The sequence below is a fragment of the Shewanella sp. MF08487 genome (assembly GCF_050848685.1).
GTDB lineage: Bacteria > Pseudomonadota > Gammaproteobacteria > Enterobacterales > Shewanellaceae > Shewanella > Shewanella glacialipiscicola.
The window spans coordinates 114,866-167,852 of sequence record NZ_JBOZPB010000008.1 but is presented as its reverse complement, the minus strand read 5'-3'; the positions used below and the strand labels follow the sequence as shown (position 1 = coordinate 167,852).

Annotated in this window: 35 protein-coding genes (1 of these 35 only partly in view); 16 read left to right on the top strand and 19 right to left on the bottom strand. The window is 45.6% G+C overall.

Annotated elements, in window-relative coordinates; all coding sequences use genetic code 11:
• Positions 1 to 579 precede the first annotated feature (579 nt).
• Positions 580 to 1,779: a class I SAM-dependent methyltransferase gene (locus tag ACRN9H_RS08345; protein ID WP_432313270.1), complete on the top strand. Its 1,200-nt coding sequence runs from the start codon at positions 580 to 582 to the stop codon at positions 1,777 to 1,779.
• Positions 1,780 to 1,804: 25 nt separating this feature from the next.
• Here the strand turns inward: ACRN9H_RS08345 and ACRN9H_RS08340 are convergent, their stop codons facing one another.
• On the bottom strand, positions 1,805 to 2,251 hold the full coding sequence (locus ACRN9H_RS08340; protein ID WP_432313269.1) for an NUDIX hydrolase: 447 nt from the start codon (positions 2,249 to 2,251) through the stop codon (positions 1,805 to 1,807).
• A gap of 102 nt (positions 2,252 to 2,353) precedes the next feature.
• Positions 2,354 to 3,232, bottom strand: coding sequence for a KPN_02809 family neutral zinc metallopeptidase (gene ypfJ / locus ACRN9H_RS08335; protein WP_432313268.1), 879 nt, complete (start codon positions 3,230 to 3,232; stop codon positions 2,354 to 2,356).
• Positions 3,233 to 3,604: 372 nt separating this feature from the next.
• Between ypfJ and ACRN9H_RS08330 the strand changes: the two genes are divergently transcribed.
• The 5 genes from ACRN9H_RS08330 (at position 3,605) to ACRN9H_RS08310 (ending at position 9,481) form a co-directional block, all read left to right on the top strand.
• Positions 3,605 to 5,101 carry a helicase HerA-like domain-containing protein gene (locus tag ACRN9H_RS08330; protein WP_432313267.1) on the top strand — a complete coding sequence of 499 codons (1,497 nt, stop codon included), beginning with the start codon at positions 3,605 to 3,607 and terminating at the stop codon, positions 5,099 to 5,101.
• Positions 5,102 to 5,493: 392 nt separating this feature from the next.
• On the top strand, positions 5,494 to 5,616 hold the full coding sequence (locus ACRN9H_RS08325) for a hypothetical protein (RefSeq protein ID WP_107885087.1): 123 nt from the start codon (positions 5,494 to 5,496) through the stop codon (positions 5,614 to 5,616).
• Between the two features lie 302 nt (positions 5,617 to 5,918).
• Entirely contained in the window at positions 5,919 to 6,875 is a 957-nt protein-coding gene (locus ACRN9H_RS08320) for a TAXI family TRAP transporter solute-binding subunit (protein ID WP_432313266.1), read from the top strand.
• Positions 6,876 to 6,985: 110 nt separating this feature from the next.
• Positions 6,986 to 9,019, top strand: a complete 2,034-nt coding sequence (locus ACRN9H_RS08315; RefSeq protein WP_432313265.1) for a TRAP transporter permease — start codon at positions 6,986 to 6,988, stop codon at positions 9,017 to 9,019.
• Between the two features lie 45 nt (positions 9,020 to 9,064).
• Positions 9,065 to 9,481 carry a DUF1850 domain-containing protein gene (locus ACRN9H_RS08310; RefSeq protein WP_432313264.1) on the top strand — a complete coding sequence of 139 codons (417 nt, stop codon included), beginning with the start codon at positions 9,065 to 9,067 and terminating at the stop codon, positions 9,479 to 9,481.
• A gap of 76 nt (positions 9,482 to 9,557) precedes the next feature.
• Here ACRN9H_RS08310 and ACRN9H_RS08305 read toward each other — a convergent pair whose 3' ends face one another.
• Entirely contained in the window at positions 9,558 to 10,547 is a 990-nt protein-coding gene (locus ACRN9H_RS08305; RefSeq protein ID WP_432313263.1) for a diguanylate cyclase domain-containing protein, read from the bottom strand.
• A gap of 126 nt (positions 10,548 to 10,673) precedes the next feature.
• On the bottom strand, positions 10,674 to 11,012 hold the full coding sequence (locus tag ACRN9H_RS08300) for an FKBP-type peptidyl-prolyl cis-trans isomerase (RefSeq protein WP_432313262.1): 339 nt from the start codon (positions 11,010 to 11,012) through the stop codon (positions 10,674 to 10,676).
• Between the two features lie 191 nt (positions 11,013 to 11,203).
• Between ACRN9H_RS08300 and trxC the strand changes: the two genes are divergently transcribed.
• A complete protein-coding gene (gene trxC, locus ACRN9H_RS08295) occupies positions 11,204 to 11,626 on the top strand; it encodes a thioredoxin TrxC (protein ID WP_432313261.1) in 423 nt (140 codons plus the stop codon).
• Between the two features lie 91 nt (positions 11,627 to 11,717).
• Here the strand turns inward: trxC and ACRN9H_RS08290 are convergent, their stop codons facing one another.
• Positions 11,718 to 13,118 carry a DASS family sodium-coupled anion symporter gene (locus ACRN9H_RS08290; protein WP_432313260.1) on the bottom strand — a complete coding sequence of 467 codons (1,401 nt, stop codon included), beginning with the start codon at positions 13,116 to 13,118 and terminating at the stop codon, positions 11,718 to 11,720.
• A 559-nt stretch (positions 13,119 to 13,677) separates the two neighbouring features.
• On the opposite strand from ACRN9H_RS08290, the gene ACRN9H_RS08285 reads away from it, so the two are divergent.
• The 3 genes from ACRN9H_RS08285 (at position 13,678) to ACRN9H_RS08275 (ending at position 17,027) form a co-directional block, all read left to right on the top strand.
• The gene (locus ACRN9H_RS08285) at positions 13,678 to 14,844 is read left to right on the top strand and encodes an MFS transporter (RefSeq protein ID WP_432313259.1); all 1,167 of its coding nucleotides are present in this window, start codon (positions 13,678 to 13,680) and stop codon (positions 14,842 to 14,844) included.
• 314 nt (positions 14,845 to 15,158) lie between these two features.
• A complete protein-coding gene (locus tag ACRN9H_RS08280; protein WP_432313258.1) occupies positions 15,159 to 15,860 on the top strand; it encodes a pseudouridine synthase in 702 nt (233 codons plus the stop codon).
• 279 nt (positions 15,861 to 16,139) lie between these two features.
• Positions 16,140 to 17,027, top strand: coding sequence for an SPFH domain-containing protein (locus ACRN9H_RS08275; RefSeq protein ID WP_432313257.1), 888 nt, complete (start codon positions 16,140 to 16,142; stop codon positions 17,025 to 17,027).
• Between the two features lie 108 nt (positions 17,028 to 17,135).
• Here ACRN9H_RS08275 and ACRN9H_RS08270 read toward each other — a convergent pair whose 3' ends face one another.
• Together ACRN9H_RS08270 and zntR are read right to left on the bottom strand one after the other, a co-directional pair.
• On the bottom strand, positions 17,136 to 18,659 hold the full coding sequence (locus tag ACRN9H_RS08270) for an SO_0444 family Cu/Zn efflux transporter (RefSeq protein ID WP_432313256.1): 1,524 nt from the start codon (positions 18,657 to 18,659) through the stop codon (positions 17,136 to 17,138).
• Positions 18,660 to 18,661: 2 nt separating this feature from the next.
• Complete coding sequence (gene zntR / locus ACRN9H_RS08265; protein WP_432313255.1) at positions 18,662 to 19,177, bottom strand: Zn(2+)-responsive transcriptional regulator; 516 nt, start codon at positions 19,175 to 19,177, stop codon at positions 18,662 to 18,664.
• 353 nt (positions 19,178 to 19,530) lie between these two features.
• Between zntR and purH the strand changes: the two genes are divergently transcribed.
• The 4 genes from purH to ACRN9H_RS08245 all read left to right on the top strand — a co-directional run bounded on the left by purH (position 19,531) and on the right by ACRN9H_RS08245 (position 26,341).
• On the top strand, positions 19,531 to 21,162 hold the full coding sequence (purH, locus tag ACRN9H_RS08260; RefSeq protein WP_432313254.1) for a bifunctional phosphoribosylaminoimidazolecarboxamide formyltransferase/IMP cyclohydrolase: 1,632 nt from the start codon (positions 19,531 to 19,533) through the stop codon (positions 21,160 to 21,162).
• 70 nt (positions 21,163 to 21,232) lie between these two features.
• On the top strand, positions 21,233 to 22,531 hold the full coding sequence (gene purD, locus ACRN9H_RS08255; protein ID WP_432313253.1) for a phosphoribosylamine--glycine ligase: 1,299 nt from the start codon (positions 21,233 to 21,235) through the stop codon (positions 22,529 to 22,531).
• A gap of 178 nt (positions 22,532 to 22,709) precedes the next feature.
• Positions 22,710 to 25,952 carry an ImpA family metalloprotease gene (locus ACRN9H_RS08250; RefSeq protein WP_432313252.1) on the top strand — a complete coding sequence of 1,081 codons (3,243 nt, stop codon included), beginning with the start codon at positions 22,710 to 22,712 and terminating at the stop codon, positions 25,950 to 25,952.
• 161 nt (positions 25,953 to 26,113) lie between these two features.
• Positions 26,114 to 26,341, top strand: coding sequence for a hypothetical protein (locus tag ACRN9H_RS08245; RefSeq protein ID WP_432313251.1), 228 nt, complete (start codon positions 26,114 to 26,116; stop codon positions 26,339 to 26,341).
• Positions 26,342 to 26,345: 4 nt separating this feature from the next.
• Here the strand turns inward: ACRN9H_RS08245 and ACRN9H_RS08240 are convergent, their stop codons facing one another.
• The 3 genes from ACRN9H_RS08240 to hemE form a co-directional block, all read right to left on the bottom strand.
• Positions 26,346 to 27,149, bottom strand: a complete 804-nt coding sequence (locus ACRN9H_RS08240; protein WP_220772290.1) for an SDR family oxidoreductase — start codon at positions 27,147 to 27,149, stop codon at positions 26,346 to 26,348.
• Positions 27,150 to 27,223: 74 nt separating this feature from the next.
• Positions 27,224 to 29,803 carry a putative bifunctional diguanylate cyclase/phosphodiesterase gene (locus ACRN9H_RS08235; protein ID WP_432313250.1) on the bottom strand — a complete coding sequence of 860 codons (2,580 nt, stop codon included), beginning with the start codon at positions 29,801 to 29,803 and terminating at the stop codon, positions 27,224 to 27,226.
• A 350-nt stretch (positions 29,804 to 30,153) separates the two neighbouring features.
• Positions 30,154 to 31,218 carry a uroporphyrinogen decarboxylase gene (gene hemE, locus ACRN9H_RS08230; protein WP_432313249.1) on the bottom strand — a complete coding sequence of 355 codons (1,065 nt, stop codon included), beginning with the start codon at positions 31,216 to 31,218 and terminating at the stop codon, positions 30,154 to 30,156.
• 457 nt (positions 31,219 to 31,675) lie between these two features.
• Here hemE and rsd point away from each other — a divergent pair, with 457 nt between their 5' ends.
• The gene (gene rsd, locus ACRN9H_RS08225; protein WP_432313248.1) at positions 31,676 to 32,161 is read left to right on the top strand and encodes a sigma D regulator; all 486 of its coding nucleotides are present in this window, start codon (positions 31,676 to 31,678) and stop codon (positions 32,159 to 32,161) included.
• A gap of 135 nt (positions 32,162 to 32,296) precedes the next feature.
• On the opposite strand, the gene acnB is transcribed toward rsd, so the two are convergent.
• Positions 32,297 to 34,894, bottom strand: coding sequence for a bifunctional aconitate hydratase 2/2-methylisocitrate dehydratase (gene acnB, locus ACRN9H_RS08220; protein ID WP_432313247.1), 2,598 nt, complete (start codon positions 34,892 to 34,894; stop codon positions 32,297 to 32,299).
• 430 nt (positions 34,895 to 35,324) lie between these two features.
• On the opposite strand from acnB, the gene hxpB reads away from it, so the two are divergent.
• Complete coding sequence (gene hxpB, locus ACRN9H_RS08215) at positions 35,325 to 35,990, top strand: hexitol phosphatase HxpB (RefSeq protein ID WP_432313246.1); 666 nt, start codon at positions 35,325 to 35,327, stop codon at positions 35,988 to 35,990.
• A 70-nt stretch (positions 35,991 to 36,060) separates the two neighbouring features.
• Here the strand turns inward: hxpB and ACRN9H_RS08210 are convergent, their stop codons facing one another.
• The 8 genes from ACRN9H_RS08210 to ampE form a co-directional block, all read right to left on the bottom strand.
• On the bottom strand, positions 36,061 to 38,103 hold the full coding sequence (locus tag ACRN9H_RS08210; RefSeq protein WP_432313245.1) for a M13 family metallopeptidase: 2,043 nt from the start codon (positions 38,101 to 38,103) through the stop codon (positions 36,061 to 36,063).
• Positions 38,104 to 38,341: 238 nt separating this feature from the next.
• Positions 38,342 to 40,555, bottom strand: a complete 2,214-nt coding sequence (locus ACRN9H_RS08205; RefSeq protein WP_432313244.1) for a patatin-like phospholipase family protein — start codon at positions 40,553 to 40,555, stop codon at positions 38,342 to 38,344.
• Between the two features lie 235 nt (positions 40,556 to 40,790).
• Entirely contained in the window at positions 40,791 to 45,233 is a 4,443-nt protein-coding gene (locus ACRN9H_RS08200) for an EAL domain-containing protein (RefSeq protein WP_432313243.1), read from the bottom strand.
• A gap of 140 nt (positions 45,234 to 45,373) precedes the next feature.
• Positions 45,374 to 46,801, bottom strand: coding sequence for a dihydrolipoyl dehydrogenase (gene lpdA / locus ACRN9H_RS08195; RefSeq protein WP_432313242.1), 1,428 nt, complete (start codon positions 46,799 to 46,801; stop codon positions 45,374 to 45,376).
• Between the two features lie 147 nt (positions 46,802 to 46,948).
• Entirely contained in the window at positions 46,949 to 48,943 is a 1,995-nt protein-coding gene (gene aceF / locus ACRN9H_RS08190; protein WP_432313241.1) for a dihydrolipoyllysine-residue acetyltransferase, read from the bottom strand.
• Between the two features lie 12 nt (positions 48,944 to 48,955).
• A complete protein-coding gene (gene aceE / locus ACRN9H_RS08185; RefSeq protein ID WP_432313240.1) occupies positions 48,956 to 51,622 on the bottom strand; it encodes a pyruvate dehydrogenase (acetyl-transferring), homodimeric type in 2,667 nt (888 codons plus the stop codon).
• A gap of 82 nt (positions 51,623 to 51,704) precedes the next feature.
• Positions 51,705 to 52,457 (bottom strand): pyruvate dehydrogenase complex transcriptional repressor PdhR, encoded by a 753-nt coding sequence (gene pdhR / locus ACRN9H_RS08180; RefSeq protein ID WP_220772222.1) that lies wholly within the window; start codon positions 52,455 to 52,457, stop codon positions 51,705 to 51,707.
• A 310-nt stretch (positions 52,458 to 52,767) separates the two neighbouring features.
• Positions 52,768 to 52,987, bottom strand: partial view of a beta-lactamase regulator AmpE gene (ampE, locus tag ACRN9H_RS08175; protein WP_432313239.1) — the 3' end only. 632 nt of this gene lie beyond the right edge of the window; the window shows 220 of its 852 coding nt (coding positions 633-852); its start codon lies beyond the right edge, outside the window; the stop codon is at positions 52,768 to 52,770.

The following is a 52,987-nucleotide window of genomic DNA, read 5'->3' as shown; positions in this document are numbered from 1 at the left end:
CAAGACGGCTTCATCTTTAAATGCCTGCGGATAACTCTTATGTGATTTTTTTAAACTCATATAGACCTCTTAATTTATTGACCATACTGTCTCAAAATTAAGTGTCCGATGGGATTAGACCAGAACATTCTCGCGCATCCATGCACTTCACGACATTCAGGCATCCTGCCTATCAGATGCCGAGATAGCGTCAGTCGAATCAGGGACGAGCGTCTGACGCGATAGCATAAGAACGCTAATTGCCCAAGGGGCTTTCAACTCCGTTGGGGGCGTCATGGCTGATTGTTTATAAATAGGAAGGAGGATAGGACGAGCAGTCCTCCTTGGTCGACTTTTGATTAAAACATCAGGGGGTGAAGCCCCACGACGTTGACTTTGACTTTGATTAAATAATTCAAACAAGAGTTGGGACAAAATCCCGCTTGCCAAAAACCTACACGAGATTACGAATTTCAACAGATAGATCAGCAGCGGAGTTCTGCCCCAAACCCCCTTCTCGATGAGAATAACTTTAGGTAGCGGCGGATCGCGGTTAGAATACTCACCCTGTTTTTCTTGGTTACTTTTTCGGAAACAATAATGTCCCATTCAGCGCTTAATTCTTTTGATGATTTTTACCAGCTTTTGGCTGACAGCTTGGCGAAGAATAGTCTGATGAAACTATTGTTGAGTAAGTACCGAGGGGCAGATAAAAGCCTGCAGCGCATTACGATTCGGCCGATTAGTTTGCAAAATGAGCCTGTGCTGTCGTTTGTGTATCAACACCAGACGAATCACATCACTAAAAACCTGAGTTATGACGAAGGCTTAGCTAGCATAAAACTGTTACTCGGTAACGATTTTAAGAGTGCCCACTTAGCTACGGCAGAGGCAGAAGTTCAGCTTGAGATCAGCAAAAAAGGCAAAGTCCAAATCAACACACATAACGTTAAACAAACCGTAGCTGCGCCGTTAGAACATGACCGTGAGAAAAAGCGTTTTGTGGATATCGAACGTCCCTTCCTCACACAGCTCGGGGTGACGGACAGCCAACATAATCTTATCCCTGCGATGTCGCGTAAATGGAAGCAAATCAATAAATTTATTGAGGTTTTCAGCCAAGCACTCGAAGCGTCCCCCCACAAGAATGACCAACCGATCAATGTGGTCGATTTTGGCTCAGGCAAAGGCTATCTCACCTTTGCAATCCATGATTACCTGCGCCACAGCCTTCACAATGATGCGCAGGTGACTGGGGTGGAATTACGCCAAGCCTTGGCCGATTTGTGCAATGAAACGGCGGCAACGCTAGACCATCAAGGATTATCATTTGTCTGCGGCGATGTGAGAACCCATGCGCCTAAGCAAACCGATGTGATGATTGCGCTGCATGCCTGCGATATCGCTACTGACTATGCGATTCATTATGGTATTCGCGCCAATGCCGACATCATCATGTGTTCGCCTTGCTGCCATAAACAAATTCGCCCGCAGATGCACAGCCCTGAGTTGTTCAAACCTATGCTGCAATATGGGGTGCACATGGGCCAACAGGCTGAAATGGTGACGGATTCATTACGTGCGCTATTTTTAGAAGCCAACGGTTATGCGACTAAGGTGTTTGAATTTATCAGCCTAGAACATACCAATAAAAATAAGATGATTTTGGCGGTTAAAAAGCCACAACATAATCAGAAAGACAGCGCCGAAATCCTCGCGCAAATTGCTGACATTAAAGCCTATTACGGTATTACTGAACATTGCTTAGAAACCTTACTCGCGCAAACCCAAGCCGATTAACGGCAAGCTATTTACTGGTAAAGGATTAAAATTTTGCACTCATAACAGCCCCGTTGAAATTGAGGCAATCGTTAATTCTTTGCTGCTGAACCGCGCTGAGGGTGTCGATATCGTGGAAGGCAAACTCTGAATGTTCGTGGCTTAAATGGATTGGCAGTGGCGCGCCTTCTGCACCATCTTTTGCCACCTCAGGCCCCTCAGACAATAGCAGTTCACAACGAAAGATAAAAGCTTGGGATTGATAAGCACTGTGATAATACACGCCGCTCAAATAGTTGACCTGCACACTTAAGCCTAATTCTTCTTGGCATTCGCGCACTAAGGCCTCATGAATCGTTTCACCTGGCTCGAGTGCGCCGCCGGGCAAGCCCCAAGCAAAGTTACCGTAATTAGCCTTAAGCAACAGCACTTGTCCTTGTTGATTAGTGATCACCGCGTGGCTACTCAGTCTAAAGGTATCGTTAAAGGCCACTCAGTTATCCTTCTACAGTGTATTTAAATGCCGTGTATTTAAGTACGTGCAGGTAAGCTCGGAGCATTTATGTTTGATATACATTTGAAATATCAAACAAAATCACTTCGCCGCAAACGTATTACAACTGGCGAGATTACCCGAATCAAACCCTGTCTTAAACCATTTCACCCGCTGCGCCGAACTGCCATGGGTAAAAGCATCGGGCTGTACGGCGCGACCCGCCATCTTTTGCAGACGATCGTCACCCACTGCACTGGCGGCGGCAATGCCTTCCGCTAAATCGCCCGCTTCAAGTAAGTTAAGTTGTTGATTGACATAATGCCCCCAAATCCCTGCGTAGCAATCAGCCTGCAATTCAAGTGCGACACTCAATTGATTCGCCTGCACTTTACTTGCACCTTGCTGGGCTTGGCGCACCTTAGCGTTAGTGCCCAGCAGATTTTGCACATGGTGGCCTACCTCGTGGGCAATCACATAGGCAAAGGCAAAATCACCGGGGGCGCCTAAGGTTTTAAGCTCATCAAGAAAACTCAAATCGATATAAACCTTGCTATCGGCGGGGCAATAGAAAGGCCCAGACTGCGCCTGTCCCATACCGCAGCCTGTAGAGGTCATATTGCGATAAAGCACTAACTTGGGCTCTTTATACTGTCCTTTTAATAATTGACCCCAAACCGTTTCGGTGGTGCCTAAAATGGCCGCGACAAACTGGGAATTTTCATCTTGGGCAGCGGTTGTTGAGGCTGATTGCGCTTGGCTTAAATTGGATTGAGTGCTCGGGTTAAGTGACAGGTCGCCAGTAAAATATTGAAAGGCAAAATAAATGCTACCAATAAGTAGCACCACTCGGCCGATTTTAGTTCTTAATAAAAAAGGCAAAAAACGCATTAACAAGGCAATGGGCATACCCGCCGACGCCATTTGCTGGCCGCGCCTATCTTCAACATTGGAGCTTCTTTCAGTATCACGCCAGCGCATAGCACTCCTTACTCTCGTTACTTATTAAACAGTTAATGGCACCGTTAGTTAAATCACTCTTTAAACCGCTTATATATTGCCTTCAAGCACTTATCACGGACGATCGCATTATGTCGCTGCTGTATGGTGCGTGAATGCGGCTTTAGTGAATGTAAAATAACACACCTTGCACATCTGCAACGAGCATATTGCCAGTGATACGTTTTAGCCAAGCGATATCAAGCTTATTCACTCTTAATGTTGACATAAACTAGGCTAAGACCAACACTCAATGATGAATGTTTATATGAATAACTGACCACACAACAGTGGCTTAAATAGAGATCCCCTAGTCACTACCGTAAAGCCCTATCGTTAATATAAGGAATGCCCTTGAATACGCTATTAATTGGAAAAGGTGAGCAGCAAGCTCACTTAAATCTTAAGTATGCCAATCGTCATGGGTTAATTGCTGGGGCGACAGGAACAGGCAAAACCGTGTCATTGATGAGCATAGCCGAAGGCTTTTCGCGCCAAGGTGTGCCAGTATTTATCACCGATGTTAAAGGCGATATCTCCGGCCTTGCGATGGCGGGCACTGCCAATGAAAAGCTGTTACAAAGAGTGGCTCAAATTGGTATTGAGGGCTATCAAAACGAAGCCAACCCTGTGGTGCTATGGGATTTAGCGGGTATTCAGGGCCACCCACTACGCACGACCATCAGCGAAATGGGCCCGACCTTACTAGGCCGAATCCTCGAACTTAATAATACCCAAAGCAGCATCCTAGATATCGTGTTTCAACTGGCGGACGACCAAGGATTATTACTGCTCGATTTAGACGACCTACGTGCTATGTTGGCCTTAGTTGCCGAAGAACGTAAAGAGATCTCCGCCAAATATGGCCTGATTAGCGCCCAATCTCTCGCGGCGATTCAGCGCTCGGTACTGGGGCTAGAGCGCGATGGTGGCAAAGACTTTTTTGGTGAACCCGCGCTGCAACTTGAAGATTTAATGCGGACCAATTTACAGGGGCGCGGCATCATTAATTTGTTAGCGGCGAATAAATTAATTTTAACACCTCGTTTATATTCGAGTTTTTTACTCTGGCTCCTTTCTGAGTTATTTGAAAACCTACCCGAAGTCGGCGATCCCGAAAAACCTAAACTGGTATTTTTTATCGATGAGGCGCATTTACTGTTTGAGGGCTGTCCACCGAGTTTATTAAAACGCGTTGAGCAAATTATGCGGCTTATACGCTCAAAGGGCGTAGGCGTTTATTTTTGTTCGCAATTTCCTGACGATATCCCGAGCGAAATTCTCGGACAATTAGGTAATCGCATTCAGCACGCTTTAAGAGCCTATACTCCTCGGGATCAAAAGGCAGTTAAAACGGCGGCCGAAACCTTTGTACCCAATCCAAAATTGGTTGTGAGTGAGGTGATATCTCAACTCGCGGTAGGCGAAGCGCTAGTATCTATGCTCGCAGATAAAGGCGTACCAACTATGGTTGAACGCGCACTCATCGCACCGCCGCGTTGCCGCATGGGCCCAGCCACAAATGAAGAACTACAACAAGTACGCGCCCAGAGTCCGATTGGTGGCAAATACGATAACGCCATCAACCGCGAATCGGCCTACGAATTACTCAACCAAAGACGATCAGGTAACGCCACCAGCAATACTACTGCGACAGCAAATGACGCTCAAACGGGCCAAAAAACAGAGGACCAAGGTTGGTTCAGTGAACTGATTTTTGGTAATAAACGCCGCCAAGGTTTAGCGCAAACGCTATCAAAACAAGCGGCACGAACGGTTGGCAGTCAATTAGGTAAACAAATCTTACGCGGTATCTTGGGCAGTATTTTAGGTAAATCCAGCCGCCGATAAACAGATTTTAACGCTAATAATAACCACCTAAAGAGATAAATCATGCACGGGTATAACTTGATACATAAATAGCCAACATTGATAAACGCAAGCGCACAGCGTTATAGATCGCATATTTCTTATACAAGTTAGCGCTACCATTAGCGTTAATTATTCTAAGCGATGAATGGATCAAGATGCGGAATTCAGTGATAAGATTATTTTGCTGTAATCGCTCATTGAGGCAAATAGTTCACAGATAATTATCAATGATTTTAAATGTTTGTAATTTTTAAATCTGGTCATTCGACATAAAGAATTTCGCTTCAATCAGGACATCATGGAATAGGTTCAATTGAGTACGGCTTACATGATTAGCCTGATGAATAACCACAGAGTACATGGAGTTTTATATGAGTAAAGAGCAAAAAAACCGTAAAGAATCGAAGAAACAGCCACTCCTGTCTGCTAAAGAAAAAAAGGCAGCAAAACACGCTAAAAATGTGACTAAAGGTTTCTTAGATAACACTAAATAGTGTCCTGTTATTTTTGATATTTTTCTCAAGTAACACAAATAGGGTTAACCTCAGGTTAGCCCTTTTTATTAGCTCATTTTATGAGTTAATTTTATGAGCCACACATAATCCACGCGCTCATCCCTCTCCCAATGGTTTGCATCACAACGGTAAGAACCCTCCGTTTAATCTCGTAAAAGTATCAGTATCGACCATAGGCTAATTGACCTTTGCCAAAATTTATGAGGTTATACTTAGCAGGCCGTGATATTCCGAGCTTGAAAGACCCTATATAACATTATAAAAAATAAGGATATTTCATCATGAAAATCAATAAAAAATGGGTAGCCGCCGGCGCCGCAGTGACATTCACCCTCAGTGCAGCAGCTATGGCCGCCGCCCCCGCTTTTATCAATATTCTTACTGGTGGCACCAGTGGCGTGTATTACCCGATTGGCGTTGCCTTATCGCAACTCTATGACACAGGTATTGAAGGCTCTAAAACCTCAGTTCAGGCGACGAAAGCCTCGGTAGAAAACCTTAATTTACTGCAATCTGGTCGTGGCGAATTAGCACTGGCTCTAGGTGATTCCGTTGCCGCTGCATATCAAGGCGATCTTGATGCTGGCTTTAAAAAACCACTGGATAAAATCCGTGTAATTGCAGCTGCCTACCCTAACTACATTCAAATCGTCGCCAATAAAGAATCTGGCATTAAAACCTTGGCCGATTTAAAGGGTAAACGTATCTCCGTCGGCGCACCTAAATCGGGGACTGAACTCAATGCCAGATCGATTTTTAAGGCGGCAGGTTTAAGCTACGAAGACATGGGTAAAGTCGAGTTTTTACCCTATGCCGAATCTGTTGAGTTAATCAAAAACCGTCAGTTAGACGCAACATTGCAATCGTCTGGCTTAGGTATGGCGGCTATTCGTGATTTAGCGGCGACTATGGCAATCAATTTTGTTGAAATTCCTCAAGAGGTTATCGCGAAGATCAATAATCCTGCCTATCAACACGGCGTGATCCCCGCTTCAACCTATGAAGGCCAAACCACTGATGTCTCTACCGTAGCGATTCAAAACTTGCTGGTGACTCAGAGCAGCGTATCAGATGATTTAGCTTATCAAATGACCAAGCTGATGTTCGAACACTTAGATCGCCTCGGTAACGCGCACTCAGCCGCTAAAGCCATTAGCTTAGACAACGCGACAAAAAATCTGCCGATACCACTACATCCAGGTGCAGAGCGTTATTACAAAGAAGTGGGTGCACTGTAAGTTTGCTTAACGTTAAATGAGTGCACAAATTCCCAAACCAAGCGATTAAGATGCCGTTGATTAACGGCATCTTATTTTCGCCTCTGTAGTCTAATGCTGTGAGGCATAATATGAGTGATCCCCAACAAGGTCTCAGCGCAAATACCGGCGACTGGCCCAAAGCGCTGTTTTATACCGCTTTAGTTTTTTCTATTTTTCAGATTATTACCGCTGCTTTCCATCCCGTTTCGACTCAAGTGCTACGTGCCACCCACGTGGGGTTTTTACTATTAGTGGTTTTTTTGAGTTATCCCGCTAGAGGCAAATCTCAGCCTTGGCAGCCACTCGCTTGGCTACTCGGTTTAGCAGGTATGGCTACTGCAGCTTATCAGTGGTATTTCGAAGCTGACTTAATTCAACGCTCTGGTGATTTGACCGATTCCGACATGGTGATTGGTATCATACTGATCGTATTAGTGTTTGAAGCTGCAAGACGGGTGATGGGTTGGGCGCTCCCTATAATCTGTAGCATCTTTTTAGTCTATGGTTTATTTGGCCAATACCTACCCGGTGAATTAATGCATCGCGGTTATGGGTTTGATCAAATAATCAACCAGTTAGCCTTTGGCACTGAAGGGTTATACGGCACCCCAACCTATGTATCGGCGACGTATATTTTCTTATTTATTCTTTTCGGCTCCTTTTTAGAGCAAGCCGGAATGATCCGTTTATTCACCGACTTTGCCATGGGATTGTTCGGCCACAAACTCGGCGGCCCAGCGAAAGTTGCAGTGGTATCGTCAGCACTGATGGGAACCATTACCGGCTCAGGCGTTGCCAACGTAGTCACAACGGGGCAATTTACTATTCCATTGATGAAACGATTTGGCTATCGTTCGGCCTTTGCAGGTGGCGTGGAAGCAACATCGAGTATGGGCAGCCAGATCATGCCGCCAATTATGGGCGCGGTGGCCTTTATCATGGCCGAAACCATTAACGTACCCTTTATCGAAATTGCCAAAGCGGCGTTAATCCCCGCACTGCTTTATTTCTGCTCAGTATTTTGGATGGTGCACTTAGAAGCTAAACGCGCCAATCTCTGTGGCTTACCCAAAGATCAATGTCCTAATCCTTGGGCGGCGATTAAAGAACGCTGGTATCTACTGATCCCCTTATTTATTTTGGTTTACTTACTGTTTTCGGGCAGAACCCCCCTGTTCTCTGGCATGGTGGGTTTAGCACTGACATCGATAGTGATTTTAGGCTCAGCCATTGTGCTGCGGCTTTCATCAATGGCGATGCGTATCGCCTTTTGGATCGCCCTTGGGGTGTTGTGCGCTGGCTTTTTCCAACTCGGTATTGGGGTGGTATTTGGGGTTATTGCGCTATTAGTCGCAATTTGTTGGTTTATTCAAGGCGGTAAAGAAACACTCACCATTTGTCTACATGCGCTGGTAGAAGGCGCCCGTCATGCCGTGCCAGTCGGTATTGCTTGTGCTTTAGTGGGCGTGATTATCGGTATCGTTTCCCTCACGGGGATTGCTTCAACTTTCGCGAGTTATATTTTGGCGGTAGGTCAAGATAACCTGTTCTTATCACTAGTGTTAACTATGGTCACTTGCCTAGTGCTTGGTATGGGGATCCCCACCATTCCCAACTACATTATTACCAGCTCAATTGCAGCGCCCGCATTACTTGACTTAGGTGTGCCGCTGATTGTGTCGCATATGTTTGTGTTCTACTTTGGCATTATGGCCGATCTCACGCCGCCCGTTGCGCTAGCTTGTTTTGCTGCGGCGCCGATTGCAAGGGAGTCTGGGCTTAAGATCAGTTTATGGGCGATTCGTATCGCCATTGCAGGTTTTGTGATCCCCTTTATGGCGGTTTACGATCCAGCATTGATGCTGCAGGGTGACAGCTGGTTGGCCACGGGCTTTGTTGTGCTTAAGGCGACTGTCGCTATCGGCATTTGGGGCGTGATTTTTACTGGATACTTACTGCAAAACCTCTATTGGTGGGAACGCGTTATCGGCTTCCTTGCGGGGGCAAGTTTGATTCTCGCTACGCCATTAAGCGATGAAATCGGCTTTGGACTCGCGCTGTTGTTTATCGTGCAACACAGCTTACGCGCGCGCAAACTCAAACGTCTCGCAGAGCAAGGATAAACTCTTGAGATTATTGGTCGTTAATCAGTCTTTGAAGGTAAACCCATGCTAGGCCTGTGTTTAGGCCTAGCGGGCACACTGTGGGTCCAAGTGCCCACAGACAACTTCACCTTGGCATGGAACCACAGCATAGAAAAAATCCGCTGGGAAGAGGACTATAACGTCACATCACAGGGTTTAGTGTTGGTCGAAGCGAGAGTTAAAGGCACTGGCGCGGGGATGGAAATAACCGACGATGCTTATTTTAAAGATGGCAGCTGGCATTATCAGCCCAAGCTACCCACTTTGCCCATATTACGTTTAGGTCGCACGCCCGAAGCAGGAGATTTTGAACTTTGCTTCAATCAAATCTCAGAAAAAGTACAATGCCACGCCATGAGTCATTGGATTGGCCCGCCGAACAAACACATCGCGGCCGTTGAAGTTTGGGGCTGTGACAATCAAGCGATGACAATCGAATAGCACATCAATAATCAATAGATGCTATCCATGCCGCCCTCAATAATAAGTGGATTAAGTTCTGGTGATTAAAGTCGCATCATCTATTTTGTATAGAAAAACAATATCCATGTTTTCCTTGGTGTTTCACGCGATACATGGCGGCATCAGCGCGATCGCAGCTTTCAGCAAAGCTATCACCCACGCCAAAAATATCGATACCGATACTCAGGCCTATCTTTACTTCACAGTCTTCTAGTATAAAAGCCTGTCGATAAACATCGAGTAAAGATTGTGCCAGCGCTTCTAATACTTCCACTTCAGATGTAGGCATTAATATCACGAACTCGTCGCCGCCTAATCTGGCAATATGTGCCAATTCGCCGGCATGGAACACAAGGGTATCGGCAATATGCATCAGCAAAGTATCACCAAACTTATGGCCGTAGTGATCGTTTAATGCTTTAAAACCATCAAGATCAATAAAGAACAATCCACCGTGTTCCACGGATTGTAAACATTCATCGAATGCGTTAGAAATCGCTTGGCGATTCATAAGATTAGTCAGCGGATCGCTATGTGCTAAAAGCGCTAAATCAATTTCATAACGCTTTTCTTGAGTAATATCGATATGGCTACCCATCATTCGCAGCGGCGTACCATCGGCTAGGCGCTCAACAATACGACCACGATCAGACACCCAACTGACGCTACCGTCTTTGTGCAGCATTCTGTGTATAACTTGGTAATAATCCGCTTTACCACTCACATGGTCGTCAAAGGCTTTTATCACCCAATCTTTATCGTCAGGGTGTAATTTACTTTTCCAGCTATCAATATGTGCGGCGAGTTCTTCACGGCTAAAGCCTAATAATTCTCCCCAACGCATATTAAATATCGTTAAGTTTCCACTGGGGATATGCTGCTCCCACAGGCACAAGCCATTGCCATCAAGCGCGGCAAAAAGTTTTTCTTCGGCGCGACGATTCAATGCCGTTAAAGTTGCGTTCTCACGTTTTAGCTGAGCAATTTCAGCTTGTAGTTGCGCAATTAATTCTGCCGCGTTTTCTGCTGAGTTATCCGAAGCCACTAGAAACCTCTTTCCTTAAGATGGAGGATTTTAAATCAGTGAAAAATACTCGTTACCAAAGTAACATTTTAACCTGATCCAACTGCCACACTCACGCTTATCCAGCGTAATCCATAACGACTTGTATTACTCGTCGCGAGTCAGTACTTCTAACAACTCTATTTCAAAAGTGAGATCTGAGTGTGGTGCGATATGCACTCCAATTTGACGTTCACCATAAGCTAAATGAGCTGGGACCAGCAATTTACGCTTGCCACCGACTTTCATGCCCATAATACCTTGATCCCAGCCTTTGATCACACGACCAGTGCCAATTACACATTGAAATGCCTGACCACGATCATAGGATGAATCGAATTGAGTGCCATCTTGCAAGAAACCGCGATATTGAGTGGTAATAAGCGCGCCTTTAACGGCTTCCTTACCTTCACCGATACTGAGGTCAATAACTTCTAATTCAGTCATTTATTTGATCTCTTTATGAATCGCACTTAATACATTTGCGATATGACATGTTGTGCAGAATTGTATCACCTGCATCAAAGCTTGTCGGTGTTATCAATACATTTTTACAATGAATCTAAACTCAAGACGCCCCTTTAAATAACGTTTAAACAACCCAATATCTTCTTAAATCCCGTTATTGGAGTTTTACCATGATTATTGCCTGCCCACATTGCGATACGCTAAACCGGGTTCCCGATGAACGTTTAAAGCAGCAGCCCACATGCGGTAAATGTAAACTCAGTGTATTTACGCCAGCGCCGATTGAACTCACGAGTGCAAACTTTGCTAACCACGCCAATAAGTCTGAGTTACCACTTGTGGTCGACTTTTGGGCCAGCTGGTGTGGTCCCTGTAAAAGTTTTGCCCCTATATTTAATGAAGCGGCTAAAACTTGGGAGCATCAATTCCGCTTTGGTAAACTCAATACCGAAGAGCAACAAGCACTGGCTGCTCAATTTAATATTCGGTCGATTCCGACATTAATGATTTTTAAACAAGGACAGTTACTCGCGCAACAAGCGGGGGCTTTACCTAAATCGGCTTTCGATCAATGGTTAAAGAATTATTGTTAACGGCTGTGCTTGTATCCTATCTCTATAAAAAGTACCCCTCGCGGGGTACTTTTTAGGAGCGCACAATAAATAAGCGTATAAATAGGTAAGTTTAGATATCCCAAAACACATGAGCAATAATGCTCAACACTATCATGCTGATAGTATTGATAATCATACCAACTCGAACCATTTCAGACTGCTTAATATAGCCAGAGCCATAAACAATTGCATTGGGCGGCGTTGCCACTGGCAGCATAAAGGCACAGGATGCCGCTAAGCCTATCATCACAGATAACATCACTGGCGACACACCCAATGCTTCGGCAATGGCGGCAAACACAGGCACTAACAACGCGGCGCTGGCGGTGTTACTGGCAAACTCGGTTAGCATTACGACAAACGCAATCACAGCAAACACAAATAACGACATATGTGTACTGCCAAAAATGTCTGTCATAAAGTGAGCTAAAAATACGCTCGTGCCGGTGCTTTTTAAGATAGCGCTTAAAGTTAAGCCACCGCCAAACAAGATCAATACGCCCCAGTCAGTGGTCGATTCAATTTTCTTCCAACCGACTAAACCTAGGCCGGCCAATACCACCACAGCGCTTAGCGCGACCACGGTATCAAACTGAGAAATGCCACCTAAAGCCTCCGCTAGCGGTACACTAAATATCCAACAACACACTGTGATAAAAAATATCATCAAGGTTAATTTACCTTGATTAGTCAATGTGTTGCTTTCTCGCTTAATCTCAATCTTGGCGGACAGGTCCGGCTTAAAATACCAATATAAGGCTAGCCACATTAGCGGCAGCATCACAATAACGGTTGGGATCCCAAACTTAAGCCAATCACTAAATGTTAGGCCTACTTGCGCAGCTGCAATCGCATTAGGCGGGCTACCGACGAGAGTGCCCATGCCGCCAATATTGGCAGAGTAAGCAATCCCCAGCAGTAAAAACACATAGGTTCTGTGGTATTTATCTTTATCTAGTTGCAACAAAATACCTAAAGCCAGCGGTAACATCATGGCTGCAGTCGCCGTATTGCTTATCCACATAGACAACAGCGCGGTGACGCCAAACAACATAAAGCAGGCAACGCTTAATCTGCCTTTGGAGGCCACCAACAGCTTTTGCGCAATTAAGGTATCAATCTTTTGATGGTGCAAAGCCGCCGCCAGTACAAAGCCACCAAAAAAGAGATAAATGACCGGATTAGCAAAATTACTCATCGCTTCTTTGGTTTCAAATACGCCAAAAAATACGCCAAGAATAGGCACTAAAATCGCAGTAATACTGATGTGGATAGCTTCGGAAAGCCAAAGAATGGCTGAGAAAACCAGAATCGCTAATCCGGTGTTCACTCCTTGATCGAAGGGCAAGCCATAATGCAGTGCAAATAACAGCACAATATCCGCCGCGAGGATCAGCATTTTTTTCTTATCGATTTCATCACTGGTAGGGGATTTATTAGGGGGAACTGTACTTGAATGTGTTACAGACATGGTTACAACCTTAATACCATTTAATTTTGGTGCAAATTTAGGGCATAGATCACACCGAGCAAAGTGCTTTATTTTGTGCTTTTACTACAGAGCAACGACGCTCTTTACTGCTGTAGTGCACATAAACTCACAATTAGCTGCTTAGTTTACCTATTTTCGGTCTAAAGTTATGTTTTTAACTTTCAAACGAATAAAGATCGAGCAAAACCAGACTAAACCTGTAATAGAATGACTGTTTAAAATTGTGAACTCGATCTAATTTCAATCTTCACCAAAGTGATAATGACCAAGTTAAGCTTTAATCAAACGCTTGTTGCTGGCAGTCTACGCAAGCAGCATGTATTTTGTTCACGTCTAAGCCGATAAGCTAAAGCACCAGCCACGTTACAGTTACGCTTCAAAATACACACATTTAAAACGCAATATCCCTCTGAAAAACAAACACAAATATTATTCACCGATACAGTCAATCTAACTCACTTTACCCTGTTCTAAATTAGTCCTAGAGTCGCGCCCCTAAGCATATTTCGCTTTATTTTTATCCGTTTTAGGGCATACAGTGGAAAACATCGCGTTAAGTCAGTCTACTCAAAAAACCAGCATATTCGTCCCCGTCGTTGGCTTAAGTTTATTTGCATTGGCATCTGGTTATTTAATGAGTTTGATCCCGTTATCGCTCACTTTTTTTGAACTCAATACCTCACTCGCACCTTTGCTGGCGAGTATTTTTTATTTTGGCCTACTACTTGGTGCACCTTGTATCGCATCTATCGTGACGCGTATCGGTCACAGTAAAGCCTTTATCCTTTTTTTGAATATCCTGCTTTGCAGCGTTGTCGCTATGATATTAGTGCCACAAAGTTGGATGTGGTTACTGTCACGGTTTGTCGCAGGATTTGCCGTCGCAGGGGTCTTTGTCGTAGTTGAATCATGGCTATTAATGGCCGATACCCAAAAGCAACGCGCTAAGCGGCTTGGGCTTTACATGACAGCGCTTTATGGCGGTACTGCCATAGGACAATTAGCCATAGATTATTTAGGCACAAAGGGCAATCTACCTTACCTAGTGGTCATGGGATTATTAGCCGCGGCATGTTTACCTGCGTTATTGGTAAAACGCGGTCAACCTCAGGTAAGCGAACAACAGTCAATGTCATTGTCTGCACTAAAAAACCTAAGTCAGCCTGCCATTATGGGATGTTTAGTCTCTGGATTATTGCTCGGCCCTATCTATGGGTTACTACCCATTTATGTGGCACTGGATATGGGGCTTGATCAGCAAACAGGACAATTTATGGCCCTCATCATAGTGGGTGGCATGCTAGTACAACCTTTAGTCAGTTATTTATCTCCTATATTTAACAAAAGTGGCTTGATAGTGAGCTTTAGCCTACTGGGCGTAGCGGCATTATTGCTACTCAGTCAGCATTCAAGTATGACGCTGATCATTGGATTTCTATTGCTTGGCGCCAGCGCTTTTGCCCTTTACCCGATTGCAATCAGCCTAGCTTGTGACAGCTTGCCTGCTAGCCAAATGGTTTCAGTGGCGCAAGTGATGCTGCTGAGCTATTCGGTGGGATCAGTGATAGGGCCATTAGTGGCCAGCAGCTTTGGCCAAACGGAGTTCGGCTTACTCATTTATTTAGGCATATGCTGTATTCTGAGCAGTATTTACATTTTTGCTCAATTGCTTATTAACACTAAGCCCAGTTTTTCTTCGCCTTAAAAGCCCCCATAAAACACCTGGCACTCCTACTTAATAGACAGCGACTTAATAGGTAGGCACTTAATAGGTAGGCACTCAATAAGCCGCTACTTAATGAACGGCATGTTCATCGAGTGGCTCAAATAGAAACACCTGCGCTAAAATCAACACAAAAAGAGCTGTAAGATGATTCTCAAAGGTCATTAGTTAGAAAGCATAATAAAATCAACGAGTTAATTTTTAACATTTTACTGAGCAGTTGCTTCTCCTCCCTAAGTCGCGATAATGCAGCTTACTTAAACACCTGTGCTAATTGTTTTTCCTGAGATTTCACTATGCGCCTCGATAAATTCCTCTGTAAAAGCACAGATCTTGATCGTGATGCCGCAAGTGTCGCCATTCTTAGCGGCTCAGTCACAGTCAATGCCGTTATCGCGACAGACTGCGCGATGCAAGTGCATGAAAATAATGCCATCTACCTGAATGGAAAGCCGCTAGCGCCACGTCCATCCCGCTATTTCATGTTGCACAAACCCGCCGATACCTTGTGTTCGAATGTAGATGGCGCCTACCCTTCGCTGTTTCATCTGCTCGATATTGAGCGTGCATTTGACCTGCACATCGTTGGTCGCTTAGATGCCGATACCACGGGCTTAGTGCTACTCACAGACGATGGCCGCTGGTCATTTAATATTATCTCGCCTCAATATCAGTGCAAAAAAGTCTACCGTGTACAACTGCGAGATCCACTCGACAGCGAAGCGACTGCAGCCATAGCCGCAACGTTTGCCGCTGGGCTGCAATTACAGGGCGAAACTGCCCTCACTCTACCGGCAACACTGCAGCAAGTGGATGACAAAACCGTGCTACTCACGCTCACCGAAGGCAAGTTTCATCAAGTCAAAAGGATGTTTGCCGCCGTGGGCAATAAAGTGGTTGCTCTGCATAGGGCACAAATTGGCGCAGTTATCTTAGATGTGGACATTGGAGAATGGCGCGAGTTAACCTTAGCCGAGATAGCCTCCTTCACAGCCTAAGCTGTTATAGCAGAACAATTTCCAGCGCTATTCATGCATCATGCCTACAAAGTTATACCTACACGCTGCCTTGAATTGGGAACTGAATCCCATCACTAAGGCGCTGCGAATACATCACAGATCTTGCCACATCTCTAGTTATCGAATTGTTGCCACCAATTCACCATTCAGTTACATTGCTTTTTAAAACACAGCTCACTTAGCCGCCTAGTTGAAGGCTAATCGAGCACCACTCCTGACTCACGGTTTATCGATACTGTTACCAGCAAAGGAAGCTAAATGATTAAAAATGAACTCAATCTACCGAGCTCAATCAGCCTCAGCAAGATTATTCCCATCGTTATTCTGTTAATCCTCTTTATCTCTTTATTTGGCAGTTGGTATACGGTTGACCAAGGTGAACGTGGCGTACTGCTGCGCAACGGTAAAGTTATCGGAACTGCAGAACCTGGGCTCGGGTTTAAAATCCCACTGATAGACACTGTGGTGAAGATTTCTACCCAAACGCACACTACCAGTTATACCTCACTGCAAGCCTATAGCCGCGATCAACAACCTGCGACGCTTAACGCATCGGTGACTTTTAGCGTACCGCCAGACCGCGTCGAAGAAGTGTATGCTAACTTCAAAAGTATCGATGCCATGGTCACGCGCCTGCTCGACAGACAAGTGCCAACTCAAGTCGAAAACATCTTCGGTAAATACACGGCGATTTCAGTCGTACAAGAGCGGATCAAGTTCGGTATTGATGTGACCAGCGCGATCACTAACTCGATCAAAGGTCCGGTGGAAATCAACTCAGTGCAGATTGAGAATATCGACTTTTCCAACGCCTATGAAAAATCCGTCGAAGACAGAATGCGCGCCGAAGTCGAAGTACAAACTCAACTGCAGAATCTAGAAAAAGAACGCGTCAGCGCGCAAATCGCCGTCACCCAAGCGCAAGCACAGGCCGACTCGCAATTAGCCCGCGCTAAGGCTGAAGCCGAAAGTATTCGTATCAAAGGTGATGCAGAAGCCTCTGCGATTAAGAGCCGCGCCGAAGCGCTGGCACAAAATCAAAACTTAGTTGAATTAACCAAAGCGGAAAAGTGGGACGGCAAACTACCGACAACCATGCTGCCGACAGGCACCCTGCCCTTTATCGATGTAAAAAAAGGCAACTAAGTTTAGGTTTAGCCCGAGCAAAAAAATCAATCGACAATGAAAAATCCCAGTGTTAGCCCTAACACTGGGATTTTTATTTACTCGATAATTTAGCGGAATATGAATCGATTAAGAGCAACAATCGTTACGGCGGATCCAGCTTCGAGGAATTTTTTCAAACACAACTTTTGCCATGAGTAACGCCAGTACTATGCCAGAGGTTGCCACTAACCACTGAGGTAGCATTTGGTGCTGCTCACCAATCTGTGGCATCACCACAAAGCCAAAGCTATCCACCAGATAATTGACCAATATGCCCGCGACTAAGGCCACGCCGATCACGCCGCCCAAGTATCCCCACAACGCACGCTTACCTAACTCTTTAGCCACCACACCTAAGGTTGCGATATTAGTCGCAGGACCCGCCATCATAAACACTAAGACGGCGCCCGGTGACACACCCGCCAACAATAGTCCGGCAGCAATCGGTGTCGAGGCCGTCGCGCAGATATACATAGGCACAGAGACCAACACCATCACTAACATGGCTAAGATACCGTCGCCCCATTGCGCTAAAAAGTCTGCAGGGACATAGGTTTGTACCAGTGCTGCGAAGAATAAACCCACCAGCAGCCACAAGGTAGTGTCACGCACTAAATCCGTTGCCGCATATTTAAGACCAATACCAACGCGACTTAAGACGGATTGCGACTTTAACTCAGTCGCCATATCTTGGGTCGAAGCGCAGCAGCTATCCGCTTCAGCTTGGGTTTGAGAATCATGGGCATGGGCACTGTGATCATGTGTTCCAGACTCGGCTGTGTTTGAAGTGCCGCAACAGGCGCCCTTTTTTACCACAACAATTTTTTTAGAGATAGCAGGTACAGATTCAGCTGTGTTACTGGCGCAGCAGGAAACTGTTTTCTCAGCTTTTATCACACCGACGTTCGCAACACTGCCGCCATGAGCCGTCATTAAGCTCGGCGCGGTGGTCATTAAGCTAGACGTTGCAGCCACAGGCGTCATTTTGATCGCACTCTTAGGCTCAGTCTTCTGCTCACTATGACTTTCAGTGCTGCAGCAGGATGCAGCCGCTTTAACAGGCGCTAAAGGCTGATCCTTAGTCGGTGAGCAGCAGCTTTGAACCGGTTCAGCTTTAATCGCTTGGGACTGTGTCGCCGTTTTCGACGCACAGCAAGCCGCCACGGGTGCGTCGCTAGCTGACTTAGACTCTGATTTAACCGCAGGCTTGCCATCGTCGTCATCGCGGCCAACGAGTAAGCCCGCCACTATCGCACTAGTAATGGCAGCTATGGGTCTGACTATCGCCATAAAGGGGCCAAGTAACACATAAGAAACCGCGATGGAATCGACGCCTGTTTCTGGAGTCGACACTAAAAAGGAGGTAGTGGCCGCTTTAGAGGCTCCTGAACGACGTAACCCTACCGCCGCAGGAATCACGCCACAAGAACACAAAGGCAACGGTGCACCGAGCAGCGCCGCCTTCACCACAGTTTTAAAACCGTGACCACCGAGCTGCTTTTGCATCCACACCATTGGTACGAATACTTTTAATAGCCCAGCCAGGATCAGGCCTAATAACAGCCAAGGCGCCGAGTCTAAAAACAGATCAATAAAATTCTTCAGTAACATAATTAATTCCCTGACTCATCATGGATTGTTTTGCCGTGAGTATGCTGGTGCGACTCATTTTGATGTTCTTTGTGCTGATTTCCATCGTGAGAATGATGCTCAACACGTACCCGCTCAGTACTGGATTCCAACGCCTCTAAAATCGAGCAATGTTCGGCGCTGCGCGGCCCGCCACAACAGGCATCAGACAAGCTTTGTAAACTGGTCTGAAAATGCGTTAACTCCGCCATTTTGGCCTGCACTTGTGCTAATTTAATATCCACCATACCCTTTACATCGGCGCAGACTCGGTTAGATTTATCAAGTTCAATAGAGAGTAAGTCGCTGATTTCATTGAGAGTAAAGCCCACAGCTTTCGCCCGTAAAATAAAGCGTAATCGCGCAGCATCGTCCTGGGTATATACCCGATAACCAGACTCAGTACGGCTCGATGGCGTAAGTAAGCCGTGCTTCTCGTAGAATCTTAACGTGTCGGCTTTCACTTCACACAAATCTGCCAATTCACCAATACGGTACATGTTTTCATCCTTTGCGAAATACTCCGTAGTTTAAGGAATATTTCTAGCACAACACTCAATGTAAGTAAGTATAAACCTTGGAGCCTACTCCAAGGTCAAGAGGTAATTTTAACGTTACTGAAAGCCAACACGGCAATGCCGCTTTGTTCTGATATGAATATTGTGAAATCACGCAGAAAAAACACCCGTAAATCGAGTTTTACGCTAGAATACGCGCGCTGTGACGAAGGGATAAAAAGTTAGCTAATAAAGTAAAAATAGGACCAAGGGACTTTTGGAAAGCAGTACAGCGTTAAGGCTGTTCTGTTTTCCGAAAGATCCTTGAAACTAAAATAACTGGACCCTGTACCCAAATGACTGCTGCAAATAATGCCAGACCCATTCGTCGCGCGCTGTTAAGCGTTTCAGATAAAACCGGAATTCTCGAGTTCGCCAAAGCACTTCACGCCCAAGGTGTAGAATTGTTATCAACTGGCGGCACCGCTCGCCTGTTAGCGGATAACGGCGTGCCTGTTATCGAAGTATCTGATTACACAGGACACCCTGAGATCATGGACGGTCGCGTTAAGACGCTGCACCCTAAAGTGCACGGCGGCATTTTGGCGCGCCGCGGTCTTGATGAAAGCGTGATGGCCGATAACAATATCAATGCCATCGATCTAGTTGCGGTTAACCTTTATCCCTTCGCTGAAACTGTGGCTAAAGCCGGTTGTACCTTAGAAGACGCTATCGAAAATATCGATATTGGCGGCCCAACTATGGTGCGCGCGGCGGCAAAAAACCACAAAGACGTCACCATAGTCGTTAATGCCGCCGATTACTCACGCGTACTGGCAGAAATGACGGCTAACAATGGCAGCACGACCCATGCGACGCGTTTCGACTTAGCGATTGCCGCCTTTGAGCACACTGCGGGTTACGATGGCATGATCGCCAATTACTTCGGCACTATGGTTCCAATGCATAGGGTTCCTGCGCATAGCACGGACGAATGTTTTGCTGACTCCCTATCCGTTGAGAGCTCTAAGTTCCCACGCACGTTCAACACTCAATTAGTGAAGAAGCAAGACTTACGCTATGGCGAAAACAGCCATCAAGCGGCGGCTTTCTATGTCGACACTAAAATTGATGAAGCCTCTGTGGCGACTGCAATTCAGTTGCAAGGTAAAGCCTTGTCTTACAACAACATTGCCGATACTGATTCCGCTCTTGAGTGCGTAAAAGAATTCAGTGAGCCTGCGTGTGTTATCGTCAAGCACGCTAATCCATGTGGCGTTGCATTAGGTAAAGATTTACTCGATGCCTATAACCGCGCTTATCAAACTGACCCAACGTCAGCCTTCGGTGGCATTATTGCTTTCAACGGCGAGTTAGATGCAGCGACGGCGAGTGCTATCGTTGAGCGTCAATTCGTTGAAGTGATTATCGCCCCAAGCGTCAGCCAAGCGGCGCGCGATGTGGTTGCGAAAAAGACCAACGTGCGTTTATTGGAATGTGGTCAGTGGAACACTAAGACCCAAACCTTAGACTACAAACGCGTTAACGGCGGCTTGTTAGTACAAGATCGCGACCAAGGCATGGTCGGCTTAGAAGACATCAAAGTGGTTTCTAAACGTCAACCAACTGCAAGCGAACTGAAAGACTTAATGTTCTGCTGGAAAGTGGCGAAATTCGTTAAATCTAACGCCATCGTTTATGCCAAAGACGGCATGACTATCGGTGTCGGCGCTGGCCAAATGAGCCGCGTTTACAGCGCGAAAATTGCGGGTATCAAGGCTGCTGACGAAGGTTTGGAAGTCGTAAACTCTGTAATGGCATCCGATGCTTTCTTCCCCTTCCGTGACGGTATTGATGCCGCAGCGGCTGCGGGTATTAGCTGCATCATCCAACCGGGTGGCTCAATGCGCGATGCTGAAATCATCGCAGCAGCAGACGAGCACGGCATGGCCATGGTGATGACAGGCATGCGCCACTTCCGTCATTGATAACAACTTAAATCAAACTTGGCCCTAGCGATTAGGGCCTTTTCCTTTGCGATGTGTGGGAGTTTTAACCATGAAAGTGTTAATCATTGGTGGTGGCGGCCGCGAACATGCCCTAGCTTGGAAAGCCGCTCAATCGGCTCAAGTTGATACCGTTTATGTAGCACCCGGCAATGCGGGCACAGCCCTAGAACCTAATGTTGAAAATCTGGCGATCAGCGCCACCGACATCCCTGCTCTGCTCGATTTTGCGAAAACCAATAAGATTGAACTGACCATAGTCGGCCCAGAAGCGCCGCTCGTTATCGGTGTCGTCGATGCCTTCAACGCCGCAGGTTTAGCGATTTTTGGCCCTACTAAAGCCGCAGCCCAACTCGAAGGTTCAAAAGCCTTCACTAAAGACTTTTTAGCCCGCCACAATATTCCAACGGCGGGTTATAAAAACTGCACTGAAATCAGCGATGCCAAAGCGTTTGTGCGTGAATTAACGGCCACAACGGGTTATCCAGTGGTCATCAAAGCCGACGGCTTAGCCGCGGGAAAAGGCGTGATCATCGCGTTAAATCAAGCTGAGGCCGATGCTGCAATTGATGACATGCTCGCCGGTAACAAGTTCGGTGAGGCGGGTTCACGCGTTGTGATTGAAGAATTCCTTAAAGGCGAAGAAGCTAGCTTTATCGTCATGGTCGATGGTAAAAACATTCTGCCGATGGCCACCAGCCAAGATCATAAAGCCCGTGATAACGGCGACTATGGTCCAAACACGGGCGGCATGGGCGCTTACTCGCCAGCACCTGTGGTAACCCAAGCGGTACACGATTGGACTGTGGCAAACGTCATTCGCCCGACGGTTGATGGCATGGCCGCAGAAGGCAATATCTACACAGGCTTCCTGTATGCGGGTTTGATGATCTCGCCCGATGGCAGCGCCAAAGTGCTCGAGTACAACTGCCGCTTCGGCGATCCGGAAACTCAGCCAATCATGATGCGGTTAAAGTCTGACTTAGTCGAACTCTGTTTAGCCGCCACCCGTGGCGAACTCGATAAAGTGACAGCAGAATACGACGAGCGTGCGGCCGTGGGTGTGGTATTAGCCGCAGGCGGTTATCCAGATGAGTATCGCAAATTTGATGTGATCGACGGTTTAAGCCTTGGCGATAACGACGGCAAAGTTTTCCATGCGGGCACTGAGATGAAAAACGGCCACGTCGTTACCAACGGCGGTCGCGTTCTCTGCGCCACTGCTCTGGGTAACACAGTGACCGAAGCGCAAAAAGCCGCCTATAAATTGGTTGATGAAATCCACTGGGATGATGTGTATTTCCGTACCGATATTGGTTATCGCGCAATCGCACGTGAACAGCAAGATTAACGATTAAACCTTTTAAAAAAACCGGTATTTGACCGGTTTTTTTACGCCTGTATTTTGACGCGGCGTCAAATATAAAGTCATGATTTAAAATGAAATTACAGAATTAATTCTATTTAAAATAATAATGGCAATATACAATACTCCCAAAATATTAAGCCCCTACATACCAAGGACTCCCATGAGGATTCGACTGTTTTATGCCGCCATTACTCTACTCCTTAGCGGATGCGGTGGAGGTTCCGAGGATACGGGCACCACACCACCCACTCAGCCCCCAGTCCAACCGCCGGTGCTAACGCAATATACCGCCAGCAGCGTAGCAGTCACTGGCGGCGCACTAAGCCCCAATAGCCAAAAAGTGACATCAGGCACCAGCGCTATTTTTAGCATTACTGCCGATACCGGCTTTACGCTTGAGGACGTAACGGGCTGTGGTGGCACGCTCAATGTGCTGACTTACACCACTGCGGCCATGACGGCCGATTGTACTATCACGCCGACATTTATCAGTAATGCCGAAAATGCCATTAAGCACCAAGACCACAAGCTTGCCAGTGCGAGTGAGTTAATTGATTTCAGCATCGCCGAACTCGCTAATATCGACGTCAAACGTAAAGCCCAGATAAAACAGTTATATCAAGGAGTGGGTAACAGCATAACTTGGTACCCGAGCCATGACTCCATTACTTTTTCGAGCTTTATGCCGGAAAATACTTTCACCGTGCTGCCATCAAATATCGATGCGAGTGGCGCAAGCGCTGTGCGCGGTTTAGTGATGGCGGGCGAGCAACAGGGACAAAGATATGCGGCCATGGCGGGAAATCTTTTTTCCGTTAATACCTCAGCTCAAACCGATGCCTTGCTGAAAAACCTTCTAGGCTGGCTAACCAAAAGCGCCGATAAAACCAGTGGCCTCAGCACCGATGTATTCAGTATAGTCACCGCCCAAATGCCAAGCGCTACCGACAGTTGGTACTTTCCCCATAATGAAGGGATCCGAACTTGGCTCACCAACAACTACCCAGATACCCATCGTATTAATGCCGCAAATACCTGTGACTACAGCGAATTAAGCAACTGCATTGACACACTCAAACCAGATCTAATTGTGATTAGTGATATCGACCGCCAGTCACTGGGTTTTGTGAGTATTAAGGCCGCGATCGCTAAGGCCAAAGCGGCGGGTATTCCTTTACTACTCTCTAATTACTGGCGTGATGAAAGCCCAATGCTCTCGCCACTTTATCTTGATATGGGACTATCAACCGCGGGCAATTACTGGTCAAAACTCAATGCCAATAACCTCAGTGTCACCGATATTCTGGCCGAAGATACAACCCTGACCAAAGTAAATAATCTACTTAGCAGTCTTAGTGAAGGCCGCTTCGATACCTCAGTGCTTAACGATTGTGGTGGCAATTATTTAAGCTGCAATGCTGCCGCTTTTATCGATTCATTCAAAGCTGGCGCCGATTGGTATCGAGCCAATGCCGAAACTTTAGATAACCATGCTATCGATGTATTTACCAAAGCTGAGTTCCCTTTAATGAAAGCTGGACTGCTGCTCGCCGACAAATACCGCAGCGAAATTGATTACCCTATTGCCTATAACGAATACGCCCAGTGGCAGCAGGCTCTATTTGCCGACTGGACAATAAGTTATGCCCGCGCCCATAACTTAGCCCAGCCAGATTTAGGTGAATATGTTACCGACAAAGCCAACCTCAGCAAGGGCAGCAATGCGCACTACACTTATCCTGCGACGGTCACAGAACATAAAACCATTAGCGTACCTTATGCTGGCCAATGGACGACCACAGGCTGGTATGCACTACCGGGCCAAACCATTAAACTCACTCGTCTCGATAGCAGCGCTGCGAATGTGGAGATCAAACTCAACTACCACAGACGTAATACTAACCGTGCCTATGAGCAGAAAATCTACCGCGGCCCATTGGAGTTGGCGCAGCAACGCCTGCGCTTAGCGCAAGGACAAAGTCTTGAATTTTCTTCCCCCTACGGCGGGCCGATTTATCTGTATATCGATACTTCGAGTGCTGATGGCGGTGCGTTAAGTGTCGAAGTCAACGCTGAGCATGTCGCTAAACATCCGACCATCATGGATTTTTCAAACCCTGCAGAAATAGCAGCCTTTAACGATCGCATCCAAAATACCGAATTACCCCATGTGGACTTGCGCACCGATGGTGCCGAGCAGCATCTGCGTCGCGACCGCTTTTTAAACGCTATCGGCGGGGATGTACCCGATGTAAACGCGCTACTCAACAGTATTGTCGATGACCATATCAACAGCGTTTACACCCTTGCGGGACTTAAGATCCAAGGCAAGAGCTTAAGTGAATCCTTACCCGCCGATGTGCTAGCGGCCTGCAAAGGACTGTTTGGTGGCGACTGTATCGATAATAGTCTGCATACCCGCACTATTATTCAACACGCGAATTATGACCAAAATGCCCAGTGCGGCGCAGGTTGTAGCGGTAATCCTTGGGATGCAGCCTGGAACATCGACCCAACCGGTTGGGGTGATAACCATGAGTTAGGCCATAATCTGCAAACTAATCGTCTTAATGTGCAATATGCTACGGCAAACGAGAGTGACAACTGGGCCGGTTATAGCAGCCGCGCAGGAGAAAACTCCAACAACATTTTCCCCTATGTGGTGAAGTGGAAAACCCATTACCTACGTGATGACAATACGGGCGCAGTGACCGATGGTCACATGAACCACAAAGACCTATTTTATGTGTTTATGTCTGATGCCGCAGGCACGACAGACAAAAGCGGTGAACGCGTGGTATTTGGCGCTAACTGTAAAGTGCTCGATAGCGGCGAAAACAGATATACAGCGCCGTGGGCCAGTAATGCTTATGCTGTGCATAACGGCTATCGCATGGCTTTTTATATCCAAATGGCGCTAAAGGCCCACGGCATGACGCTGAACGATGGTACAACATTGGAAAATGGCTTTAATCTGTTTACCTTGCTGTATCAACACAGTCGCATTTTTGGCAAATATGCCAATAATGCCAGTGACTGGGAAGCAAACCGCAGCAAACTGGGCTTTAACCAATTCCCGTTTGATGCTAATAGTGTCTACGGCGGCAAAACCGTGAGGGATATTCCGGGCAACGACTTTATGTTGGTGTCATTAAGTCAGATCACAGGCAAAGATTGGCGCAGCCATTTCGATATGTTGGGCCTGCGCTACTCAAGCCTTGCAGCCGCGCAAACGGTCGCTAATGCGACCTCGGGTAGTATGCCCATGGGCATGTATCAGTTAGAAACTGAGCTGCCGCCCGCCAATATGAGCCGAGGATTAACCTTTATACCTTTGTCGCTAAACGAGGGGACTACGCTGTGGAAAGGTGCAAACTCTCCCTCACAATGCGCAAAACCTTAGCTATAATAAGCAACTAAACAAGTTTCATTGGTTATAAACCTCGTATCAGCGGGGTTTATTTCACCTAAATATGTGAGCTAAATCGCATACCTTGCAGCAGATGACGGGCAACATCTATCTTCTTATATTTTAAATAATCATAAAATGAATGGGGTGAATATATGGGTTATTCGGTAAAAGATCTTATTTATCAAGGTGAAAAATCTGGCGTACATAACTGGCAAACCTTAGAAGGAAGTAGTTTTTACTGGCATCCAGACTGGCTGCATATTGCAGAGGATATAACAGGCTATAGTGCAACAGCAACGATAGCTGCAGATGGAAAAAAAGCGACTCAAAATGAGGCCACGCAAACCATCGTTGACCATCTCAATAAAAGCGACAAATAAACTTTTAATGCCCGGAGGCGATAGCCCTACGGGCAATTTTGTCGATTAATCTCGGCGCGATTAATTTAAGCCAGCGCCCTAAACGCCCACGTAATGAAGTGATCAGTAAGCGTTCTCGCATAGCAATGACGGGCAACATCATCTCAGCACATTGTTCAGCGGTGAGAATTTTAGCCTCTTGCATAGGGGATTTACCTAGCGGTTTACCTGCACCATCCAAAGCACGTTTATGGATTTGTGACACCACAAAGTCAGGGCAAACAACGGTTACAGCCACATTATCGTCGGCTAATTCAATCCGCAATGAATCGAAAAAACCAATCACTGCATGTTTCGATGCGGCATAACCACTACGGGTGGGTACGCCTGTTAAGCCCGCAACCGATGCCACTACAACAACTTGGCCTTCACTGGCTTTTAAATGGGGTAGCGCGGCATGGGTTAAATATGCCGGCCCAAGATAGTTCACCCGCATAATATCATCGAGCACAGAGAGTTGTGTTAATTCATCAAAACGTGACCACATGGTCATGCCAGCATTATTAATTAAAATATCGAGGCGGCCATAATAGGCAACCGTGGCAGCAACCAAGGCTTGGCACTGTTCAGCACTCGATACATCGGCCGCAAAGACAAAGGGCGCTGGGCCATAATGAGCGATTTCTAAGGCAAGTGATGCTAGACGAGTTTCATTACGGGCGCTAATCACGAGCTGACAGCCCTCTCGCGCCATAACCATCGCTAGTGCACGGCCAATGCCTTCTGAGGCACCCGTGATAATCACGACCTTACCTGTGAGTGTGTTTATCGCCATCGATTTGTCACCAGCTTGTTAATTATACCTTTTCTTAAATTGGCATAATCACGTTAAAAGCGCAATCCTCACGCGCCTTGTGCGCGCCTAATGTCATATTGCTCACGATAGTTAGCTAAAGGTTGTGGACGGCCAATCGCATAGCCTTGGGCGTAGTTGATACCTATGGTGTTCAATTTATCAATAATTTCTTGAGTTTCAACAAACTCAGCAACCGTTTCGATACCCATTACCCGGCACACATCCTGAATCGATTTCACAATGGCGTAGTCTTTAGCATTCACTGCAAGATTCTTAATAAAGCAGCCGTCGATTTTGACATAATCAACCGGTAATTCCCGTAGGTAACCGTAAGACGCGAAACCACTCCCAAAATCATCTAATGCAAAGGAAAAACCCCGTTTACGTAGCTGTTTGAGCATTTCCATGCCGCGATTACGATTTTGGATCGCAGTAGTTTCAGTAATTTCAAAGCAAATACAATTGCTTGGAATATCAAAAATCTGTTGTTGCTGAGTGATATATTCCACCATACCTTCAGCACCTAAACTATTGCCTGAAAGGTTAATTGAAATACAGTGATCTGGCCAAAGCATGGGGTGTAAAGACAACCATAAAAAGGCTTTGCGGATCACTTCTTTATCTATGTCTGGCATTAATCTAAAACGCTCGGCGGCGGCGATAAACTGGGCCGGTGGCAGAATACGGCCGCAGGGCTCTTGAATGCGTAGTAAGATTTCCATACGTTGCCGCTGCGGACCACTACCTAAACCACGGATTGGTTGGTAATAAAGGATTAGCTCATTTTCTTCAATCGCCTGTGCGATACGCACCGCCCACTTAGGCGCGTTTCGCTGGTAGGTCAATTCTTTATCTTTATCATCATAAAAATGAATTTGATTAGCGCCCTTAGCTTTAGCGGCAATACAGGCAATGTCGGCGTCTTTCAATGATTCTTGCGCGTTAATATAGGGTGCACGGCCAAAGGCAACGCCTATGCTTAGCCCCACCTTATAATGCGTATTCCCACTACTTAATACCTGTAATGAGACTTGTAAAATCAATTGCTTGAGTAGTTTAGCGACCGATAGTGCACTTCGACCACAAATCACTAAACCAAACTCATCGCCACCAAGACGCGCCAATAACTCCTGCGGCCCAAGACACGACTGCATCGCTTTCGAAACCATCGCCAGCATCCGATCGCCCGCTGCGTGACCACAGCTATCATTAATCAACTTAAATTGCTCGAGATCGAGATAACACACAGCGATGGTTTGCGCTGTTGCGGTAAAGTGGGGTAATTTTTCTTCAAAAGCCTGACGATTCAACAGCCCTGTAATACTGTCAAAATTGGCTCTTTTTTGTAATTGATGTTTAAGTAATTCTTCTTGAGTGATATCCCGCAATACCACCACAGTACCGACGATTTCTTTATCGTGACTACGCAAATTGCTGATACTGCGTTCCATAATTCGAGGGGAAGCGGTTAATAGCTTAATTTTCGCGATCTGTGGAGTTGAGTCGCAGCGGCTAATACAGCTAAATACCGCCTGATTAAGTGGCTCATCCGCTTTTAATAAACTCGCCAAACTTTGATCTATTGCGTGACAACTGGCCACGCCCAAGAGCACTTCTGCTCGCGGATTCATGTAAATAACGTTGGCATCAACATCAGTTAAAATAACCGCCTCGGCTATTGATTCTAAAGTAATTTTAGCGCGTTCTTTTTGTTGGTAAATTCTAGCTAACAGGCTATTAACTCTACTAGCAAGTAGAACGAGCTCCTCAATTCCTTCTCCCGTCACGGGTTGATAGACGCTGGCCATAGGATCAACCTGCGCCAACTGTTGCATTAAATTCTTAAAGGGCTTAAGTAAGCCCGCGCGCAGCCACATATAACCAAGGGCAACAATAAACACACCAAGCAAAATAAATCCAAGCGATACCCAATCGAGTTTAAATTTGACCTCTTGAAAAGGGCTCTCAAAGAACTGTACTTGAAGATAAACTGGCGTTTCTTTTAACAGGCTTGGGATTTCAATCGCATCATTGTAAGTACCATTAGCCTTTGACGGAGCCATATTCTCATGGCTTATCGCCACCTTAGACACCAAGGAGGATTGGGCATATTCAAGTAAGTCACTCTCAGTCAGTTGTCGAACTAACAGCACATATTCATTGGGTGCAGAAGCCACTGCGGTGACCACATAAGCCTGAGCATCAATCAAATAAACACCTGCAATACTTTGTTTGCCTGCACGACTGATAGCACTGGCAATATTCTGCAGTTGATCCTTGCTTAAAGGACGTTCATTGGGGAAAAAACTCTGCAGTTCGCCATGGCGCAAAATATACCAACTGAGATTGGCCGATATAGCACTCTCATGCCACGAGGACTCCAGTTTATTACGTTGTTCTTCATCTAATTGAGATAAAGGTAAGGCGTAGATATTATTGAGAAAGGTTAAGCGACTGACATCAATTTGAAACTGCTGCTGGATGTTGACCAGCTCGCCGTTAGCGCTGTCTTGACGCAATAGCTCGACACGATGGTCGTACCAATAACCAAGGCAATAGGAGACAATGACGACCGCAGGCAGGCAAAATCCTGCAATAAAGACCAATATTTTTTTGCCAATGTGCATTTCATTCCACGGCTTATGATGACTAAATTAACTCACGATTTGGCATAACACTTAATTGCGCCACGCAACATATCTCATTTACCCATAGTATTAAACATTGCTTCGCTTTATTCGTTGCGAAAATAAGCAATAGCTTGCAATTAAATTAATATTTCACCTTTGATTTAACGCATTAATTATCTCAATAACGACTTATGAGGGTACATTTTATTTCGATAATGCAGCTTACATTTGATATGGCAATAACATTTAATGTGCCGATAAGTCACATCGTCCCTGCCGCGCAATAATCAAGTTGAAGGTAAAAATAAAACAGGCCCGCAAGCGGGCCTGTTTTAGTAAAACTAAGCTTACTTATGATACTGCTTTGATTGCGCATGCACAGCTTTAATAAAAGCACCGGCATGTTCTGGATCTACATGCTGATGAATACCATGGCCTAAGTTAAATACATGACCAGTACCTTCACCGTAACCGGCTAGAATATGACCGACTTCTTCTTCAATGCGAGGAATCGGTGCATACAACATTGAAGGGTCCATGTTGCCTTGTAATGCCACTTTATGGCCTACACGACGACGGGCATCGGCAATGTCCACAGTCCAATCTAAACCTAATGCATCACAACCGGTTTCGGCCATGGCTTCTAACCACAAACCGCCACCTTTAGTGAACAAAGTCACAGGGACCTTACGGCCATCGGCAAAACGCGTTAGACCATCGACAATCTTCTGCATGTAACGCAAAGAGAACTCACGATAAGCACTGTGCGATAACGCACCGCCCCACGAGTCAAATATCATCAAAGATTGCGCACCGTTAGCAACTTGGGCATTCAAATACAAAATAACTGAGTCAGCCAGCTTATCTAATAGCATGTGTAATGCCATTGGCTCTGCATAAGCCATCTTTTTAATTTTTTCGAAGGTCTTGCTCGAACCGCCTTCAACCATGTAGGTGGCAAGTGTCCAAGGTGAGCCTGAAAAACCAATTAACGGTACAGTGCCATTCAGTTCGCGGCGAATCGTGCTTACAGCACGCATCACATAACCTAACTCATCTTCAGGATCAGGAATGTGCAATTTTTTAATCGCATCAATAGTGTTTGTAGGGCGCTCGAAACGTGGGCCTTCGCCCTCTTCAAAATATAAACCTAAGCCCATAGCATCAGGCACGGTCAGAATATCGGAAAACAAAATTGCAGCATCAAGGTCATAACGACGTAAAGGCTGTAGCGTGACTTCACAGGCAAGCTCATGATTTTTACACAAAGACATGAAGTCACCCGCCTGCGCGCGAGTCGCTTTATATTCAGGAAGATAACGGCCAGCTTGACGCATCATCCACACAGGGGTCACATCAACAGGCTCTTTTAGTAGCGCGCGTAAGTAACGATCATTCTTTAATTCTGCCATTGGGCTTAGTTCCTAGTCTTATTAAAATCCGCAGGGTCGGTAGTTTAGCATTTACGCGAATAATGTAACCTTTATGTGCAAATTTATGTGACCCAATCGCCATCGTTGACGGCGATTCAACCACATAATGTGGAAAATGTTATCGAGATAACATATTGCAGTGTTTATTCGTAACAAAGTCACACTAAGACAGAAAAAAGTTGCGCCCGTTCCCTGCCTTTGGTATAAAAAGTCTGCGCTAGCAAGAACAATCAAGAAGCTCCTATAATTGAGCCTGCTACAAACGTTACTCGCCCAACGATAGGTTTCTATCGTTGGGCTTTTTATTTATATTTTTTAGACAAAACAACTGGTTTGTCCATTTCGTCATTATCCTCAATCCACATAAAAACAGTTGATCGAATAGCAACTTGTCCCTACATTAGAGTGATGTATAGGCACTTCAATGGAATGCATCATGCTGAGAAAACTTGAAAAAGCAGAACAAAAATGGGGCGGTTCAAATAAGCTGATTGATCAATGGCTAAAAAATCGTCGCAAACTGTTAGTGCATTATTGTCAAATTGCCGGACTTCCTCCTTACGGGAAATCAGAAAAATCCCTGCCTTCATTTGAACAGGTTAAAATCTTCTGTGATTTATTAGTTGACTATGTTTCAGAAGGACATTTCGAGATCTATGAGAATGTCATCAATGCCTGCGGCGAATATGGGGAGTCGAGTAAAACACTGGCGCAGCAAATGCTACCCCAAATCACACCGACCACTAATATCGCATTAGATTTCAACGATAAATATGCCGAGACTCAAGACGATCAGGTATTTTCTCAACTCGATAAAGACTTATCTGAGCTTGCACAAAATATGGAAAACCGTTTCGAGCTTGAAGATGCTTTATTAGAAGTGTTGTACCGTAAGCATTCTGAACATAACCAACAAGCCTAAGCCATTTTATTGATAGAGACTTAGCCGGTATTGGTTTTACCCTAACAAACAAATCACAATGCTCATTGTAAAATAAATAACAAAAAGCCAGCTTTCGCTGGCTTTTTTACATCAAATCACCTTAACGGTAATCGATTACACGGCCGTCTGGAAAATCACTTCGGCAGCTTTTTTAGTGTAAGACTCGATTTGATCAAAGTTCAAATAACGGTAAGTGTCAGCTGCAGTCGCATCTAACTCTTTAGCGTATTCTTGATACTCTTCTGGTGATGGTAGACGACCTAACAACGCAGCAACCGCAGCCAGTTCAGCAGAGGCTAAGTAAACATTAGCGCCTGTACCTAAACGGTTAGGGAAGTTACGGGTAGAAGTCGATACCACAGTTGAGCCTTCAGCTACACGTGCTTGGTTACCCATACACAGTGAACAACCTGGGATCTCGATGCGCGCACCTACACGACCAAAAATCGCGTAGTAACCTTCTTCAGTCAGCTGGTCTCTGTCCATCTTGGTTGGTGGAGCAATCCACAAACGCGTTGGCAGCGTTTTAGCAAACTTGTCTAGCATCTTACCGGTTGCACGGAAATGACCAATGTTAGTCATACAAGAACCGACGAACACTTCGTCAATCTTAGTTTGCGCAACCGATGACAACAGTACAGCATCATCAGGATCGTTAGGCGCACACAGGATTGGCTCTTTGATATCGTTTAAATCGATTTCGATAACCGCAGCGTACTCGGCATCTTTATCGGCACTCATCAATTCTGGGTTGGCTAACCAATCTTGCATCGCTTTGATACGACGTTCAATCGTGCGGCGATCGCCATAACCTTCGGCAATCATCCACTTCAGCATGGTGATGTTTGAGTTCAGGTATTCAATAATCGGTTCTTTGTCTAACTTAATAGAGCAACCCGCAGCAGAGCGTTCAGCCGATGCATCAGACAGTTCGAAAGCTTGTTCAACTTTTAACGTTTCAAGACCTTCGATTTCTAGTACACGACCCGAGAAGATGTTCACTTTACCTTTCTTCTCAACGGTCAACATACCCAACTCAATGGCTTTAAGTGGGATAGCATGCACCAGATCACGCAGTGTGATACCTGGTTGCATTTTACCTTTAAAGCGCACTAATACTGACTCTGGCATGTCGAGCGGCATAACACCCGTCGCCGCAGCAAATGCCACTAAGCCAGAACCGGCAGGGAATGAAATACCAATAGGGAAACGTGTATGTGAGTCACCACCAGTACCTACGGTATCAGGTAGTAGCATACGGTTTAACCATGAATGGATAACACCGTCACCTGGACGCAGTGATACACCGCCGCGGTTCATGATGAAGTCTGGCAGAGTATGATGTGTGTTCACATCAACAGGCTTTGGATAAGCGGCAGTGTGGCAGAATGACTGCATAGTCAAATCGGCACTGAAACCTAAACAAGCTAAATCTTTCAGCTCATCACGGGTCATAGGACCTGTCGTGTCTTGTGAACCTACAGAGGTCATCTTAGGTTCGCAGTATTGGCCTGGACGTACGCCAGCAACACCACAGGCTTTACCAACCATCTTCTGCGCAAGCGTATAACCTTTACCTGTATCAGCCACGTCTTGTGAACGCACGAATACTTCTGATAAACCTAAACCTAGCGTTTCACGGGCTTTGTCCGTTAAACCACGACCGATGATCAGGGGAATACGGCCACCAGCACGCACTTCGTCTAACAGCACATCAGTTTTCAAACTGAATTCTGAAATCACTTCATCAGAGTTGTGACGCTTCACTTGACCGGCATATGGGTAGATATCAATCACATCGCCCATTTCCATCTTGTCGACATCAAGCTCGATAGGTAGTGCGCCAGCATCTTCCATCGTATTGAAGAAAATAGGTGCAATTTTACCGCCAAGGCAGAAACCGCCCGCGCGTTTGTTCGGTACAAATGGAATGTCATCACCCATAAACCACAGCACTGAGTTAGTCGCAGATTTACGTGATGACCCCGTACCCACAACGTCACCCACATAAACCAATGGGAAACCTTGGGTTTTTAATGCTTCGATTTTTTTAATCGGGCCAATAACGCCTGCAACATCAGGCTCAATGCCATCGCGGGCATTTTTCAGCATCGCTAACGCATGTAATGGAATATCAGGACGTGACCATGCATCAGGCGCAGGAGATAAGTCATCGGTGTTGGTTTCACCAGAGACTTTAAATACTGTTAGCGTAACCTTATCAGCCAGTTTAGGACGGCTTAAATACCAATCCGCATTTGCCCAAGCTTCAACGACTTGCTTAGCAAATTCGTTACCCGCTTCCATTTTCTCAACCACATCGTGGAAAGAGTCAAACATCAGCAAAGTATGCGATAAGGCTTTAACCGCTAATGGCGCTAACGCTGGATTATCCAACTGCGCGATCAATGGATCGATGTTGTAACCGCCTTGCATGGTGCCTAATAATTCAGTCGCACGCTCAGCAGATAAAATCGGTGACGTTGCAGTGCCCTTGGCAACCGCATCTAAAAAAGCAGCTTTTACATAAGCGGCTTCATCAACACCTGGGGGAATTCGATTTTCTAGCAGATCGAGAACGAAAGCCTCTTCACCTGCGGGTGGATTTTGTACTAATTTAACCAGTTCAGCCACTTGATGTGCATCTAATGGCTTAGGGACTACACCCTCTGCAGCACGCTCTGCGACGTGTTTACGATATGCTTCTAGCACGGCAACATTCCTCTTTTTTTGGCGCTCTAACAACAAACTGCATGTCTTCTCAATAGAAGCAGACAGTCCGACATGATCGACCCGTATTTCTGGCCTGCAGTATACTACAGCTTTGCAAAAGTATGAATCTGGTCACACTCGGCAGAAGGCAAAATAAGGACTAAATCCGCCGACGATGGTTAACTTACGCGAATATTAAAACAAGTGAAATTAGACAATAGTTTGAAAACAACTAAAAAATCATATCTCACAACTGCTTAACGATATTTGCTAAATTTAAAATCAAACCGATGTTTTTCTGTATTCGCACCCAAATATATGTAAATTTTCTTATATTGCGGCCTCTTGGCTTTTAAGATCCTGAGCAAAAACTTACACTCGGGTTTAATTAACTCTCTTCACCTTACCATCTCAGCCCAGCGGAGTACCCATGGCATCCCTTAGCATTCAAGCGGTTATTTTTGATATGGATGGCGTTTTAATCGATTCTGAGCCCCTGTGGCAACACATAGAGTTCGAGGTGTTTTCTGCCCTAGGCGTACCAGTCACGATAGAAACGATTCAACAAACTACCGGTTTACGTATCGACCAATGTGTTGATTATTGGTATCGCAGAGCACCTTGGCCTCATTATGATAACGCCAAGGTCAGCCAAACGATTGTAGATAAAGTAGCGCGGGAAATTTCACGCAGCGGCGAAGCCATGCTCGGGGTGCACCAAACCTTGGCGCATTGCCAAGCGCTGGGGCTCAAAATCGGTTTAGCAACCTCCTCATCCACACCGATTATTGAGGCGGTATTATCAAAACTGGCACTGAGCGATAAATTTATGTCGGTGCAATCTGCCGAAAATCTCACCTATGGTAAGCCGCATCCTGAAGTATATTTAAACTGTGCCAAGGCGTTAAATGTCGATCCTCGCTATTGCTTAGCCATTGAAGACTCTTTTAATGGTTTGATCGCTGCCCGCGCCGCCAATATGCAAACGGTTGCGATTCCTGCGCCAGAGCAGCAAGGTGAAGCAAAATGGGTCATCGCTCACCATCAAGCGCGTAACTTGTTAGATTTACCTGCCATTTTGGCAAATTACGCGTAACGGCATGCCATAAAAAGCCAGACATTGTCTGGCTTTTGCGTTTAGATTTAAGTTTAGGTAATCGATTGCGTTACCAAATTTTCACCCGGTCATTAGGCGTTAAATACATTTTATCGCTTTCTTTCATCTCGAAAGCTTTATAGAAGGCTTCCACGTTACGTGGTGTGCCCATAGCACGATAATGACTCGGTGAATGCGGATCGGTGAGTAAACGGCGGCTCAGCTCTTCATCACGGTAGTTACGACGCCATACCTGCGACCAACCCACAAAGAAGCGCTGCTCACCCGTTAAGCCATCGAGCACGGGTGCAGGTTTACCGTTGAGGCTCATGAGGTAAGAACGTGCCGCCACAGTTAAACCGCCTAAGTCACCAATGTTTTCGCCAAGGGTTAAATCCCCATTCACAAATTGCCCCGGTAGCGCTTCGTAACCAGAATATTGTGCCGACAATTGTTTACCACGCTTTTGGAATTCTTCGCGGTCTTTATCCGACCACCAATCACGCAGGTTGCCATCACCATCATATTTGGCGCCTTGGTCGTCAAAACCATGGCTAATCTCATGACCAATTACCGCGCCAATGCCACCATAATTGACTGCATCGTCGGCATCCATATTAAAGAATGGCGGTTGCAAAATCGCCGCAGGGAAAACAATTTCGTTTTTCACCGGGCTGTAGTAAGCATTGACCGTTTGCGGCGTCATGCCCCATTCGGTACGATCGATTGGCTGACCGAGCTTGTTGATCATGTCTTGATATTCAAACTGGGCATAACGCATATAGTTACCGACTAACTCGTCGGCTTTGATGTCTAAGCCTGAATAATCTTTCCATTTATCTGGATAGCCAATTTTATAGGTAAATTTTGAGAGTTTTTCTTGGGCGGCAATTTTCGTTTCTGGCGTCATCCACTCAAGTTCATTAATGCTGACTTCAAAACCTTTGATCAAGTTTTTGATCATGGTTTCCATGCGTGCTTTGGCTTCTGGTTTAAAATATTGTTTAACATATTCTTCGCCCACCAGCTCACCAATGACTTGGTCGGCACCATCCACGGCTTTTTTCCAGCGCGGTTGCTGCTCTTCAATCCCCATTAGAGTTTTGCTCTTAAAGGCAAAGTTCAAATCGACAAAGTTTTTGCTAAGCAACTCAGCGTAGCTATCGACTAAATGGAAGGCGAGATAATCCTGCCAAGCAGCAACAGGAAAACTGTCAAAATTAGCACCAAGTTTTTCAAAGTAAGAAGGCTGACGCACGATTATGTCTGTTACTTTATCGTCTAAGCCTGCACTCGCGGCAAAGGCACTCATGTCAAATTGACCCGTTAGCTTTTGCAGCTCAGCGCGATCTAACTTGTTATAAGCCTTATTGGCATCGCGAGACTCCACACGGCTCCACTGGCTTTTTGCAATCATCATTTCAATATCGGCGACACTTTTAGCCGCACGTTTGGCATCTTTATAACCCGCCTCGGTCAATAAGTCGGTGACATATTTCGCCATTGCTTGGCGGTTCGCGGCAAATTTAGGGTCATCTTTAAGGTAGTAATCGCGATCTGGCAGCGTCAGCCCCGATTGACTTAAATACACCGCATATTGGGTTGAGTTTTTGGCATCATTATTAACGTAAAAACCAAAAGGAATACCCGAGCCATGAGTCAACAATGTTCCCATGACCCCGGGTAAATCGCGATGTGTTTTCACCGAGGCAATATCGGCAAGCAATGGTTCGAGAGGAGCTGCGCCTAAGGTTTCTAGTAAATCGGTATTCATAAAGCTGGCATTGAAATCACCGATTTTCTGCTCATTAGAGCCTGCTGCGGGATTCTTTTTAGCCGCCGCTTCGTCGATGATTTTTTTCAATGCGTCTTGGCTTTGATCGTACAACACTGAAAATGCGCCGTAGTTCGACTTGTCAGCAGGAATAGGCGTATTAGCAAGCCATTTACCGTTAACGCTGTAATAGAAATCGTCTTGATGGCGAACTGAGGTATCAAAGTTTTGTAATTCAATACCAGATACGGCGGCGACTTCAGTTTTAGGCTCTGTACTACAAGCCGCTAAACCTAAACCCAAGGCAATGCCTAATGCTAGTGTGCTTATCTTTTTCATTGTTTTCCCCAGCTTCCATTGAGAGTGTTATTATTTTTCCAGTAAAACCTTAACATTTTGCATCTACTGCCTGTAGTCACATTTTGTAAATGGTTATGACACTTTGTAACCATATCAACTTACATCCACTGAATTGAGTCAAACATGGGCTTTAAAAACGCATTAGGGATCGCCTAAAAATAAGGGCATCAATATTGATGCCCTTATTTTTAATACGTGACTCGCGGTCGAATGCAAACTAGAAGTTTTTACCCACAAATAAATAAAATGATTTATCACCTCGATCAGAAATACCAAAGCCTAATGCTGCTGGGCCCATAGAGGTATCGGTACCAAAATAAAGACTTGAGGCATAAATCAAATCAGCAAGTGACACATCACTACGGACATCCCACACATTACCCGCTTCTAAACTCCAACCTAAATATAGAGGGTAATCTGTCATGCCAAGGGCATCGCGCCCCAAATCATACTGATAAACAAAAGCGCCAAATACTTTATGTGCGCCCATCAAAGAATCTTTATGGTAACCCGATAGATTTAAAAAACCACCGAGTTCAGCCAGATGTAAGGTGCTGAAGTCATCGCTAATCGTCGCCACTGAGGTTTTACCCACAAAGGCATGATTACCCACACTTAACGCCCCTTTCCAGTCAGCCTCAATCTGCACACTATAGCCATCGTGACTATCGTCGAGAAGATAATCAAGGTCTTCATTACGCACATAAACGTTTAGGGTCACCCTGTTTCCCGATGTCGGAAAGCTAATACTATCTAGGCTATCGTAACCAAATCTAAAATAAGCCCCATAGGAGTTAAAATCTAAATCCTCCGTTAGCCAAGCATCATTGACGATAGCACCTTTCTCTGCAAGCAAACCTAACTCTATGTGCCCCTGAAGTATGTAGTTATAACCTATGCCAAACTCGACGCCATGAGTTTGTTTATCTAAAACTAAGATACGACTATTACTATCATAGAGATCCCAGTTTTTGTTCTCATATTGGTAACGAGCACGCGTGTAAAACTGCTGATCCCTGTCTAAGGGTTGATAGAATTCAGTTGCAAATAACTTTTCAAAACCGAGTTTAACTTCGTTGCGCCACTCGCCGCCATTAAAGGTTAAATCGGTCATGGTGTAAGCCATATCAAAACTGATGGCAGACTCTGAGTTAAAATCATCCTCCCAATTAAAACCTAGCTGGAAATAATTAGGTCCCCAGGACTTCGCTTTAGTCGTTACCGTTAGTATACGGCCCTCCTCACCTTCGGCAAACTCAGCGTCAACACGCTCAAATTTATTGATGGAGTAAATACGTTTTAATGCCTCGTTGAGTTCTTCTTTAGTAACTGACTGCCCTTCTTTCAGATTTAATGCTTCTTTTAACAGGTTCAAGCTCACCTTAGACTGGTTATCAAAGACAATCTCATTAATAGGGTGCCTGACATCAGCCATTAAGGTTTTACCTTTGGCCCTTTTTGCCTCGACGTAGGCGATATATTCTTCAGGGCTCACGCTCATCGCGCTCAATTTACCCAGTTGCTCGTTGGCGGCATCTTTTCCGAGGGTTAATGCCAAGGGCATAATAGTGAAATCAGTGGTGCTTAAGGCATCAATAGCGGGCCTGATCAACACATCTTTGTCTGTCAGTAGTTGCTTTTGCCTTGCCGTACTCGCGTTGGTCAAAAAGTTTGACAGCTGGTCTAATACAGCAATGGTGCTATCTAACTTATCTTGTTTAACTAAAGGTGAACCAATGTCCACCGCAATAATAATGTCAGCCCCCATAGCCTTAACGACATCGACGGGCATATTGTTAGCAATTCCGCCATCGACCAATAACTGCCCCTCAATAAGGGTAGGTTGGAGCGCTCCTGGTACTGTCGCAGAGGCTTGCATAGCATTCACCATGCTACCGTGACTTAACACTACAGGTAAGCTGGTTTCTAAGTCGGTTGCTACAGCACGATAGGGAATCGCCAAATCATCAAAATTACCAAATTGCTGCACTAAATCGGTAGACTGGCGCAAGAGTTGCGACATGGTTTGGCCACGCAGTACCCCACTTGGGGCTCTCACCGCACCTTCGTTATAACCAATGTTCAGTGGAATGTTATAGCGATCGCGTAACTGTTTATCCCGATAAGTCAAAATATTGCGAGGGATTGTATCCGAATAGCCACTGTCCCAATCGAGACCCATCATGATTTCTTCTACTTCACTGGCACTGTACCCCAGTGAATACATGCCTGCGACATAAGCGCCGATGCTGGTGCCCGCAATATAATCGACAGGTATATTATGTTCTTCTAGCACTTTAAGCACGCCCACGTGGGCAGCACCTTTGGCACCACCCCCACTAAGAACCACACCGATTTTAGGCCGTTCGGCAGCGATTAAAGGCGTGATCAACAAACACAAAAGACAAGAAGCGAATAATTGACGCATCATAATGAGGCTACTTTTTTATAGGATAAAAATCTGAATGATATTAACAAACTTATCGATTTAACCGGCAAACATATTTTATCTGACCGACTCTAATAGACAATACATCATATCATGTTGAGTTTAGGTAACGCCTCACTATGCGTAAGCATTGGATCACCCAGAAGAGCTTAAGTCCTTCAATTCAGCCCCATCACATCGACTATATTTGAGTTAAGTTTTACTCTACTGAGGATATTTAGTGTTTTATCTGTAAATAATCTTCAAAATCTTTTCTACACATAGGCTTAGCAAAATAATATCCTTGGATAATGTAGCAACCACGGCTAAAAACCTGCTCCAGCTGCTCAACGGTTTCAATCCCTTCGGCCACCACATTGAGTTTAAGGTTACGTGCCAGCTCAATGATACTGCTTACAATCGCTTGGTCTGCAGTATTTGTGGCAATATCAATCAAGAAAGAACGGTCTATTTTGAGCGTATTGACCTCAAAATGGCGTAAATAAGCTAATGAGGAATAACCGGTTCCAAAGTCATCGATGGCAACCTCAATACCCAATGATTTTAATTTTTTTAAGTAACTTTTAGCGATCTGCAGTTCTTTCATCAGTACGCCTTCGGTAATTTCTAATCCCAAAAACGCAGCTGGCATACCGGTTTCTAGCAAAATTTGTTGTACGCCTTCAATAAAATCCGCTTGACGGAAATGCACCGCCGAAATATTCACCGATAACTTAAAGGGCTCAGAACAAGATTTAGCCCATATAGCCCCCTGTATACAGGCTTGGCGCAGCACCCAGCGATCAATCTCAATAATCAGTCCGCAGGCTTCAGCAACCTCAATGAAAATATCAGGCCGAATCAATCCTTGCTGCGGATGATGCCAGCGGATTAATGCTTCCATACCGACAAATTTGTCGTTACGTAAAATATCCACTTGCGGCTGATAATAAAGCTCGAACTCCTCGCGTTCTATTGCCTTGCGTAAATCGGCCTCTAAGCGTAAATGATATAAAGCCAGTGCATTACGTTCCGACGAATAATATTTGAAATTACCGCGGCCTTCTTCCTTGGCATGATACATAGCGAGGTCGGCATTTTTAATAAATGCTTCAGGTTGAACCGCGTCATCGGGCCAAATGCTGATCCCAATACTGGTCGAAATATAAAACTCTCGCCCAAACAAACTAAAGGGAGTGACGATTTGTGCTAATAGCCGTTCTGCAACATGATTAATCTCATCAAGATTGTCGGCATTTCGTAATAGAATCACAAACTCATCACCGCCAAAACGGCATAATAAGTGTTCACTACTAATGCAAGATTGTAATCGGTTAGCCGCTTCGACTAACAAAGCATCTCCCATACTATGGCCGTAGGAATCATTAACATGCTTGAATCTATCCAGATCTAAAAACAGTAAAGCCAGTTTTTCACCGGTTTGCTGCGCATTTTGTATTGACTGCATTAGCCGCGCGCTAAATAAAGACCGATTAGGTAAGCCGGTGAGCACATCATAATTAGCTAGGCGGCGTAAATCGGCTTCGGTACGTTTACGTTCGGTGATATCCGAAAAAACCACCACGTAGTAACTCACTTTATCATTGGCGCTTTGCATCACTGAAACGTTGAGCCATACCGGACACAAGCCATTACAACTCACCAGTTCACGTTCTCCAGTCCAAGAGCTACCTTGCTCTAACAAGAGGTTTATTTCTGCTGACAAATCCTCTCTTTCTTGCAGAAAATTCGACAAAGATTGCCCAACTAACGCGTCTTGCGTAACACCAATAATCTGTTGAGCAGCAGAGTTAGCGACTTTAACCTTTTCATCTGCATCTAAAATCAATACGCCTTCTGACGTATTTTCAAAAGCTTGGGCAAGTAGCTTAACGTCATCTTCGAGCTGGCGCTGCACGGTAATATCAGTGTAAATCCCTGCCACTCGCTCAATCTCATTGGTATGTTTGTTACGAGCAATAGGACGCCCTTTTACCCTCAACCATCCCCAGTTACCATCTCGACGGCAATAGCGATATTCCGTATCAAAACGATCAATCTCACCAGCAAGCATACTGTCCCACTCGGCAAAAATCTTATCTTTATCCTGCGGATGCACAGGTAATTCATCCCGTGAAAGAATAATTTCAGTCGCATGATCGCCAAACACTGCGCTACGATTATCAAGGTAAAAGGATTCGGTCTCTTTATGCCATTCCCAAAGGTCAGACTCGCTACCACGTAGTGATTGCCTTAATCTATCATCACTCTCTATCAGCGCTTGGTTCATTTGCATAAACACGTGCGTTTGTCGTTGTCGATACCAAGCAACGCTTAATAGTGCCGCCGAAAAAAACAATAACAACACGCCTTTAAAACCCTGTGTTAACCACCAGTGTTGCCCAACATAAAATGGGTATAAAAACGGCTTACTTGACCAAATCCCATTGACTTGGCTCAATATATCCAGTACGTAATCGCCCGCAGCGAGTCCTGCAAGGTTTATCTGAGATTCACCTTGTAACAGGACATACTTGGCCTCTTCACCTTGATAACGGAGTCGATATTTAAACTGAATTGGCGCGTCATCAAGGTAATCAAGATTGGTGATTTGTAAGCTCACCATATTGGCATCGGGCTTAACCACCATCATAGGTTTAGGCAGTAAAGAGACCTCGGTTGCGTTATCGTAATATACCGAAACCGATTCAAGCATCACGCGATTATTGTTGGCCCGATTGGTTAACTTATCGATATTCAGTCGCATAACCCCTTCTGGGGTACCTAAATAAAAACCCGTTTCAGGTGAGTAAAAATAGGCTCCCTCATTCATCTCGTCGGAAATAAAACCATCGAGTTGATTAAATACACTGACTTTTCCTGTTTTTGTTTCGTGTTGGATCAGTGAGTCTGCGCAGCCAATGAGATCGGCATTGATAGTTTTTTGAATAAAAAATACCGCACTACAACTGACCTGCCACTCAGCAGTTAGATTACGTAATGGCTCACCTTGTTGATATTCAAATAGTCCTCTCTCGTAGGTACCAAACCATACAGCCCCTGACGACATTTCTTCAATATGGGTGACCGTGGGTGATGATGCAAAAGAACTAAACAAGCTACGCTGATTATGGAACTCACCTTGCTCATCAATGTAGCCAAACACCTTTTTACCGCCCAGCCATAATTTACCGTCTGAGGCACGATAAATAGTGCGAATAGTCGGCCTTAGCGGCTCATCCGTTGGTGTGGCTTTATCAATATTAAAGGGCTGTGGCACTGTAAGACCAGGCTCCCAAAAATATAGCCCTGCGGCTGTTGTTATCCAAACGCGCCCTTTGAGTAATGGGTCAAGATAAGTTTTAAAAATAACTTTATTTTTAAATAAATCATCGCCCTTAGCCCAATCCGAAAAACGAGTGCCTTTAAGGGTTAACTCGTCAATAACGAAGAGTCCTTCGGTAGTGGATAGCAACAAGAGATCATCATTGAAACGGGCGATGTTGTAGATATATTCTTGGGATTCTAGGCCATCAATGGGAATATCGATGGCCGTTTCATTGTCTTTACTTATAAACGCTAAATGTGAAGAACCCAGCCAAATACCAACATCGTCCTTGTAAACTGACCAAGTCATAGTATCGCTGAGTTTATATGGCGCGGCGGCGGTATAACTATCAAGAATAAAATCCGGCTGTGAGGCAAGTAAGGCTAAACCATCACCAGAGCCTCCCACCCACATTAAACCCGCATCATCAAATAATATGGCCTTAAGTATTTCCATATTGGCCTGCGTTTTCAACTCCTGCTGATAATTCTCAACTTTACGTGTTGTGGGTGACCATTTGACTAAACCAACTCGAGTGGCAAACCACAGTTGGCCTTTAGCGTCTTCAGTAATCAGGTCGCTCCAATCCGGTAATTCAGGTACTGCGGTTATCTGTTGGCTATCGGGCTCAAGTTGATAAACGCCTCGCCCCGTTGCAACCCAAACTCGATGGGACGAATCCACCTTCATATCGAGAATATTCCCCTTCGCTTCGTCCCACGGATATTGGATATCCAATGTGCCATCAGAGTTAAGTCGTTCGAGTCGCAACTGCCCCGCTAAAAGTATTTTTCCACTTGGCATAACCTGTAATTTACGCCATGGTAAATCGCGGTTCACCGTTAATTGCGTGAGCAAGGTGAGCTTAGGGGCTGTCGGCGTAAATTCGAAAATACTGCCGCTATTCGTTAGCAGCAACCAAGTGTGTAGGTCTTTACGGGTCGCAGAGATCAGTGCGCCACCGGTATAGTCGGCAAATAAATGGGCTGAACCAAAGGCGGTAAATTTGTTTTTAGCGATGTCGTACAGGTAAAGCGCGGAAGTGGTACTCACTAACAAAAGATCACGGTCGATATTGGTAACCGATGTCACAAAATCATCGGCGATTCGTGATTCAGTACCCACTTTGTCAATTCGTCGCACCTTAGAATTACTGACCCGATATAAACCTTGCTCAGTCGCCGCCCACACAAAACCATGATCATCTAAGGTTAACCCACGAATACTGGTTGCGGCTAAACCGTCTTTGTCGGTAAAAACACGCTGCACAAAACTATCCGCCCAAACTGCGTTTAGGCCAGTCAACAATAAGATGAAACATGTCAGAATTATTTTAATTATTTTTGTTTGCATGTGACTACTTACTTCATACCAGAGTCTCACTGTAACAGTTCAAAAGTCTCAATTCACCCGCTTGTTTACATAACAGCTACATTTTTTACCGAAGCAATAAAAAAGCGCTCAAATGAGCGCTTTTTTAATCATTTGTTAAATTACTTTTTCTTTGCCTTTGGGTTTGGCAAATCAGTAATTGAACCTTCATACATTTCAGCCGCTAAGCCCACTGACTCATGCAGTGTTGGATGCGCGTGAATGGTTAATGCTAAATCTTCAGCATCACAACCCATTTCAATCGCTAGGCCGATTTCGCCTAACAGCTCACCGCCATTAACACCCACAATGGCACCACCAATAACGCGGTGAGTGTCTTTGTCGAAAATCAGCTTAGTCATACCTTCGCTACAATCAGAAGCGATAGCACGGCCACTTGCGGCCCATGGGAAAGTTGCGGTTTCATAAGCAATACCTTGCTCTTTCGCTTCTTTCTCAGTTAAACCAACCCAAGCAACTTCTGGGTCAGTATAAGCAATAGATGGAATAACTTTTGGATCGAAGTAATGCTTCAAGCCAGAAATCACTTCAGCAGCCACATGGCCTTCATGCACGCCTTTGTGTGCCAACATAGGTTGACCCACGATGTCGCCGATAGCATAAATGTGCGGTACGTTAGTGCGCAGTTGCTTATCAACCTTGATAAAGCCACGTTCATCAACGTTAACACCTGCTTTTTCAGCATCTAATGACTTACCATTTGGTGAACGACCAATAGCCACTAATACGGCATCGTAACGAACCGCTTCTGCTGGTGCGCTCTTACCTTCCATTGAAACATAAATACCGTCTTCACGGGCTTCTACCGCTGTGACTTTAGTTTCAAGGATCAGGTTGAATTTCTTCTTAATTTGCTTAGTAAATACGCGAACCACGTCTTTATCAGCCGCAGGGATCACTTGGTCGAACATCTCAACCACGTCAATTTTGCTACCTAAAGAAGCGTACACAGTACCCATTTCTAGGCCGATAATACCGCCACCCATCACCAGCAACTTGCCAGGAACTTCTTTCAGTTCTAATGCGTCAGTCGAATCCCAAATACGTGGATCTTCATGCGGAATGAATGGCAATTTAATTGGGCGAGAACCCGCAGCAATAATCGCTTGCTGGAAGTGAACCACTTGCGTAGTACCATCTTCGGCGGTGACTTCTAGCGTGTTAGGGCCAGTAAATTTACCAAAACCGTTAACCACGTTAACTTTACGCATTTTGGACATACCGCCCAATCCGCCGGTTAATTGGTTAATTACTTTTTCTTTAAAGCCACGTAACTTATCTAAATCGATAGTTGGCTCACCGAAAACCACACCATGGGCAGCAACGGCTTTGGCTTCTTCGATGACTTTAGCTACATGCAATAGGGCTTTAGATGGGATACAACCCACATTAAGACACACGCCGCCTAAAGTGCTAAAACGTTCAACAATAATAGTTTCCAGACCTAAGTCCGCTGCACGGAAAGCCGCAGAATAACCTGCAGGACCTGCACCTAATACCACTACTTGAGTTTTGATTTCGTTACTCATGTTTTCCTCTAATTCTCATTCAATCCGTTGGAGGAGTTAGCCTACCAACCGAATATGCGCCAACGCGTAAGGTGGGCGCATTTTAACCTGTGTTTGATACCGATCACAATAAACAAAAGGCTACTCAAGATGAGTAGCCTTTTATGTTTACAGCACTAATGTGCGAATATCGGACAGAATTCCTGACAGCGTCACACTAAAGCGTGCAGCCATAGCACCATCGATCACGCGGTGATCGTATGATAGCGACAGTGGCAACATCAATTTAGGTTCGAACTCTTTACCATTCCACTTAGGCTTAATTTCAGATTTAGACACACCTAAAATCGCCACGTCTGGGTAGTTTACGATAGGCGTAAACGCTGTACCGCCAATGCCACCTAAACTAGAAATAGTAAAACAGCTACCTTGCATATCAACAGATTTCAGCTTGCCATCACGGGCACGAATAGAAATGTCAGCCAATTCACGAGATAACTCGATAACACCTTTTTTATCTACATCACGCACAACTGGCACAACCAAACCGTTTGGCGTATCAACCGCCACACCGATATGGAAGTACTTCTTCATTACCAGTGATTCGCCATCGGCACTTAAGCTCGAGTTGAATACCGGGAACTGTTGCAACGTCTTAGCTACCGCTTTGAGCATAAACACTAAAGGCGTGATCTTGTAATCGGCCTTTTTCTTCGCTGCGACATCGTTTTGCTGCTTACGGAACTCTTCCATTTCGGTGATATCAGCTTCATCGAACTGCGTCACGTGTGGAATAGTGACCCAGTTGCGGTGCAGGTTAGGGCCAGAAATCTTCTGGATACGGCTTAATGGAACTTCTTCCACTTCACCAAACTTACTGAAATCCACTTTAGGTGCTGCAATCACTTGCAGACCGCCGCCATTGCCAGCGCCCACAGAAGTTGCCGCATTGGCTTTTGGACGCGACAGTTCGTATTTCACATACGCCTGCACATCTTCTTTCATGATGCGACCTTTACGGCCAGAACCCGTCACTTGGGTTAAATCAACACCAAACTCACGGGCTAAACGACGCACCGCAGGTGATGCATGTACCGCACCTGTTGATACAGGCGTACCCGCACTTGGGTGATGTGGAACCGGTGGACGGCTCATCGGCGTCGGTGCAACTTGTGCAACTGGCGCAGCGGCTTGCTGTGCTGGAGCGGCTTGTACTACTGGCGCAGCGCCTTTAGTAACCGTTTCAATGGTGGCAATTAAGCTACCTTGCGATACTTTATCGCCCACTTTAACAGTCAAAGACAGCAGTTTACCGGCGAACGGCGCTGGCACTTCCATCGTGGCTTTGTCAGTTTCAAGCGTGATAAGACCTTGGTCCGCGGTGATTTCATCACCAACAGATACCAGCACTTCGATAATATCGACATCGCTAGCATCACCAATATCTGGCACATGGATTTCTTTAACTTCAACGACGTCACTAGTAGGTGCCGCTGCTGGCGCTGGCGTAACCGCCGCTGCAGGTGCTGCCTGAGAAGCTGTAGTTGATTCCGCTTTTGCAGGTGAAGCAGCTGGAGCTGCGCCGCCCACTTCAAGCATAATCACTAGTGAACCCTGCGACACTTTATCGCCCACGGCCACTTTAACGTCTTTAACAACACCCGCCAAAGGTGAGGGTACGTCCATGGTCGCTTTGTCGGTTTCAAGGGTGATTAAACCGCTATCAACATCAATCTTATCGCCAACAGCCACCAGCACTTCAATAACAGACACATCGGTGTCACCACCGATATCGGGCACAGTCACTTCAACCACTTTTGTTTCAGTCGCTTGCGTTGGTGTTGCTACTGGAGCGGCTTGAACGGGTGCCACAGCCTGAGCAGGTGCAGCTTGCGCAACCGGTGCAGGGGCAGCTTGCGCCGCGCCCGCTGCTTGCATCATAGCAATCAAGGTGCCTTCAGACACTTTATCGCCCACAGCCACTTTCAACTCAGTTAATACACCAGCAAAAGGCGCTGGAATATCCATAGTCGCTTTATCGCTTTCAACGGTGATAATCGATTCTTCTGCCGCGAGGGTATCGCCCACAGCAGCACAGATTTCGATAACTTGTACTTCATCACCGCCGATATCAGGAACAAAAACTTCTTTTAATTCAGCCATTTTTATTACCTCTTACGCGTACTGTGGATTGATCTTGTCAGCATCAATGCCATATTCTTTAATGGCTTTTGCTAACACATCAACAGGCAGTTCTTTACGATCTACCAGTGATTTCAGCGCCGCAATCACGATGAACTTAGCATCGACTTCGAAGTGATGACGTAAGTTTTCGCGGCTGTCGCTGCGACCAAAACCGTCAGTACCTAATACTTTGTAATCGGTTGGCATGAAAGCACGTAATTGTTCGCCGTAAATCTTCATATAGTCAGTAGCAGTAATGGCAGGCGAATCGCTTGAAATCACTTGGCTGATATAGGCTTGTTTTGGCGTTTGCGTTGGGTGCAGCATGTTCCAGCGTTCAACCGCTTGACCATCACGGGCCAGTTCGTTAAAGCTCGTTACGCTAAATACGTCGGCTGTGATACCAAAGTCTTTCGCCAGTGCTTGCGCCGCTTTACGAGTTTGTTCCAAAATGGTGCCACAGCTCAATAATTGAACCTTGCCTTTGCCTGAACCCGCAACGGTTTCTAACTTGTAGATACCTTTGACTATGCCTTCTTCCGCGCCTTCTGGCATGGCAGGTTGCTCATAGTTTTCGTTCATTGTAGTCAAGTAGTAGAAGATATCTTCTTGATTTTCACCGTACATACGACGAATACCATCTTGCACCACAACGGCGATTTCGTAGCCGTAAGTTGGGTCGTAAGTAATACAGTTAGGGATAGTGTTCGCCAATACGTGGCTGTGACCATCTTGATGCTGCAAACCTTCGCCGTTTAGCGTAGTACGGCCAGAAGTCCCACCGACTAAGAAACCACGCGCACGCATATCACCCGCAGCCCAAGCCATGTCGCCAATACGTTGGAAACCAAACATTGAGTAGTAGATGTAGAACGGGATCATCGGCATATCGTTAACCGAGTAGCTGGTCGCTGCCGATACCCACGATGACATTGCACCGAGTTCGTTAATGCCTTCTTGCAATACTTGACCAGTTTTATCTTCGCGGTAGTAAGCCACTTGGTCAGAATCTTGCGGTATATATTTTTGGCCTTCGTGAGCATAAATACCCACTTGACGGAATAAACCTTCCATACCGAAAGTACGTGCTTCATCAGGAATAATTGGCACAATCTTTTTACCAATTTTCTTGTCTTTTAGCAGCGCAGTCAGTACACGGACAAATGCCATAGTCGATGAAATTTCACGGCCACTTGAGCCCTGTAAAATTGAATCGAAAATTTTCAATGACGGGATTTCTAACTCTTCAGTAAACTTTTCACGACGTTGTGGCACGCTACCATGCAGCGCTTCACGACGGCTCATCATGTATTTTACTTCTTCAGAGTCAGGACCTGGATGATAGAAAGGCAAGTCTTCTAACTGGTCATCTGGAATCGGAATATTAAAACGGTCACGGAAGTAACGAATCGACTCAGCGCCCATTTTCTTGACGTTGTGAGCGATGTTTTTACCTTCACCCGCATCACCTAAGCCATAACCTTTAACGGTTTTAGCCAGAATAACCGTTGGGCGACCCTTAGTTTTTTGTGCATGCTCTAATGCGGCATACACTTTAACTGGATCATGTCCACCACGGTTTAAGCGCCAAATGTCATCATCTGACATATTAACAACCATTTCAGCGGTTTCTGGGTACTTACCAAAGAAGTGTTCGCGAGTATAAGCGCCACCTTTGGCTTTACAGTTTTGGTATTCACCGTCAACGGTTTCTTCCATCAACTGTAATAATTTACCGCTGGTGTCACGGGCCAATAATGGATCCCAGTAACGGCCCCAAATAACTTTAACAACTTCCCAGCCTGCGCCGCGGAATTCGCCTTCAAGTTCTTGGATAATCTTACCGTTACCGCGAACAGGACCATCAAGGCGCTGTAAGTTACAGTTAACGATAAAGACTAAGTTGTCTAATTCCTCACGGGCAGCTAAACCAATTGCGCCTAAGGCTTCGGGTTCGTCACACTCGCCATCACCTAAGAAACAGTAAACCGTTTGTGCTGAGCAATCTTTAATACCGCGGTCAGTCAGGTACTTTAAGAAGCGCGCCTGATAAATCGCTTGGATTGGCCCTAAACCCATAGAAACCGTTGGGAACTGCCAATAGCTCGGCATCAGTTTAGGATGCGGATAAGAAGATAAACCTTTGCCATCGACTTCTTGACGGAAGTTAGCCAATTGTTCTTCAGTTAAACGACCTTCTAAGAATGAACGAGCGTAAATACCAGGGGCGATATGGCCTTGGAAATACACTAAATCGCCACCGTCTTTTTCATTTGGGGCACGGAAAAAGTGGTTAAAACAGACGTCATAGATTGTTGCGCTAGACGAGAAACTCGCGATATGTCCACCTAGCTCTAAATCTTTCTTAGAACCACGCAGTACCATAGCTAATGCGTTCCAGCGGATGATAGCGCGAATGCGACGTTCCATCTCTTGGTTGCCAGGCATGTGCGGTTCTTGACCAGCAGGGATGGTGTTTAAATAAGCCGTCGTCGCAGTGTAAGGTAAGTGTGTACCATTACGGCGCGCTTTATCGATCAGCTTTTCGAGTAAAAAATGTGCGCGCTCTGGACCTTCTTGTTCCAATACGGCTTGCAGGGCATCAACCCATTCCTGAGTCTCTAATGGATCTACGTCTTGTAGCATATCTTCAGACATGACACTGTCCTTCTCTATATACATGATAATGAATGGTGTTTGCGGCATATTCCGATTTAGCGAAGGGCTAAATCACAGGAACTTAAGCGCCACTTTTTAAGCGGCGCAAGCTTCGCTGCAACCGGCTATCTTCTTCCCGCACAGATAACATCACCTCTTCGATATAACTTAAATGTTCGTTCGAGGCTTCTCTGGCGGCTTCGGGATCACGACGAACGATGGCAGCGAGCAAAGCCCGTCTGTGTTCGTTAGCCTTGGTAGAAGCTTCTTCGCGGCGGCTTAAAAGCTCCAGGTTTTGCGCCACATTTTGATGCAGCACAGGGGTTAAACTGAGAACAAGATGTAACATAGCCACGTTATGCGAGGCTTCGGCAACCGCACGATAAAAACGCACAATCGCAGCAGCTTTTTGTTCGATATCGGTGGCGGCTTCCACCTCGAGGATCATACGTTTGATATTTTGCATATCAGCGTCAGTACCGCGCAACGCTGCATAATACGCCATCATGCCTTCGGTAGCATGACGGAACTCCAGCAAGTCATATTGACTCTCTGTGTCAGAATTCATCAGTTCAACAATGGGATCGGCAAGACTCTGCCAGAGTTGCTCTTTAACATAAGTGCCACCACCTTGGCGACGCATTAACAGTCCTTTTGCCTCAAGCTTTTGAATCGCTTCACGCAAAGAAGGCCGAGACACTTCAAACTGAATTGACAGCTCGCGTTCTGGCGGTAACTTCTGACCAGGCTGTAAACTGCCTTCTAGAATCATCCGCTCTAATTGAGCCATGATCACATCAGAAATCTTTGGCTGACTAATTTTACTATAGGCCATCACGCGCACTGCTCCGTTGTAAATTGGTCTTACCAATTTTTTTGAGTGAGCGCACTTTATCAAATCAGCGTTTTGATGTCCAGATTGAAATCTGTCGCTACAAATCGATCTGAATCATTAACACTCACGATGAAAGAGCATAGCCGAAAAAAAACGCCATGGGGTCAGACCATTTGACAGAACCGCGACAATATCGGCTCAAATGATCATTTTTCAGCTAATTATGGCTAAGCAATAAATGCAGGACTTAAACATATGTCGATAAGGTCGACATATGTTTAAGACGCTCAAGTTAAAACGCAACACGCTTTCAGTTCACTAAACCGAATATCGTCAATAACGCAAGTATTGCGACGATAAGTGTAAAGTTACGCTTACTTAGCACTAATAACGCCAAGGTAGACTGTACACATATAGGTGCAGTTGCGACTTCTGGCAGAGGCTGCGCGGCTAATGCCGTTTCAGCAACCACAGTGCGGGCGCTGGTATTCAAGCTCAAACTATGGCGGCGCCAAGCGGCTAGCCCTTCA

What these genes read in the sequence shown, in the direction of transcription:
- ACRN9H_RS08345 (WP_432313270.1), top strand. Translation starts at nt 580, where the DNA reads ATGTCCCATTCAGCGCTTAATTCTTTTGATGATTTTTACCAGCTTTTG.
- ypfJ (WP_432313268.1), bottom strand. Translation starts at nt 3,232, where the DNA reads ATGCGCTGGCGTGATACTGAAAGAAGCTCCAATGTTGAAGATAGGCGC.
- ACRN9H_RS08325 (WP_107885087.1), top strand. Translation starts at nt 5,494, where the DNA reads ATGAGTAAAGAGCAAAAAAACCGTAAAGAATCGAAGAAACAGCCACTC.
- ACRN9H_RS08320 (WP_432313266.1), top strand. Translation starts at nt 5,919, where the DNA reads ATGAAAATCAATAAAAAATGGGTAGCCGCCGGCGCCGCAGTGACATTC.
- ACRN9H_RS08315 (WP_432313265.1), top strand. Translation starts at nt 6,986, where the DNA reads ATGAGTGATCCCCAACAAGGTCTCAGCGCAAATACCGGCGACTGGCCC.
- ACRN9H_RS08310 (WP_432313264.1), top strand. Translation starts at nt 9,065, where the DNA reads ATGCTAGGCCTGTGTTTAGGCCTAGCGGGCACACTGTGGGTCCAAGTG.
- ACRN9H_RS08300 (WP_432313262.1), bottom strand. Translation starts at nt 11,012, where the DNA reads ATGACTGAATTAGAAGTTATTGACCTCAGTATCGGTGAAGGTAAGGAA.
- trxC (WP_432313261.1), top strand. Translation starts at nt 11,204, where the DNA reads ATGATTATTGCCTGCCCACATTGCGATACGCTAAACCGGGTTCCCGAT.
- ACRN9H_RS08290 (WP_432313260.1), bottom strand. Translation starts at nt 13,118, where the DNA reads ATGTCTGTAACACATTCAAGTACAGTTCCCCCTAATAAATCCCCTACC.
- ACRN9H_RS08280 (WP_432313258.1), top strand. Translation starts at nt 15,159, where the DNA reads ATGCGCCTCGATAAATTCCTCTGTAAAAGCACAGATCTTGATCGTGAT.
- ACRN9H_RS08275 (WP_432313257.1), top strand. Translation starts at nt 16,140, where the DNA reads ATGATTAAAAATGAACTCAATCTACCGAGCTCAATCAGCCTCAGCAAG.
- ACRN9H_RS08270 (WP_432313256.1), bottom strand. Translation starts at nt 18,659, where the DNA reads ATGTTACTGAAGAATTTTATTGATCTGTTTTTAGACTCGGCGCCTTGG.
- zntR (WP_432313255.1), bottom strand. Translation starts at nt 19,177, where the DNA reads ATGTACCGTATTGGTGAATTGGCAGATTTGTGTGAAGTGAAAGCCGAC.
- purH (WP_432313254.1), top strand. Translation starts at nt 19,531, where the DNA reads ATGACTGCTGCAAATAATGCCAGACCCATTCGTCGCGCGCTGTTAAGC.
- purD (WP_432313253.1), top strand. Translation starts at nt 21,233, where the DNA reads ATGAAAGTGTTAATCATTGGTGGTGGCGGCCGCGAACATGCCCTAGCT.
- ACRN9H_RS08250 (WP_432313252.1), top strand. Translation starts at nt 22,710, where the DNA reads ATGAGGATTCGACTGTTTTATGCCGCCATTACTCTACTCCTTAGCGGA.
- ACRN9H_RS08245 (WP_432313251.1), top strand. Translation starts at nt 26,114, where the DNA reads ATGGGTTATTCGGTAAAAGATCTTATTTATCAAGGTGAAAAATCTGGC.
- ACRN9H_RS08235 (WP_432313250.1), bottom strand. Translation starts at nt 29,803, where the DNA reads ATGCACATTGGCAAAAAAATATTGGTCTTTATTGCAGGATTTTGCCTG.
- hemE (WP_432313249.1), bottom strand. Translation starts at nt 31,218, where the DNA reads ATGGCAGAATTAAAGAATGATCGTTACTTACGCGCGCTACTAAAAGAG.
- rsd (WP_432313248.1), top strand. Translation starts at nt 31,676, where the DNA reads ATGCTGAGAAAACTTGAAAAAGCAGAACAAAAATGGGGCGGTTCAAAT.
- hxpB (WP_432313246.1), top strand. Translation starts at nt 35,325, where the DNA reads ATGGCATCCCTTAGCATTCAAGCGGTTATTTTTGATATGGATGGCGTT.
- ACRN9H_RS08210 (WP_432313245.1), bottom strand. Translation starts at nt 38,103, where the DNA reads ATGAAAAAGATAAGCACACTAGCATTAGGCATTGCCTTGGGTTTAGGT.
- ACRN9H_RS08205 (WP_432313244.1), bottom strand. Translation starts at nt 40,555, where the DNA reads ATGATGCGTCAATTATTCGCTTCTTGTCTTTTGTGTTTGTTGATCACG.
- ACRN9H_RS08200 (WP_432313243.1), bottom strand. Translation starts at nt 45,233, where the DNA reads ATGCAAACAAAAATAATTAAAATAATTCTGACATGTTTCATCTTATTG.
- lpdA (WP_432313242.1), bottom strand. Translation starts at nt 46,801, where the DNA reads ATGAGTAACGAAATCAAAACTCAAGTAGTGGTATTAGGTGCAGGTCCT.
- aceF (WP_432313241.1), bottom strand. Translation starts at nt 48,943, where the DNA reads ATGGCTGAATTAAAAGAAGTTTTTGTTCCTGATATCGGCGGTGATGAA.
- aceE (WP_432313240.1), bottom strand. Translation starts at nt 51,622, where the DNA reads ATGTCTGAAGATATGCTACAAGACGTAGATCCATTAGAGACTCAGGAA.
- pdhR (WP_220772222.1), bottom strand. Translation starts at nt 52,457, where the DNA reads ATGGCCTATAGTAAAATTAGTCAGCCAAAGATTTCTGATGTGATCATG.